53 protein-coding genes and 1 pseudogene (1 of these 54 only partly in view) are annotated in these 51557 nt (G+C 29.9%); 41 read left to right on the plus strand and 13 right to left on the minus strand.

Going from position 1 to position 51557, the window contains the following annotated elements; genetic code table 11:
* From MR875_05945 to MR875_05955, 3 genes are all read left to right on the plus strand, one after another.
* A protein-coding gene (locus MR875_05945) for a DUF3320 domain-containing protein (GenBank protein MCI6994374.1) crosses the window boundary here: on the plus strand, positions 1–5243 show its 3' portion. 2038 nt of this gene lie to the left of the window's left edge; only the last 5243 of its 7281 coding nucleotides appear in the window; the start codon falls outside the window, past its left edge; the stop codon is at positions 5241–5243.
* A gap of 8 nt (positions 5244–5251) precedes the next feature.
* Positions 5252–7003 (plus strand): excinuclease ABC subunit UvrC, encoded by a 1752-nt coding sequence (gene uvrC / locus MR875_05950; GenBank protein MCI6994375.1) that lies wholly within the window; start codon positions 5252–5254, stop codon positions 7001–7003.
* Positions 7004–7105: 102 nt separating this feature from the next.
* Entirely contained in the window at positions 7106–7645 is a 540-nt protein-coding gene (locus MR875_05955; protein ID MCI6994376.1) for a zinc ribbon domain-containing protein, read from the plus strand.
* Here the strand turns inward: MR875_05955 and MR875_05960 are convergent.
* Positions 7642–7938 (minus strand): hypothetical protein, encoded by a 297-nt coding sequence (locus tag MR875_05960; GenBank protein ID MCI6994377.1) that lies wholly within the window; start codon positions 7936–7938, stop codon positions 7642–7644. The two genes, MR875_05955 and MR875_05960, sit on opposite strands and share 4 nt — an antisense overlap.
* A gap of 87 nt (positions 7939–8025) precedes the next feature.
* On the opposite strand from MR875_05960, the gene MR875_05965 reads away from it, so the two are divergent.
* The 21 genes and pseudogenes from MR875_05965 to MR875_06065 all read left to right on the plus strand — a co-directional run bounded on the left by MR875_05965 (position 8026) and on the right by MR875_06065 (position 30546).
* A complete protein-coding gene (locus MR875_05965; GenBank protein MCI6994378.1) occupies positions 8026–9729 on the plus strand; it encodes an ATP-binding cassette domain-containing protein in 1704 nt (567 codons plus the stop codon).
* A 2-nt stretch (positions 9730–9731) separates the two neighbouring features.
* On the plus strand, positions 9732–10157 hold the full coding sequence (locus MR875_05970; protein MCI6994379.1) for a universal stress protein: 426 nt from the start codon (positions 9732–9734) through the stop codon (positions 10155–10157).
* Positions 10158–10323: 166 nt separating this feature from the next.
* Positions 10324–11227 (plus strand): annotated as a pseudogene (locus MR875_05975) (CapA family protein).
* Between the two features lie 320 nt (positions 11228–11547).
* A complete protein-coding gene (locus MR875_05980) occupies positions 11548–12117 on the plus strand; it encodes a DUF4013 domain-containing protein (protein ID MCI6994380.1) in 570 nt (189 codons plus the stop codon).
* Between the two features lie 8 nt (positions 12118–12125).
* Complete coding sequence (locus MR875_05985) at positions 12126–14072, plus strand: PP2C family protein-serine/threonine phosphatase (GenBank protein MCI6994381.1); 1947 nt, start codon at positions 12126–12128, stop codon at positions 14070–14072.
* On the plus strand, positions 14059–14355 hold the full coding sequence (locus MR875_05990) for an STAS domain-containing protein (GenBank protein ID MCI6994382.1): 297 nt from the start codon (positions 14059–14061) through the stop codon (positions 14353–14355). Before MR875_05985 ends, MR875_05990 begins: the two co-directional genes overlap by 14 nt.
* Positions 14356–14362: 7 nt before the next feature.
* A complete protein-coding gene (locus tag MR875_05995) occupies positions 14363–16069 on the plus strand; it encodes a GH3 auxin-responsive promoter family protein (GenBank protein MCI6994383.1) in 1707 nt (568 codons plus the stop codon).
* Positions 16070–16079: 10 nt separating this feature from the next.
* The gene (locus MR875_06000) at positions 16080–17012 is read left to right on the plus strand and encodes a hypothetical protein (GenBank protein ID MCI6994384.1); all 933 of its coding nucleotides are present in this window, start codon (positions 16080–16082) and stop codon (positions 17010–17012) included.
* A 114-nt stretch (positions 17013–17126) separates the two neighbouring features.
* Positions 17127–18749: an ABC transporter ATP-binding protein/permease gene (locus MR875_06005; protein MCI6994385.1), complete on the plus strand. Its 1623-nt coding sequence runs from the start codon at positions 17127–17129 to the stop codon at positions 18747–18749.
* A gap of 5 nt (positions 18750–18754) precedes the next feature.
* Positions 18755–20527: an ABC transporter ATP-binding protein/permease gene (locus MR875_06010; protein MCI6994386.1), complete on the plus strand. Its 1773-nt coding sequence runs from the start codon at positions 18755–18757 to the stop codon at positions 20525–20527.
* 4 nt (positions 20528–20531) lie between these two features.
* A complete protein-coding gene (locus MR875_06015) occupies positions 20532–22211 on the plus strand; it encodes a GH3 auxin-responsive promoter family protein (protein MCI6994387.1) in 1680 nt (559 codons plus the stop codon).
* A 4-nt stretch (positions 22212–22215) separates the two neighbouring features.
* Positions 22216–22626, plus strand: a complete 411-nt coding sequence (locus MR875_06020; GenBank protein ID MCI6994388.1) for an ATP-binding protein — start codon at positions 22216–22218, stop codon at positions 22624–22626.
* A gap of 165 nt (positions 22627–22791) precedes the next feature.
* Positions 22792–22959, plus strand: coding sequence for a 4Fe-4S binding protein (locus tag MR875_06025; protein MCI6994389.1), 168 nt, complete (start codon positions 22792–22794; stop codon positions 22957–22959).
* Between the two features lie 4 nt (positions 22960–22963).
* A complete protein-coding gene (locus MR875_06030; GenBank protein MCI6994390.1) occupies positions 22964–24145 on the plus strand; it encodes an NAD(P)/FAD-dependent oxidoreductase in 1182 nt (393 codons plus the stop codon).
* Positions 24146–24154: 9 nt separating this feature from the next.
* A complete protein-coding gene (gene galE, locus MR875_06035; GenBank protein ID MCI6994391.1) occupies positions 24155–25123 on the plus strand; it encodes a UDP-glucose 4-epimerase GalE in 969 nt (322 codons plus the stop codon).
* A gap of 9 nt (positions 25124–25132) precedes the next feature.
* Positions 25133–26026, plus strand: a complete 894-nt coding sequence (locus MR875_06040) for a hypothetical protein (GenBank protein ID MCI6994392.1) — start codon at positions 25133–25135, stop codon at positions 26024–26026.
* A gap of 67 nt (positions 26027–26093) precedes the next feature.
* The gene (gene purF / locus MR875_06045) at positions 26094–27515 is read left to right on the plus strand and encodes an amidophosphoribosyltransferase (protein MCI6994393.1); all 1422 of its coding nucleotides are present in this window, start codon (positions 26094–26096) and stop codon (positions 27513–27515) included.
* A gap of 5 nt (positions 27516–27520) precedes the next feature.
* Positions 27521–28768 (plus strand): U32 family peptidase, encoded by a 1248-nt coding sequence (locus tag MR875_06050; GenBank protein ID MCI6994394.1) that lies wholly within the window; start codon positions 27521–27523, stop codon positions 28766–28768.
* The gene (gene cfbC / locus MR875_06055) at positions 28761–29555 is read left to right on the plus strand and encodes a Ni-sirohydrochlorin a,c-diamide reductive cyclase ATP-dependent reductase subunit (protein ID MCI6994395.1); all 795 of its coding nucleotides are present in this window, start codon (positions 28761–28763) and stop codon (positions 29553–29555) included. The genes MR875_06050 and cfbC overlap by 8 nt, the downstream gene beginning before the upstream one ends.
* A 5-nt stretch (positions 29556–29560) precedes the next feature.
* Positions 29561–30040: a methylated-DNA--[protein]-cysteine S-methyltransferase gene (locus tag MR875_06060; GenBank protein ID MCI6994396.1), complete on the plus strand. Its 480-nt coding sequence runs from the start codon at positions 29561–29563 to the stop codon at positions 30038–30040.
* Positions 30037–30546, plus strand: a complete 510-nt coding sequence (locus MR875_06065; GenBank protein ID MCI6994397.1) for a YgjV family protein — start codon at positions 30037–30039, stop codon at positions 30544–30546. The genes MR875_06060 and MR875_06065 overlap by 4 nt, the downstream gene beginning before the upstream one ends.
* A 260-nt stretch (positions 30547–30806) precedes the next feature.
* On the opposite strand, the gene MR875_06070 is transcribed toward MR875_06065, so the two are convergent.
* Positions 30807–31559: a DUF169 domain-containing protein gene (locus MR875_06070; protein ID MCI6994398.1), complete on the minus strand. Its 753-nt coding sequence runs from the start codon at positions 31557–31559 to the stop codon at positions 30807–30809.
* A 163-nt stretch (positions 31560–31722) separates the two neighbouring features.
* Here MR875_06070 and MR875_06075 point away from each other — a divergent pair, with 163 nt between their 5' ends.
* The gene (locus tag MR875_06075; protein MCI6994399.1) at positions 31723–32580 is read left to right on the plus strand and encodes a DUF1002 domain-containing protein; all 858 of its coding nucleotides are present in this window, start codon (positions 31723–31725) and stop codon (positions 32578–32580) included.
* A 53-nt stretch (positions 32581–32633) separates the two neighbouring features.
* On the opposite strand, the gene MR875_06080 is transcribed toward MR875_06075, so the two are convergent.
* Positions 32634–34046, minus strand: a complete 1413-nt coding sequence (locus tag MR875_06080) for an alanine:cation symporter family protein (GenBank protein MCI6994400.1) — start codon at positions 34044–34046, stop codon at positions 32634–32636.
* Between the two features lie 185 nt (positions 34047–34231).
* On the opposite strand from MR875_06080, the gene MR875_06085 reads away from it, so the two are divergent.
* Positions 34232–35188 (plus strand): cysteine synthase family protein, encoded by a 957-nt coding sequence (locus MR875_06085; GenBank protein MCI6994401.1) that lies wholly within the window; start codon positions 34232–34234, stop codon positions 35186–35188.
* Positions 35189–35207: 19 nt separating this feature from the next.
* Here the strand turns inward: MR875_06085 and MR875_06090 are convergent, their stop codons facing one another.
* Both MR875_06090 and MR875_06095 read right to left on the minus strand, forming a co-directional pair.
* Positions 35208–35789 carry a hypothetical protein gene (locus tag MR875_06090; protein ID MCI6994402.1) on the minus strand — a complete coding sequence of 194 codons (582 nt, stop codon included), beginning with the start codon at positions 35787–35789 and terminating at the stop codon, positions 35208–35210.
* Between the two features lie 26 nt (positions 35790–35815).
* A complete protein-coding gene (locus MR875_06095; GenBank protein MCI6994403.1) occupies positions 35816–36097 on the minus strand; it encodes a zinc-ribbon domain-containing protein in 282 nt (93 codons plus the stop codon).
* Positions 36098–36531: 434 nt separating this feature from the next.
* Between MR875_06095 and MR875_06100 the strand changes: the two genes are divergently transcribed.
* The 4 genes from MR875_06100 to MR875_06115 all read left to right on the plus strand — a co-directional run bounded on the left by MR875_06100 (position 36532) and on the right by MR875_06115 (position 37597).
* Complete coding sequence (locus tag MR875_06100; GenBank protein ID MCI6994404.1) at positions 36532–37119, plus strand: acetyltransferase; 588 nt, start codon at positions 36532–36534, stop codon at positions 37117–37119.
* 18 nt (positions 37120–37137) lie between these two features.
* Positions 37138–37296, plus strand: coding sequence for a rubredoxin (locus tag MR875_06105; GenBank protein MCI6994405.1), 159 nt, complete (start codon positions 37138–37140; stop codon positions 37294–37296).
* Between the two features lie 61 nt (positions 37297–37357).
* Complete coding sequence (locus tag MR875_06110; GenBank protein MCI6994406.1) at positions 37358–37477, plus strand: rubredoxin; 120 nt, start codon at positions 37358–37360, stop codon at positions 37475–37477.
* A 9-nt stretch (positions 37478–37486) separates the two neighbouring features.
* A complete protein-coding gene (locus tag MR875_06115) occupies positions 37487–37597 on the plus strand; it encodes a rubredoxin (protein MCI6994407.1) in 111 nt (36 codons plus the stop codon).
* Positions 37598–37615: 18 nt separating this feature from the next.
* On the opposite strand, the gene MR875_06120 is transcribed toward MR875_06115, so the two are convergent.
* A complete protein-coding gene (locus MR875_06120; protein MCI6994408.1) occupies positions 37616–38212 on the minus strand; it encodes a YigZ family protein in 597 nt (198 codons plus the stop codon).
* A 65-nt stretch (positions 38213–38277) separates the two neighbouring features.
* Between MR875_06120 and MR875_06125 the strand changes: the two genes are divergently transcribed.
* A complete protein-coding gene (locus MR875_06125; GenBank protein MCI6994409.1) occupies positions 38278–38694 on the plus strand; it encodes a hypothetical protein in 417 nt (138 codons plus the stop codon).
* Here MR875_06125 and arfB read toward each other — a convergent pair whose 3' ends face one another.
* Genes arfB through MR875_06140 form a run of 3 tightly spaced genes read right to left on the minus strand, consistent with a single transcriptional unit; the run spans position 38695 to position 40339 of the window.
* Positions 38695–39387 carry a 2-amino-5-formylamino-6-ribosylaminopyrimidin-4(3H)-one 5'-monophosphate deformylase gene (gene arfB, locus MR875_06130; protein ID MCI6994410.1) on the minus strand — a complete coding sequence of 231 codons (693 nt, stop codon included), beginning with the start codon at positions 39385–39387 and terminating at the stop codon, positions 38695–38697.
* A 9-nt stretch (positions 39388–39396) separates the two neighbouring features.
* Positions 39397–39879, minus strand: a complete 483-nt coding sequence (locus tag MR875_06135) for an RNA-binding protein (protein ID MCI6994411.1) — start codon at positions 39877–39879, stop codon at positions 39397–39399.
* 55 nt (positions 39880–39934) lie between these two features.
* Complete coding sequence (locus tag MR875_06140; GenBank protein MCI6994412.1) at positions 39935–40339, minus strand: Panacea domain-containing protein; 405 nt, start codon at positions 40337–40339, stop codon at positions 39935–39937.
* Between the two features lie 397 nt (positions 40340–40736).
* Between MR875_06140 and MR875_06145 the strand changes: the two genes are divergently transcribed.
* The 3 genes from MR875_06145 to MR875_06155 all read left to right on the plus strand — a co-directional run bounded on the left by MR875_06145 (position 40737) and on the right by MR875_06155 (position 42874).
* Positions 40737–40967, plus strand: a complete 231-nt coding sequence (locus MR875_06145; protein MCI6994413.1) for an RNA-binding protein — start codon at positions 40737–40739, stop codon at positions 40965–40967.
* Positions 40968–41024: 57 nt separating this feature from the next.
* Entirely contained in the window at positions 41025–41213 is a 189-nt protein-coding gene (locus tag MR875_06150; GenBank protein MCI6994414.1) for a 50S ribosomal protein L37e, read from the plus strand.
* 296 nt (positions 41214–41509) lie between these two features.
* The gene (locus MR875_06155) at positions 41510–42874 is read left to right on the plus strand and encodes an MFS transporter (GenBank protein MCI6994415.1); all 1365 of its coding nucleotides are present in this window, start codon (positions 41510–41512) and stop codon (positions 42872–42874) included.
* A gap of 29 nt (positions 42875–42903) precedes the next feature.
* On the opposite strand, the gene MR875_06160 is transcribed toward MR875_06155, so the two are convergent.
* From MR875_06160 to MR875_06170, 3 genes are all read right to left on the minus strand, one after another.
* Positions 42904–43866, minus strand: a complete 963-nt coding sequence (locus tag MR875_06160; GenBank protein MCI6994416.1) for a D-2-hydroxyacid dehydrogenase — start codon at positions 43864–43866, stop codon at positions 42904–42906.
* 107 nt (positions 43867–43973) lie between these two features.
* Positions 43974–44858 (minus strand): PfkB family carbohydrate kinase, encoded by an 885-nt coding sequence (locus MR875_06165; GenBank protein MCI6994417.1) that lies wholly within the window; start codon positions 44856–44858, stop codon positions 43974–43976.
* A 211-nt stretch (positions 44859–45069) separates the two neighbouring features.
* Positions 45070–45969 carry a DMT family transporter gene (locus MR875_06170; protein ID MCI6994418.1) on the minus strand — a complete coding sequence of 300 codons (900 nt, stop codon included), beginning with the start codon at positions 45967–45969 and terminating at the stop codon, positions 45070–45072.
* Positions 45970–46091: 122 nt separating this feature from the next.
* On the opposite strand from MR875_06170, the gene MR875_06175 reads away from it, so the two are divergent.
* The 3 genes from MR875_06175 to MR875_06185 all read left to right on the plus strand — a co-directional run bounded on the left by MR875_06175 (position 46092) and on the right by MR875_06185 (position 47830).
* Entirely contained in the window at positions 46092–46931 is an 840-nt protein-coding gene (locus MR875_06175; GenBank protein ID MCI6994419.1) for a pirin family protein, read from the plus strand.
* A gap of 92 nt (positions 46932–47023) precedes the next feature.
* The gene (locus MR875_06180) at positions 47024–47431 is read left to right on the plus strand and encodes a hypothetical protein (GenBank protein ID MCI6994420.1); all 408 of its coding nucleotides are present in this window, start codon (positions 47024–47026) and stop codon (positions 47429–47431) included.
* A gap of 9 nt (positions 47432–47440) precedes the next feature.
* On the plus strand, positions 47441–47830 hold the full coding sequence (locus tag MR875_06185) for a hypothetical protein (GenBank protein ID MCI6994421.1): 390 nt from the start codon (positions 47441–47443) through the stop codon (positions 47828–47830).
* A 10-nt stretch (positions 47831–47840) separates the two neighbouring features.
* Here the strand turns inward: MR875_06185 and MR875_06190 are convergent, their stop codons facing one another.
* Entirely contained in the window at positions 47841–48176 is a 336-nt protein-coding gene (locus MR875_06190) for a hypothetical protein (protein ID MCI6994422.1), read from the minus strand.
* Positions 48177–48329: 153 nt separating this feature from the next.
* Between MR875_06190 and rnc the strand changes: the two genes are divergently transcribed.
* The 4 genes from rnc (at position 48330) to MR875_06210 (ending at position 51518) form a co-directional block, all read left to right on the plus strand.
* Positions 48330–49001, plus strand: a complete 672-nt coding sequence (rnc, locus tag MR875_06195; protein MCI6994423.1) for a ribonuclease III — start codon at positions 48330–48332, stop codon at positions 48999–49001.
* Entirely contained in the window at positions 49002–50468 is a 1467-nt protein-coding gene (locus tag MR875_06200; protein ID MCI6994424.1) for a homoserine O-acetyltransferase, read from the plus strand.
* Between the two features lie 112 nt (positions 50469–50580).
* Positions 50581–51204, plus strand: coding sequence for an AzlC family ABC transporter permease (locus MR875_06205; GenBank protein ID MCI6994425.1), 624 nt, complete (start codon positions 50581–50583; stop codon positions 51202–51204).
* Positions 51204–51518: an AzlD domain-containing protein gene (locus MR875_06210; protein ID MCI6994426.1), complete on the plus strand. Its 315-nt coding sequence runs from the start codon at positions 51204–51206 to the stop codon at positions 51516–51518. Before MR875_06205 ends, MR875_06210 begins: the two co-directional genes overlap by 1 nt.
* Positions 51519–51557 lie beyond the last annotated feature (39 nt).

Consider the following 51557-nt stretch of genomic DNA (forward strand, 5'->3'; position numbering starts at 1 on the left):
ATGCAAATATTAATGACTTAAAAACTATTGCAAATTGGATGCATGAATTTACTGCACTTGTACGTGAAGGAACATTCTCTGAAAATACAATAGAATTGATGAGTAAAGATTTATTTGATATTCAACCTGAAAGAGACCTTGCAGACTATATTGATGCTGGTGAAGAATTTGTCAGAGTATTGTCAAGACTCAAAGACAAATTAAATCCAAGAAGCAAATTAATCTTTAAAAGAGAAACTGGTGATGTTCCATTTGAAGCATGGAAAGAACAGTTGTATAATTGGAGGGGGCAGTTATCAAGCCTTCACTTATGGTCTCAATATTTAAATACCAAAAATTCTTTAAGGTCATCTGATGCTAAGATGTTTGTGGATTCAATCGAGAAAAGAAACATCAAAAAAGAAGATATTGAAGCATTAGTTGATGGAAACTTTGCAGATTCACTATTAAACATATTATTTGTAGAAAATCATGAACTTGCAACATTTGTTGGTGAACTTCATGAAAATAGAATTCGTGAATTCAAAGATTTGGATAAACAAATCTTGGTATTGAATCGTAAAAGGATTTATCAAAGATTAAACAGTAATATTCCAAAAATCTTTGGAGGAACTGAAAATCCACAAGCTAAGATTCTCGCTGGTGAATTCACAAGAAAAAGTGGACATATGCCAGTTAGAAAACTCCTGGAAAAAACTGGTGGGTTGATAAAACAAATTAAACCTTGTTTTATGATGTCTCCTTTATCTATTGCACAATACTTAGATCCAACAAATGAAGAATTGCAATTTGATGTTGTTATTTTCGATGAAGCAAGTCAAGTAAAACCTGAAGATGCATTAGGTGCATTTATGAGAGGTAAAACTGCAGTTGTAATGGGAGATACTCAACAATTACCTCCAACTTCTTTCTTTGACCAAATGTCTGATGCAGAAAGTGATGAAGAGGAAGCAACATCATTAGATATGGAAAGTATTTTACACTTATGTAAATTGTCATTCCCTGTTAAAATGCTTAAATGGCACTACCGTAGTCGCCATGAATCATTAATTACAGTTTCAAATAGGGAATTTTATGATAATGATTTGTTAGTTTATCCTTCACCTTCACATAATGACCCTGAACTTGGTTTGAAATTCCATTACAATCCAAATACGGCATATCACAGAGGATCATCTTCTGCAAACCCTCTTGAAGCTCAGGATGTTGTAGATGAAATTTTCCATCACTTTGAAAAATATGGTGATACAAAAAGTTTAGGTGTTGGAACATTTTCTGTTGCTCAAAAAAATGCAATTTTAGAAGCTTTAGAAGTAAGACGTAAAGAAAGGCCTGAATTTGAACCATTATTCTCAGACAATAAAGAAGAAAGATTCTTTGTTAAAAACCTCGAAACAATCCAAGGTGATGAAAGAGATGTTATCTTAATCAGTGTAGGTTATGGTTATGATCAAGACAGAAAAATGTCCCTCAACTTCGGTCCTTTAAACCAAAATGGTGGTGAAAGAAGGCTTAACGTATTAATTACTCGTGCAAGAGAAAAATGTGTTGTATTTTCAAACTTCAAAGCTTATGATATGAAGTTAACAGCAAATCCACCATATGGTGTAAAATCATTAAAAGAATTTTTAGAATATGCTGAAAACTTAACATTGGGAACAGACAATCAGAATGCATATACAAAAGAACCATTTGAAGATGCAATTGCTAGTTTCTTGGAAGAAAATGGTTATACAGTTGATAGACAAATTGGCTGTGCAGGATTCAGAGTAGACCTTGCAATAGTTGATGATGAAAATCCTGGAAAATATATTTTAGGAATCACAACGGATGGTAAAATGTATTCCTCAAGTAAAGTAGCTCGTGATAGAGATAGATTACGTGAACAATTATTGAATGGACTTGGTTGGAAGCTTTACCACTTATGGTCAACTGATTGGTATAGAAATAGGGATTTAGGGCGTAAAAAATTATTGGATTTCGTTCAAAAATCAATTCGTCAATCACGTGAAGAAGAAAAACGTAGATCTGAAGAGGAGAAAAAATTAGCTGAAAAAAGAAGATTGGAAGCTGAAAAAAAAGCTGAAGAATTGCGTATTGCACGTGAAAAAGAGGAAGCAGAAAGAAAAGCTCAAGAAGAACAGGAATCTCATGATGAAATCAATATTGAAAGTATAGGGCCTGCAGACTTCGTTGAAGTTGAAAAGGTTGATGATGGTGATTTTGATCCTAGTGGATTTAATGAAAGTGATAATGTTGATGATGCTGAATTCTTAGAAAAACCAATTGATGTAAGTTCAATTGATCCGGCTGAATTCTTTGAAGATGAACCTTCAAAAACTACTATTAATGAAGATAATATTATAAAAAATACTCCTTCTGAGTTTGTTAGTGTTGAGTATTCTGATAGTGATGTTGATTTTGAGGATGTTTCTTCTGAGTTTGTTAGTGTTGAGTATTCTGATAGTGATGTTGATTTTGAGGATGTTCCTTCTGAGTTTGTTAATGATGAAATGAGTGAAAACTCTCAAGATATTAAATCTGAGAATGAAACCCAATCAAAAGATGTTGTTGAAGATGATATCAAATTTGAAGCGCAACATGATTCTGAAGATAACTCTGTTGCATTTGATGAGGTTAAATCTGAATTCAATGATAATGCTGAATCTGTCAACAATGATATTGGATTTGAGAAGGATACTTCTCAAGATGAGTCTGCTCAAATGTTTGAAGATGAAGATTATTCTGATGAACCGGAAGGTATTTCTAAAATAATATCTGATAAATTTAAATCATTCTTGAAATCTAATGAAGAAGAAGTAGATGAAAATAATCATTCATTTTTCTCATCTCCTAAATTTACAAAGGATTTGAGTAAAAATTCAGATAGTTCCAGTGAAAAACATGATGAAATAAATAATGAATTTGCATCAAAAGTTAATGATTATATTGATGATGAAATCATAGAAGATACTCCAATTGATTTAGATTCAGGAGAAGATGCATCTTCAAGTTTCAAAACACCTAAATTTAGCAGTAAGGTCGATATTGATTCTGATGATTATATCGTTGTTGATCATAGTAATGATGAAGTTTCTAAATCTACATCTACTAAACATAAAAATGTTAATGTAAAATCTGATGATCATAGTACTGTTCAGGATGAAGAAATCATGTCTTCTTATAGTGATGTTGAAGATGATGAGGTTATAATTGTGGATCATAGCAATGATGAAACTCCTGAAGAAGACTATTTTAAATATAATTTAGATGAAGAAATTGATAAGGATTATGAAAATAAACATTCTGAGGATAAAAAAACTGAAAATATGTCAAATGAAAATATGGATGATGATAAGGTTGATTTAGGTTCTGATGAGGATTATATCTATGTTGACCACAGTCATGATGATGAACGTGTATTGGATGAAGATGATGAGGTTAAATTTGATTTCAGGTCAGATGATGTTCAATATGAAACTGAATTTGATGTGAATGAAAAACCTCAAAGTCAAAAACATCATCACAGAAGAGGAATTAATTTAAGATCACGTATCTCTGATGTTGTCAATGGTGAATCTCATTTTGAACAAGAGGAAGTTGAAACAGTTAGGGGTGAAATAATTGATGAGGATGATTATCAATATAAACCAGCTCCAAGTGATGATTCAGTTGTTGAGGCTGAGATTGTTTATGATGATGAAGAATTGAATATATTTAATGATAATTTATCTAGTGATAATCTTGAAAAACCAACTCCTAAACATGTTTATGATGATGACGAATGGAATATTTTCAATGATGATTTGTCTGATGAAACTCTTGAAAGGCCAACTCCTAAAGATGATTATGTAGATGAACCGGAAGTAATCCTTGAAAAACCTAATCATAGAATGGATTACACTGAAGGAGAGGAATTGAATATTTTCACTGATGAATTGTCTGATTTGAATAAAGATGAAATTAACAAAAAAGCTACAGATATTGTGGGTAGGGCAATGGAAGAATTCCTTGAAGATGTATTTGATAATGATGATGTTGAAAATAATGAAAAAACAGAACCAGAAAATATAATCAAAGAAGAAATCCCTCAAAATGATGAAGTGATTATTGAAGATAAAGAAAGTGAAGAACCTAATGTGAAAGAGCCTTCCAAAAATATTGGGGATGGTGTTACTTATTACCAAGGGTCAAATGATGTAAAAAGTAAACTTAGAAAAAATAATTTCTACTATGAAGAGGAAAGGCCAAAATCTGTCAGAGAATCAATTAAAGGAATCAAAAAGGATATTACATATATTAATAAATCTTTAAAAGAAATTGAAAATCCTACTAAAATTGATTATGTTTCTGTTGTTGATAGGACTGAAGAATATGATCCTATGGATTATTTAAGTAGGCCGAGTGATGATGATTCAGATAAAATCATTGAAAAAGAGGAAGAATTAACATTTGCCGAACAAGAAGAGATTAGAATTGAAAAAGAAATGATGATGGATGCTCTTAAAAAAGAGATTTCAGAAGAAAAAGAAGTCATTGTTCCAGTTCATGAGCAAAAAAGAAGAGAAGATCTTAAAGATCAAGCATTAGAAGATATTATATTGAGTGCTAATGAAGATTATAAAGAAATTGAACGTCAAAGACGCAGAAAAGACAATCAATTCAAATCCTTTGATGATAATAGACTTCCAGGTAAAAGAAAAATGGAAGATGAAATTGTTGATTATGTCCATATTGAAGATATTGGATTGCATTCATCAGATGAATTATACAGACAATCCATAGATAAGGTTGCTAAGTCTATTAATGATATTGTAGATATTGAAGGTCCAATTCATGTTAAAGAAGTCATTAACATTGTTAGGGATTCATGTAATATTAAAAGAGCAGGAGCTACCTTGAAAAAACGTGTTAATGAAGGAATAAGTGAAGCTGAAAACTCTGGATATATTATCAGGATTGGGGACTTTTTATATGATGCTTCAAATAATAATATTGTAATTAGAAAAAGGAATAAACCAAATATTGATTTGATTTCAGATGAGGAAATTGCTAAAAATATTGAAACCGTATTGCTTCATAAACAGGATGTTACAACAAAACAAGTTGCAAAAGAAACATCACGTAACTTTGGTTTTAGATCAACTTCTAAAAAGACTGCAGCAAGAATCAACAGTGTTTTGGATTTAATGATTGCTAATAATAAAGTTAAACTCGATAATGATATTGTTGAACTTAAATAGGTTAATTCATGTCAACTAAAGTTAAATCTCCTGACAATTTACCAAATAAGCCTGGTGTCTATATTATGAGAGATAATACTGACACCATTATTTATATTGGTAAAGCAAAAAATCTCATAAAAAGGGTAAAATCTTATTTTCGAGAAAAACTTGATAGACCCAAAACTCAAATTTTAATGAGTCATTTTGATAGTTTAGAGTATATTATAACTAATTCAGAAAAAGAAGCTTTGATATTGGAAGCTACTTTAATTAAAAAGCATCGTCCAAGATATAATATTCAATTAAAGGATGATAAAAGATATCCTTATGTTAAGATTACTGATGAAGAATTTCCTAGATTAGTTATTACAAGAAATGTAACAAAAAATGGGATTTATTTCGGCCCATTTACTGATGTGGGTTCAGTCAAACAAACTGTTAAATTTTTAAAATCATTATTTAAAATAAGGACCTGTCGAAATATGAATGGGCCTTGTTTGAACTCACAAATTGATTTATGTTATGCTCCTTGTGATGGGAGAATTTCCAGAAAGGATTATGCTGAAATCATAAGCAAAATTGATCTGTTTTTCCAAGGAAAATATTCAACCATTGTTAAAAACCTTAAAAAAGAGATGATGGAAGCAGCATCCAATGAGGAGTTTGAAAAAGCAGCTATAATAAGGGATCAAATTTCTTCTATTGAAGAGATAATGGAAAAACAGTTTGTTGATTTGGTTGATGATGATTTGGACCAAGATGTAATAGCCATGGCTCCAAATAAAAATGAGGTTATAGTTATTATAATGCCTATTAGGAATGGTAAGATTGTTGGCCGTGATGACTTTTTAATGAGTAGTTCAGAGTATGATTCATCATCTGAAATCATGTTTTCATTTATCCAGCAGTATTATGGATATAATAGGCACATTCCTAAACAAATTCTTTTGGATGAAGATATTGATGAGAAAAAATTGCTTGAAGATTGGTTAAGTGATTTAAGAGGAAATAAAGTTAAAATTAAAGTTCCTCAAAAAGGTGTTAAATTAAGGCTTGTTAAAATGGCTAAAAAGAATGCTGAAATTATCAAACATCAAAAGAAGAAGATGGAAAATTCATTAATAGAGCTTAAAAAATACCTTAAACTTGAAAAAGTGCCTCATGTTATTGAGGGATATGATATTAGTAACATTTCAGGTAAGTTTGCTGTTGGTTCAAAAGTATCATTTAAAGATGCAAAACCTAACAAAAAAATGTATAAACATTTTAGGATGGAAACTCCCGGTCCGAACGATTTTGCAATGATGGAGGAATTATTGACTCGTAGATTAAAAATGATTGATTCAGATCCAGAACCTGACTTAATTGTGATTGATGGAGGTAAAGGACAGTTAGGTATGGCTTGTGGTGTTTTGGAAAAATTAAATCTTACTCATATTCCTATTATTGGTCTTGCAAAGGAATTTGAAGAAGTATATATTCCAAATTCAAGTCGTCCTATTATTATTCCTAAAAATAATACTGCATTGCATTTGCTTCAGCAAGTTCGTGACGAATCGCATCGTTTTGCAATAACCTATCATAGAAAACTCCGTAGTAAGAATATTCAAGCTTCTTCTCTTGATGATATCGTGGGGATTGGTAAAAAAAGAAAAATTAGCCTTTTAAAAGAATTTGGTAGTGTGGATAATATTAAAAAGGCATCAATTGAGGAATTGGCTAAAATAAACGGCATGAATTTAAAAACGGCTGAAAATGTCTATAATTATTATCACTAATCTAATATTAATTTTTATGAAAATTGGCTAAATTTCAATTAAGTTTAAATATAAGTTGTTTAATAAACTTTTCATAAGAAATGATAAAAGGGTTTTTTAATTATGGTTAAATGTCCACGATGTGGTTATGAAAATTCTTCCACTGCTGTATATTGTGATAACTGTGCTTATCGTTTAACTGATTCTAAGGGAAATAAATTCAATAATTCTCGTAGAACTAGCAGTTGGAATATTGGCATAGCAAAAAAAATTGTCATTGTATTGGGAATAGTTATCATTGCGCTATTGTTATTCTCATTTGTTTATAACAACACACAACCTTCTCATGAAGATTCATTTAATCTTATCACTGATAACGGTACTGTTCATAAAACTGCTCCTTATCCATATAAAGCTGTCATTGAATATGAAGGCAGTTGGGGCGCTCAAATGGGTGATCCTAATTATCTTGTAAGTGAAGATGGTTATGGAGATAAAACATTTACACTTGATTGCGCCGCATGGGATAAAATATCAATCAGTGCACAAAAATATGATTACGGTGAAGGGGAATTACACGTAAAATTATTAAGAAATGGTGAAGTTGTAGCTGAAAACTCAACTACAAATGTAACTGGTAGTGTGGTTGTTAATTATAATTAATCTATTTGATTAAGTTTTGATTCTAATAGATTAACTAATTCTTCAGTTTTATATAGTCTGATTTCTTGGTCTTTGCCTTTGAATATTTTAATAAATTCAATAAGGTCATTGCATAATTGGTCATATTGGATACTGAAGGTGTTGTAGTTATTCATTAATGCAAATAGTTTTTCTTTTTCGAGTTTTTCAGGTTCCCTTAATATCCTTTCGATATTAGCAAAATGAGTTTCAATCATGAGTTTTTCTTCTTCTAAGATATTTTGATATTCTTGAACTTTGTTTTCACTTGCCATTTTAATCACTTTTTTAATTAATTAATATAAAATATAAATACTTTCATTAATATAAATTTGTATTGATATATAATGGGGTAATAAATAATGATAAAAGTTGAAAATGTAAGCAAAGATTATGAATTAGCTGATGGAACTATAATCACTGCACTTAAGGATGTCAGTTTTAATGTTAAAGAAGGTGAAATTTTAGGTATTATGGGTAAAAGTGGTTCAGGTAAGACTACTTTATTAAGAGCACTCAGAGGTGTTGAACATATTGATAGTGGAAGTATTCAAGTGGGAAAAGCAAAAGTTACCTCTGAATCATCCCAATTCTTTTATAATAATCTTAAAAAAGAAACTGCAATACATCTTCAAAGATCTTTTGGTATCTGGCCGGATACTGTACGTGAAAATATTCTAAGGAAATTATATGCTAGAAGATATTTTGACGAAGGAGATACTAATTTTGAAGTTGCAGAAAGTGAATTCGGTGAGGAAGCTGATGAACTTTTAGAACTTGTTTCATTAACCCATAAACAAAACCATTATGCATCTGTGTTAAGTGGTGGTGAAAAACAAAGACTCATTATGGCAAGGCAACTTGCTAAACAGCCTAAAGCTTTACTTCTTGACGAACCTGCAACTATGGCATGCCCTAAAACAAAACAAGAGATATTGGATGCAGTTAAAAAAATCAACAAGGAATTGAATATCACTGTCATTGTAGTATCTCACTTGCCTGATGTTCAAAAATACTTAGCAGATAGAGTAATTTTACTTGAAGATGGTGAAATTGCTGATGAAGGGTCTGCAAATGATATTTGTGAGAAGTTCATGGCAGATATGGATGATATTGTTGATATAGATAATATTGCAACAGATGATGATGTTATTCAAGTAAATGATGTATTCAAAAGATTTTTCTTACTTACTGGTGGGGAAGTTTTACAGATTGAAGATGTAAACTTCACAGTTCAAAAAGAAAACATTTTAAGCATTATTGGTCCTAGTGGAGCAGGTAAAACTGTCCTTTTAAGGATGATTGGTGGTCTTGAAGACCCTGATGAAGGAGAAGTATTGTATAATGTTGATGGTGAATGGAATGATGTTGACATTCCAGGTATGGGACGTATGAAAATCAGATCTAAATTAGGTTTCATGCACCAAGAATTTGCTTTAAGCCATTATGCAACTGTTTTAGATCAATTAGCCACTAGATTAGGTTATAAAAATCAAAATATTGTTAAAGAAGCTCAGGAAAGAGCTAGAAAAATTGGACTTAGTGAAGAATTATTGGATTCATTTTACTTACTCACTGATTTACCTGAAATAGAAGCAAGAGACAGATTGAAAAAAATTGGTCTTGATTCTGATATTTTAGATGATTTATTCCCTAAATTCCCTGAAACTGCAACAAAAGAAGCAGTTAAAGATATATTTGAAAGTCTTGATTTAGACATGGATATTTTGCATAGGAAATCATATGAATTATCTGGAGGTCAAAAAGTTCGTGTAATGCTTGCATTGATATTAGTTTCAAGACCAAAATTCTTACTTTTGGATGAACCTTTTGGAGATTTGGACCCAGTTACATTAAGAGATGTAACAAATGCTCTTAAAACAATTTCAAAAGATTATGGAATTACAATTGTAATGATTTCCCACAATACTGACTTTATTAAAGAATTAAGTAACAGAGCAGTATTCATGGATGATGGAAAAATTATTGATGATAGTGAAGATATTGATAAGATTGTTGATAATTTCATTGATTTTTGTCATGCAGATTATTTAAAAGGAGAATAAATATGTTCGATATTATTGCAGTTCCTGTAGATGGTTCTGATTATGGATATCAAGCAGCAGATGTTGCTATTGAAATAGCTCAAAAGTTTAACTCTAAAATTGCAGCAGTTAATGTTCTTGAAGAGTTTTCTTTTAGTAGCTATGATTCTGAAGAAGATGAAGGCAATTCAATTTTATCAAAAATTACTAAAAAGGCTAATAGTGTTGGAATTGAAGTAACTGAACATTTAATCACTGCTGATCCTTTAAGAGATATGAAATTCATTGTTGATCAAACACGTGCTGATTTAGTTGTTATTCATGCACATGGTTCAAATAATAACAGATTTGTATCTTTTGATGAGAGTTGTGTTTCAGATACTCAAATAGGTTCAGTTTCAGAAAGACTCTTGAGAACCTCAGATGTACCTGTATTATTAATTAAGTAATTACTGAATGTTAATATTTTATATTATTGGTATTATTTTGTAAAATCTTGAATAATGGGATCTTTTAGCAGGATTAATGGCTTTTGATAGTGGTAAAAGCGTTGTTAATGAACACAAAGGTAATGCATCAATAGCTGTTACAGGAGATGTTATGTTTGCACGTAATATGGAAGGAATACTTTCAAGTGGGGAAAATCCTTTTGTAAATGTAGCTAATGTAACTTCTAAAACAGATTTACTTTTAATTAATTTTGAGAATGCAGCTACAACTTCAGAAAATGCAGTTAAAGGGGATGTTCCTCTTAAAACAAGTCCTAGTTTTGTTTATTTAGCTCGAAATAATCCAAATACTATAGCTTCACTTGCAAATAATCATGCATTCGACTATGGAATTGATGGTATGCATGATACAATCAAATCTTGAGAAAAATAACATAACACCAATCGGTGCGGGTGATAATGTAGATGAGGCACATAAAGGTGTTACAAAAGAGATTAATGGTCGTAATATTACAATATTCAATTTCATGGATTCTGAAAACTTTGCAGAATACAGTAATGAAGTAATGCCAGTTGCTACCAGTGACTCACCAGATTACTTAGCATATAATTCTAGTGTTTGTAAGGACATTAAAGAAGCTCATGAAAACTCAGACTGTATAATCGTATTTTTCCACTATGGAAATGAATATAGTACATCTCCAAATGAAAATCAGGTAAAAATGTCTCATGAAGTAATTGATGCAGGAGCAGACATTGTTCTAGGTTCACATCCTCATGTTCCTCAGGGAATGGAATTTTACAACGGGTCAATGATTTTTTACAGTTTAGGAAACTTTATTTTTGATCAAAAAAATCCAGATACACATGTTGCTTATTTTGTAGAAATAAATTTAGTTAATGAAACTGTTGAATGCACAGTTCATCCAATTAGTATTGTAAATTATTTACCTCAGTTTATGTCTCCAGATAATGGAAAATCATTACTTGAGAGTTTGAGTCCTTCATGTGATAAATTAATAATTGAGGATGATGGAACTGGAAGAGTATCATATAATCTAACAGATTAATGAACTAAAACTAAACTCTTCTTTTATTAAATCGTAATTATTCAGTTTAATACGATATATTTATATTATTAGGATGATAAAAACACATATAGTGTCTTAATGTATATTTTAATAAAATACTGATAAAATGTGATTAAATGGATTTGAAAAGTAATTTTAAAGAATCATTGATGTATCCAATTAGGAATTATAAAAAGTTTATACTACTTGGAACATTATTTATTATTTTAGACATTAATACTCGCGTCTTTTTAAATTCAGATAATCCTATTCTAACTATTTTTTGTGTTATAGATTCTATTATTTTATTGATTATAATAATGGGAGATTTGATTTCTATAATCCAGGAAACCAGACTAATTACTAATGAATTTGAGTTTGGATGGTGGGAAAAATTTGGAATAGGTGTGAAAGGATTTTTAATTTCTTCCTTTGGCATTGCAATACCTTTAATATTATTCTTATTAATTACTTATATTACTGGAACTGGGGAATATTATTTTGATATACTTGAAGTAGGTGTTAATGGATTAACTATTAATTTATCAGTGATGTTTAATGATTATTCATTTATAGTCCTTTTAATTAACCTTTTTATAGTATTACTTTTTATTTATTTTACAGTAATTGCATTAGCTAGATTATCTCACACTAATAATCTATTGGAAAGTGTTAATATAAAAAAGATAATTGAAGACTTAAAAAATATAGGAATAATCCATTTTACTTTATGGGTGCTAATAATGTTCATTTTGATGATTATTGTGGGCATTGTATGTGATAAAGTCTATTATATTAGTTATGTAGGATTAATAATTTCAAGTTATATATTAGTGCCTTATATAGCTATGTTTTTATTCAAAAGCATTGGAAATGAATACTCAATTTAGGTAAAAATATGAATTTAAATAATTTTTATAAAAATATTAAAAATAATTATAAAAAAATTATAATCTCTTTTTTAATATTCACTCAATTATATATCCTAAAGTATTATATTGGATATTATAGTCCATTACATATTGAAGCTCATATTGGATTATACCCTATCTTAGGATTATTATTTGGTGGATGGGGAGCATTAGGTGTATCGTTTGCAAATTTATTAACTGACTTAGCAGGAGGACATCCTCCTTTAGAAACTTTCATATGTTTTTTTGTAGATTTTTTATATGCATATTTACCTTATAAATTATGGTATAATTTTTCTAAAAATGGAAAATTAACTGCTCCTCAGTTAGGGACTATCTTTCATTTAGCAAAATTCTGTGGCGTAATATTAGTATCCACTATACTATATACAGTATTAATTATAATGTTATTACATGATTCACAGAATGTTAGTTTATTTTCATTAACTACATTGAATTATTTCCTAAATGCATTTGTATTTGGATTTTTCACAGGAGTAATTGGTATTATAATATCTAATTTGAAAAATATCGATTTAACAATACCTTCAGTAAATAAAAATCCTAAAATTAAAGATAAATGGTATAACTTAGCTTTATTAATTGGAATAATATTGATTGTAGTATTCTTTATCATGATTGCTGTGGGTGAAAGTAATAAGTATATTAATTTACTATTTATTATTTCAATATGTATCTTAATATTATTCTATACAACAAAACCTGTTAAATATCCAGTTATTAAAGAAAAATCAATTTATAAACCAATTATTGAGAAATTAATATTGATATTCTTAGGTTTTATCATTGGAATCTCTTTATTATTTACATCATTAGCTATTTTGATTGCACTTAAAACTGGAGAAAGCAGCATTATGATTGAAAATAGTTTAGGATTCACTATTTCAATATTGTTATATCTGTTTATAGGATGGTTAGCATTCTTTGTTCCAGGATTAATTGCTCTTAAATATGTTGAAGAAAACATAACTAATCCTTTATCATTATTTTCAAAATTTACTAGAGAATATATTAATTCAAAAGATAGTAAAGAAGTAAATAAAGAAAGTTTAATGGAAAGATATCAAGATTATTTTGAGAAGTATGATGAAATTGGGATATTGGGAAATTCAATTGTAAAAATGATGTCTGATTTGGAGAATGTTACCTCTGAAAAAGAAAGGATATCTACAGAATTAACACTTGCAAAGGATATTCAGGAGTCCAAATTACCTACTAATTTCCCGAAAGATAAAAAGTACTCAATTAATGCCTCAATGAAACCTGCTCGTGAAGTAGGTGGAGATTTTTATGACTTTTTTGAGATTGATTCTGAAAACATATGTATTGTAATTGGAGATGCATCTGGAAAAGGAATCCCTGCAGCACTTTTTGCTGTAATTGCAAAAGAACTAATTAAAACTCAATTACTAAGTGGTGCTTCTTTAGCAGAAACAATGAAATCTGTTAATAATAGGCTCTGTGAAAATAATGTTCAATCAATGTTTGTAACAGCATGGGCAGGTGTTATAAATTTAAGAAAAAATGAACTTAAATTTGTTAATGCAGGTCATAATGCTCCTTTAATCAAAAATGGAGAAACATTTGAATGGTTGGATTCTAAACATGGGCTTGTTTTAGGAGCTATGGAAAATATACAATATAAAGAACATTGTGTTTCTTTAAAATGTAATGATTTCCAAATATATTTGTATACTGATGGAGTTACTGAAGCACATAATGATAAAGAAGAACTATTTAATGAAGACAGATTAATAGAACTTATAAATAACAATAACTTAAATTCAATTGAGTTTATTGATTATCTGAATGGTGAATTAGATAAATTCAAAGGATCACAAGAGCAATTTGATGATATAACCATGATGATATTTGAATATAAAATTGGAGAAGATGAAAATGGAAATAATTGATAATAAAAATGGAAATGAATTAAGTATTAAATTAGTTGGGAAATTAGATACAAACACATCCCATCAATTAGAAGAATTCATTCAGAATAATATTGAAGGTGTTGAGAAATTAGTTTATGATTTTGAAGAATTACTTTATATAAGTAGTTCTGGATTAAGAGTTTTATTATCTAGTCAAAAAATCATGAATACTCAAGGGGAAATGGAAATAAATAATGTAAATGAGTTTGTGATGGAAGTTTTTGAAGCTACAGGATTTATAGACATCATGAACATAAATTAGGTGTAATATGACAATATATGAAGAATTGGATAAATTAAAACTAACTGAAATAGAAAAAGCTTGGTTAGGATATTGTCATAATTGTAGTGAAACTCAAAATACCGTTTTAGAAGATATACTTAAAAGCAATGAAAATACAGAGTTTGGAATGAAACATGATTTTAAAAATATCAAATCAGTAGAGGATTTCCAAAAAAACATTCCCCTATCTCAATATTCTGATTATGAAGAATATATTGAAAAACTTAAATTAGGAGAGAATAATCAATTATTTGCTCAAGATATAGAATATTTCATAATGACTTCAGGGACAAGTTCTGGGAAATCAAAATTAATACCTGAAAATGAAGATTCAAAAAATATCAAAAATACTGTTTACAAATTAAGAAATTATTATCTTTTAAAAACTTTGTTAATGAGTAAAGCAGATCCAAATTCTCAATTGAATAAGTATTTGATAAGTAAAGGATTAAATCCAAAAGATGTTAATGTTCCTGAATTATCAAATATTGTTCAGAATATGCATTATTTAACATTTTCAAGTAAAACTGATAATTATGAAACATCTGCTGGAATTCCAATCGGTTTTGCATCCGGAATGTCTTTTGAAAAATCAGCATTTACTAAAGGAATATCATATCCTCCACGATTAATGACTAAAAATGATGATGAAGCGAATAATTATCTTGTAATGCTTTTTTCACTAAGATTTGAGGATATTCTCTATATAACAACTAATAATGCATCTAACTTTAATATTAAAGTGGAATATGCAATGGATCATGCAGAAGAATTAATTAATGATTTAAGAAATGGTACTATAACTAAAAGATTAAATCTTTCAGATGAAGATAGGAAGTATTATGAAAGCCAAATGGAAGCATTCCCTAAAAGAGCTAATTTTTTAGAAGAATTATTGAAAAAAGGAAAAGATCAATTTATTCCAAAAAATTATTGGCCATATGTTATGTTAACTAAATTTTGGTTAGGTGGATCAGTAGGTCCTAATTCAGAAACTTCAAGAAAATATCTTGATGAAAAAACTATTTTCTTTGATGTGGGTTATGGAGCTAGTGAAGGTAAATTTACAATTCCTACAAAACCAGATACTCCTGAAGGCATATTATCTATATTTGGAGGATTTTATGAATTTAAAGACCTTGAGAATGGTCAAATATTGACTGCAGATAAAGTTGAGTTAAATAAAGAGTATGAATTGATAATTACTACATATGGTGGTTTATATCGATATGAGCTTCATGATATTATAGAAATTATAGGTTTTACTGGAACAACACCTAATTTAATCTTTAAAACAAAATCTGGAGAAATATTGAATATATCTCAAGAAAAAATTCCAGCTATTGAAGTTGTAAATAAAATAAAAGATGGATTAAATTTAAGTTTTAAACAAGTTCAAATTTTTGAAAATCATGATGAAAAAAATTATGAGATTTATATTGAACTTGAAAAAGAAACTCAAATTAATGCTAATGAATTAGCTAGTAAGTTAAATGAAATATTAATTGAAAGCTTTGAATTATATGAATTATATAATAGAATGGGGTTAATGACTCCGTTAAAGGTAATTTTAATGAAAAATGGATGGATAGAATCATTATATGCAATGAAATCAAAAGGAAACGTTCCAAAATCACAAATAAAATTACCTCTTATAATTACTGAAAAACCAGATAAAGAATATATTTTGTAAAGGTGAAAAAATGAAAGGAGTAATACTTGCAGATAAACTATATAAAAGATTAATTGAATCAGAAAATCCTCCTGAAGATATTCAACTTGCTTTAAACTTGATAAATAGTTTAAATTTGGATTTAGATATATTAGATTATGAAAAAATTACTGTAACTTTGGATAATGAAGAGGAGGGTAAATTTTATTATGATGGAGAATTAAGGGATTTACCAGACTTTGCAATTAGTATTGCTTTATCCCATCGTGATGATTATAATTTACAAGCAGCCAAAAGAATGTTTGAAACTAAAGGATGTAAATACATAAATAGTGTTCAAACAACTCAAATTGCTAAAGATAAATTATACAGTTTACAATTAATAAAAGAAGCTATTCCAGAAATTAAAATTCCAAAAACAATGCTTATAAATCAATTTACCACTCCTGAAATGATTGTGGATTATATTGGTCTTCCTTGTGTTGTTAAAATAATGGATGGTCTTCAAGGAAAAGGAGTTACTTTAGCAAAGGATAAAAAAGAGCTTGAAACAATTTTAACAATGCTCTTTGCAGCAGAAAATAATAATCAATACATAGCTCAAGAAGCTATAATGACAAGTAAAGGTAGAGATTTAAGAATAGCTATTGCAAATAATGAATTAATTTATTCTTTTGTTAGAAGCAGTGGAGGAGATGATTTTAGATCAAATACTCATGTTAACGGAAGAATTGAAGATTATGAACCTTCTGAGGAATTATTAGATTTATCATTTAGAGTTGCTGAAGCTATTAATTTACCATATGGAAGTATTGATTACTTATTTGGTGAAAATGATGAAGAATTTTATCTTTGTGAAGTAAATACTTTCCCAGGATTTAGTAAATTACTTAAAGCAATAGCAGAAAATGATGAAGAAACAATAAGAATATTTAAAGAATTACCACAAAAATTATTAAAATAAGGTGATTTTCTGAAAAAATTAGTAATAAGAGCACTGAAAAAATACTGGAAGCATGTTCTCCTAACATTAATATTCGTATTGCTTCAAGTTTATTTCCAAATTGAAATAATCAACATGTCTAAGGTAATTCTTGATAATGGTGTAAAAGTCAACAACTTTGAAGTAATTTATAATAGTGGAATATTAATGTTGATTTATACTCTTGGATCAATGATAATGGTTACTTTGGTATCATATATAACTTCATATATCACTGGAAAAGTTTCATTTGATTTAAGAAGTAAAATGTTTAGGAAAGTAACAGATTTATCATTATATGATTTTAATAAATTTGAAAGTGCATCTTTGATGAATAGGGCTACTGGAGATATAAATGTAATCCAGTTATTCATATTAAATCTTCTTAGAAGCTGTTTATTAATTCCATTTGTTATTGTGGGAGTCATTATAGAAACTGTTTTAATTAATAGAACATTAGCTGCAATTTTAATTGTATTCTTTATAATAACAATTTTATTTATGTTTATTAAAGGTAATAAGAGTATTATCTTTTTTAACAAACTTCAAGTAAGTGTTGATAGATTAAATTTATTGCTACGTGAGAAAGTTTACGGTGTAAGAAGTATTAGAGCATTTGGAAAAGAAGATTATGAAAGGAATAAATTTGAAAAGGCAAATGATGATTCTTATGAATTAAATATTGAATCTTCATTAAAACTATATTATGTTGCTCCAATGGCTGTATTGTTAATGAATGTAGCTGTTGTTATAATTTATTATGTTGGAGGAATTCAATTACAGTATAATATGGTTAATGTTGCAGATTTATTATTATTCTTCCAATATATCACATATTTCTTAAGTAGCTTAGCATTAATTCCATTTATTGTAAAAATAATGCCTAAAGCTATTGTTGCATCAAATAGGATAGAAGAAGTTTTTGAATATGAACCAACATTACTTAATAATCCAATTAAACAGGAATATAAAGAAGATTCATTTAAAGGTGTTGAATTTAATAATGTTATTTTCGGTTATTCAGGAGCAAAGGACGTAATAGCTGATATCAATTTTAAAGCACCTAAAGGAACAACAACAGCTCTAATTGGAGCTACTGGATCTGGAAAAAGTACTGTAATGTATTTATTAAATAGAATGTATGATCCTACCTTTGGTGAAATATTAATTGATGGTGTCAATATAAAAGACATTGATTTAAAAGAATTACATTCAAAAATAAGTTTTGGAAGTCAAAAATCAATGGTATTCAATGACACTGTAATTGAAAATATTAGAATGAGTGATGATTCTATTACAAGAGAAGATATTGAAAGAGCATGTGAAATAACACTTTTCACAGATGCATTTAAAAGTCTTCCTTCTGGAATTGATAGTATTATAGAAGAAAATGGTACTAACATTTCAGGTGGTCAAAGACAAAGATTAAGTCTTGCAAGAACAATTGCCAAAGATTCAGACATTTATATTTTCGATGATACATTCAGTGCTTTGGATATGAAAACTGAAAAAATTGTAAGGGAGAATATAAAGGAATTACTCAAAGATAAGACTGTGTTTATGGTTGCTCAAAAAATAAGTACTATTATTGATGCAGATAACATTTTAGTATTTGATGCTGGACGTATTGTATGTCAAGGAACCCATGAAGAATTGTTAGAAAAATGTGAAATTTATAAAGAGATTTATGAATCTCAAGCATATATGAATAAGGAGTAATTGAAATGGTTAAAAATGATAAAAATTCTTATAAAGGATTACTTAAAACTATTTACCAATTAATTGGGAAAGATAAAAATAAATTTATTTTAGCCATTGCATTAATGGTTATTGGAACTTTTTGTTTAGCATATGCTCCAAATGTTGCTGGGAAAATAACTGATGAATTTTCAAAATTTGCAACTACAAATGTATTTAATGAAAATATAATAATAACTCTCCTTATATCATTATTAGTCCTTTATGTTGTTGGAAATTTATTAAAGATGGTTTCTGACCGTATGATGATTTTTATAAGCAGTAGGGTATCTTTAAAATTAAGATATGAGTTACATGAAAAAATGCATAATGTTCCTATAAATTACATTGACTCAACTCCAAGTGGGGATATCATAGCTAGATTAACAAATGATATGAGTAGTGTTGAATCAATGATAAGTAGTACATTAGTTACTATCTTTGTTCAATTTATTATCATAGTTCTTGTTATTGTAATGATGTTAATTTTAAATGTTGAATTAAGTATTATTTATCTTATATTAATTCCATTATCCTTTGGTATTCTCAATTTCATAAGTAATAAAACAAAAGTACAATTTAAAAAACAACAGATGCTTGTTGGTAAATTGAATGGAGTAATTGGAGATAATTTCAATAATCATCTGATTGTAAAATCCTATAATATGGAAGAAAAATCATTAGATAAATTTGATAAAATTAATCATCAAATATTTGAATCTTTCTTTAAATCTAGGTTTTATTCAGGATTTATTATACCTATTAACACTATTTTAACAAATATAGGATATATTGGTATTTGTGTTTTCGGAGGATACTTTATAATCTCTGGAAGTCTTACAATCGGAACATTTTTAGCATTTATTTTATATGGGCAAATGTTGACTGAGCCATTAACAACTATTGGAAATAATCTTAACATACTACAATCTGGACTTAGTAGTTTAGAGAATATTTTAGATGTTTTAAATGCAGAAGAAGAAAAAGACTTTGAAAATAGTGAACATCTCCTTGAAAAGGATGTTAAAGGTGAGATTGAATTTAAAAATGTTAAATTTGGATATACTGAAGATAAAATATTAATGAATGATGTTAATTTTATTGCAAAATCAGGTACAACAAATGCTATTGTAGGACCATCAGGAGCTGGAAAAACCACAATCGTTAATTTATTAATGAGATTCTATGATATAAATGATGGAGTTATATATTTAGATGGTAAAAATATTTATAAAATTAAGAGAGATGATTTTAGGAAAAGTTTTGGAATGGTTCTCCAAGACAGTTGGGTTTTCGAAGGAACAATAGCTGAAAATATTGGATATGGAATGGAAAATCCAACAATTGAAGATATTCATAAAGCTGCTGAGTTAGTAGGTTGTGATAAATTTATAAATCTTTTACCTGATGGTTATGACACTATCATCAGTGAAGAAAATACTAATTTAAGTGTTGGTGAAAAACAATTGTTAGTTTTAGCTCGTACAATAATATCTGATCCTAAAATATTGATTTTGGATGAAGCTACAAGTCAAATGGATACAAGAACAGAACTATTAGTTACAAAAGCTATGGAAGAAATGATGAAAGGTAGAACAACATTTATAATAGCTCATAGATTATTTACAATTAAAAATGCAGATAAAATTATTTTCATGAAAAATGGGGATATAAAAGAAGTTGGAAATCATAAAGAATTATTAGAATTAAATGGATTATATGCAGAGATGTATAAAAGTGGATCAATTAAAAGTGAGTGATAATATGGAACGTGAAATAAGAAAGAAGATATATGGGGAGTTATTAGATGCTCCTTCAAAGGCTCATAAACAATTAGAGCTATTTAGTCTTGATGCAAAGAAAACCAATGAAGAATTATTAATGAAAATATTAAATGACAATAAAGACACTGCATATGGGATAAAATATGACTTTAAAAATATTAAATCTATTAAAGAATATCAGGAAAAGGTCCCAATATCTGAATATGATGATTATATTGATTTTTTAATTCCAATGGTATTTCAAGGTGTAGAAAATCTTTTAACAGTTTATCCTGTAAAACATTATAATAAATCTTCAGGAACACTTGGAAACCCTAAAAAAATACCAATTAGTGAAGTAGCACAACAATTGAATTTCTTATATTCTCTACCTTTTGTATTACACTTAATCACAGAAGAATTAGGAGATAAATGGAAAGAGGGAAAAATATTCATAATTGGACAATATAATATTTCATCTGTACCTTCTGGAGCTACATATGGTGCTTTAACTGCAAAATTAGCAGATAATATGAAAGATTATTTTGATATTTTATCAACAAGCCCTGCAGAAGTTCTTGTTCCGCAAGGAGATTTAGATACACATTATCTTCAATCATTATATGCACTTCGTGAAAAAAACACAACTATTGTTATTTCTGCATATTTCAGTTATTTCTTGGAAATTTTAAGATATATGGAGGATAATCATGAGATGTTAATTGAAGATATTAGGAATGGAACAATTAATTCTTCAATTAATTTATCTCCTGAAACAAGAGAAATTTTAGAAGAAAAATTAACTCCAATGCCTGAAAGAGCTGATGAATTAGAAGAAATATTCTCCAAACCAATTGATAATACTTTTGTTAAATCAATATGGCCAGATATTCAGGCATTTGAAGGAATTGGAACATCAACATTTGAAACATATGTTGAAAAAATAAGAGAAAAATATGCTAATGAAGAAACTCCAATATTATATTTAGGATTGCAAGCTTCAGAGGGAATTTTCTCAACACCATTGGAATTAAATAATAAAAACAGTGTATTAATTCCAAATGCAATATTCTTTGAGTTTAGACCTGTTGAACAGGAGGGTTATGATAATCTATTAACAATTGATCAGCTAGAAGTTGGAAAAGATTATGAAATAATTTTAACAAATTTATCTGGATTTTATAGATATAAAATAAAGGATGTTGTAAGAGTAACTGGAATGCATAATACTCTACCTGAAATTACATTCAAATATCGTTTAAATCAGACTGTAAATTTAACTGGAGAAAAAACTACTGAAGAAGCTTTAAGAGAATCAGTAAAACAATGTGAAGAGAAATATGGCTTCGACTGTGTTGACTTTACAGTATTTGCAGATACTGAAGCTGTTCCAATGAATTATAATTTCTTAATAGAACCAGATAACATAGATGATATCGATGTTGAGGCTCTCAGAGCCGATTTAGAAAAAAATCTTGGTAAAGCAAATCCTTCATTTGGTTCTAAAATTGAAAATAATACTTTTGGTGAAACAAAACTTGAAATATTACAAAAAGAAACATTTATGCTTTACAGAGATCTTATGGCTATGAAAGGAGTAAGTGTAGTTCAGCTTAAACCTCCTAGAATAATAGTAAATGAAGTTCAAAGAAAATTCTTCTATGCTCTTAGGGAACTTTGATAATATGAAAAAACTTGTATTTGATGCGGATGTTAGTGAATTAGAGAATATCTTCAATGAATTAAATAGATTATTGGAAGATTATGATACTGATGAATTAGCTGTTATGAAACTTAAATTAGTATTAGAAGAAATTTTTACTAATATCAGCAATTATGCATATAATGATAAAGGAATAGTTGAATTTTTAGTTGACATAATTTCAAACCATCAATTAGAAATTATAATAAAATTAATTGATGAAGGTGAATATTTCAATCCTCTAGAACAAGCTACACCTGATACTACATTAAGTTCTGATGAACGTGAAATTGGTGGGTTAGGTATTCTTCTCATTAAAAAGAATGTTGATGTAATAGAGTATGAAAGAGTTGACAATAAAAACATTTTAACTATTCATAAAATTTTAAATTAGTGATTCCTTTTAAAGAATATTAACTTTTCCCTTAAGGGGAAAATTACTTTTTTTTATTTTAGATAAACTTTAATTATATCTGAATAATTATTTTTTCACTAAACATTTTATATAATAAAAAATATATTATACATAATATAAATTTTAGACTTAAGGAGAATTTTTATGATAGTTAAAGATTGGTGCTCATTTTGTGGTGAGTGTGCTGGGGTTTGCCCAAGAAATTTAATCCAAGTAAGAGAATATTCATTAGTATTTAATGATGATGACTGTAAAGATTGTGATACATGTATTAAAGCATGTCCAATAGATGCATTAGAAAAAGAGGACTGATTATATGATTGAAACTGATGTAATTGTAGTAGGTTCTGGACCTGCGGGATCAAGTGCAGCAAAACATGCTGCATTAGGTGGAGCAAAAGTTATTTTAATGGATAAAAAATCTGAAATTGGTGCACCAAAAAGATGTGCTGAAGGTGTTTCAATTCAAGGACTTGAAAAATTAGGTATTGAACCTTCTCCTCGTTGGGTTACTCAAGAAATCCAAGGTGTAAGAATTCAAACTCCTGATGGAACTGATACCTGGTTAACAAAAGACGAAGTAAAATTACCTGAAGCAGGTTACATTTTAGAAAGAAAAGTATTCGATAAACACATGGCAATGGATGCTGCAAGAGCAGGTGCTGAAATTAGAATCAAAACTTTAGTAACTGGAATTGAAAAAATTGAAAATGGTTACTTAGTATTCACTGAATCCATGGGTAAAGAAGAAGTTTTTAAATGTAAAATATTAATCGCAGCTGATGGTCCTGAAGGTCATGTTGCAAGATGGGCAGGTTTAAGACCAGCTGCAAAAGCTAAAGAAATGGAATCTGGTGTACAATATGAAATGTGTAATGTAGAATTTGAAAAACCTGGAGTAATTGAGTTTTACTTAGGTTCATGTGCACCTGGGGGATATGTATGGATTTTCCCTAAAGGAGATGACATTGCAAATGTTGGTTTAGCAATCTTACCTCATATGGCTGAAAAAACTGCTATTGAATATTTAGATGATTTTGTTGCAAAATCTCCTTACTTAAAAAATGCTCAAGCTGTTGAAATAAATGTTGGTGGAGATCCTGTTGCTGGAATGACCAAAAAACTCTATGATGATAATATTTTAGTCTGTGGAGATGCTGCTGGACAAGTAAATCCATTAACTGGTGGAGGAATTATCAGCGGTATGACTGGTGGAATGTGTGCTGGTAAAGTAGCTGCTCAAGCTATTAATGAAGAAAACTGTTCTAGAAAATTCTTGAAAAAATATGATGAAATGGCACATGCTGAATTAGACCATGAAATTAAAAGATATAAAAAAGTACAAGAATACTTACTCACCTTATCTGATGAAGAATTAAACGAAATTGCTCATGCATTTGAAGGAGAAACCTTTGATAAAATTTCAACCACTGAAATTGTTAAAAAATTAATCAAATTATCTCCTAAAGCGTTACTCAAATTAGGTAAATTTGTATAGGTGCATAGAATGATTTTGATTACTGGTGGAGCAGGTTATATTGGTTCCCATACAAATAAAGCATTACACAATGCAGGTTATGAAACTGTTGTAGTTGATAACTTATGCAAGGGTTATGAAAACTTTGTTAAATGGGGTAATTTTGAGAATTATGACTTTGGAAGTAAAAACTTAAGGGAAGTTTTTGAAAAATACGATATAGATGGTGTTATTCACTTTGCTGCATTTTCATCAGTAGCAGAATCTGTTGAAATGCCTCAAAAATATTTTAAAAACAATTATAAAAATACTTTAAATCTTTTACAAATAATGAGGGAATTTGGAGTGGATAAATTTATTTTATCTTCCACTGCTGCAGTATATGGAAATCCTGAAAAGGTTCCAATTACTGAAGATCAGGATTTAAAACCAATTAATCCTTATGGACACTCCAAATTTATCACAGAAAAGGCTCTTGAAAGAGAAGCTGAAAAAGGTGATTTTAATTTTGTATCTTTAAGATACTTTAATGCAGCAGGGGATGATTTCGATTGTGAGATTGGGGAATTCCATGACCCTGAAACTCACTTAATTCCATTAGTATTGGATGCGGCTATTGGAAATCGTGAAAGTATCTCTATTTTTGGTGATGATTATAATACTCCTGATGGAACATGTATTCGTGATTATATTCATGTAAATGACTTGGCTGATGCCCATATCAAAGCATATGAATATTTATGTAATGAAAAGGAATCAAACATTTTCAATCTTGGAAATGGTCAAGGATATTCAGTTCGTGAAGTAATTGATATGTGTAAAAAGGTCACTGGTGTTGACTTTGAAGTTAAAATCGATGAGCGCCGTGAAGGTGATCCTGATATATTAATTGCTGATTCAACAAAAATTAAAGAAAAACTAGGATGGACTCCACAATACAATTTAGAGCAAATTGTTGAGTCTGCTTGGGCATGGCATAAAAAAATTAATGTGATTTAGGTAATGTTCATGGAAAATGGAAGTCATGAATCAAAAATAGATGTTCGTATTATCGTATCAGGTTTGGATATTGCACAGTTAGTTTCTAAAGCTGTTAACAATATCAATCTTGAGCGAGATTATAATATTATTGTTTCATCAATTATTCCTACCGTAGAAGTAAATATTGTAAAGAAAGTCGCTAGTGGTGCGGATATTCTTTTAATCGGCGGATATGGTAATGATGAAACTTACAATATTCTTTTTAATGAATTAAAAACTGATTTTAATCATATTGGATTATTTGATTATAATAACATTATTGTTGAAGATGAATCAATTGACTTTAAATTAGCTGAAAAGGAGATTTTAAATTCAATAATAAAATCAACATTGTCTTATTCTTTAAATTTAATTAATATCCATACATTAGAAAATAAACTAATGAAAGTAACTCATAATTATAATAATTTGCTAGATGATTATAACCAAGTTCTTAAAGAAAATGAAGTTTTATCTCAAGAGAATAATGAATTAATGGAAGACATTAAAGAGGTAAAATCTGATTTTAATGCATTCAAATCACGTTATGAAGATATTTATTCTAAAGAAATTCTTGAAATATTTAGTTTAGAGAATTTATGGCAGGAAACATTTAGACAAGAATTATCTGATAGTGAGAGAATTGTCATTGCTACTGATAAATTCAAACCGGATAATGTTCTTGTAGGTCAAGGTTTTATTGCTGCTGAATCAAAAGAAAAAGCGATTGAATGGTTAAAAATTATTAGGACTGCATTGATTTTTGTGGATGATAATGCAGATGATTTGAAAAAAGAATCCAGCGTTACAGAAGATGTGGATATATCAGAAGACAAAGAAGATTATGATATTTCCAACACTTTTGAAAATTTCTGGGATTAAACAATTATTTTTTATACTAGTTAAACTATAATTATAAATATACTATTATTTTATAGGGAGTTCATAAATGCAAGGAGAGATAGAAGATAAGTGTGGTATTGTTGGTATTCATTGTAATGATGAAACTAGGAATGTTGCATCTTTTGTTTATTATTGTTTGTATGCTTTACAGCACAGAGGTCAGGAATCAGCAGGAATTGCTACTTATAATCCAGAAAAAGGATTGAATTACTATTGTGGTATGGGTTTAATAACTGATGTTTTCAAAGATTATGAAATTCAAAATCTTAAAGGAAACATGGCTATTGGGCATGTAAGATACTCAACTACAGGTGAATCAAAACTTGAAAATTCACAACCTTTTGTAACTGATTTTGATGATGGATTTATTGCTATGGCTCATAATGGGGATATTGTAAACTCTTCTGAGTTAAGAAATGAATTAATCGAAGAAGGATATGAATTCAAATCAGGCACTGATTCTGAAGTTATCTGTTACATGCTTAAAAAAGAACATCATGATAACAATAAAAGTATTATTGATTCAATCGAAGCTGTTTCTCAAAAACTCGTAGGTTCTTATGCATTAACCATTTTGGTAAATGGTGAATTATATGGTGTACGTGATCCTATGGGAATCAAACCACTTGCAGTTGCAAAAAGAGGAGATGACTTTATCCTTGCTTCTGAAACTGTTGCATTTGATGTAATTAATGCAAAATATGTTAGGGATATCAAGCCTGGTGAAGTTGTATTCTTTAAAAACGATGAAATCAACTCTCATATGTTGAAAATTGCAGAAGATTGCAAGTTTTCTCACTGTATGTTTGAATATGTATACTTTGCAAGACCTGACAGTACCATTGATGGTATTAATGTTTATGAAACCAGAATGAATATTGGTCGTAAATTATATGAATTGTACCCTATTGATGCTGATGTTGTAATTCCAGTACCTGATTCATCTATTCCTGCAGCTATTGGTTATTCTAGAGCTTCTGGAATTCAATATGGTGAAGGATTAATTAAAAACAGGTATGTTGGAAGAACATTTATTATGCCGACTCAAGAAGAGCGTGAGTTAGCAGTTAGACTTAAATTAAATCCTATTAAAGAAGCTATTAAGGGCAAAAAAATTGTCTTAATTGATGATAGTATTGTAAGAGGAACAACCTCTAAAAAATTATTAGATTTGGTAAAAGAATCAGAACCGGCTGAAATTCACTTTTTAGTAGGTTGCCCACCAGTTATTTCTCCTTGTTTCTATGGTGTAGCTATGGCAACTAAAAAAGAATTAATTGCAGCTAATAATACTATTGAAGAAATCCAAGACCAACTTGAAATTGATACATTAGGTTATATTACTCTTGAAGCATTGGTTGAAGCTATTGGAATGCCTAAAGAAAACTTATGTTTAGGTTGTTTGAATGAAGAGTATCCTACTGAAATTCCAGAAGGTCTTGAAGCTGAAACTTACTATAAACCTTAGATATTATGGTTGAATTATTAGCTCCAGCAGGAAATTTCATTTCACTTCGTGCTGTTTTAGAAAATGGTGCTGATGCAGTTTACTTTGGCCTTGATGATTATAATATGAGGGCCAATGCAAAAAATTTCTCATTGGATGACCTTAAAGAAGTATCTATAATAGCTAAAGAGTATGGGGCTAAAACTTATTTATGTACAAACACTATTTTAAATGAAAGATTGGCTTGTAGGTTAGATAATAATCTTGAAGCTATTTCTTCATCTGAAATAGATGGACTTATTTTATCCGATATTGGATTAATTGAAAATACTGTATCTGCAGGTCTTGAAGCTCATATTAGTGTCCAGCAGAATATTACTAATTCTTATATGCTTAAAACACTTAAAAAATTAGGTGCGAAAAGAGCAATTCTTTCTCGTGAGCTTTCACTTCGAGAAATTATTGGATTAACTAAAAAATCTCCAATCGAAACAGAAATATTTGTCCATGGTGCTATTTGCATGGCAATTTCTGGACGCTGTTTTTTAAGTTATGGTCTTTATGGTAGGAGTGCTAACTGCGGAGACTGTTTGCAGCCATGCCGTAAAAACTGGACATTAACCTATGAAGATGGTGATGATAAAGTTGTAAATTTCTCAGATGTTGATGATGAGTCATTTATTATTGCTCCTAGTGATGATGGAAGTTATAGGACAAACTTTTTTTCACCAAAGGACATGTGTATGATTGAATACATTCCTGAACTTATGAAAAGTGGTGTTGCGTCATTCAAGCTTGAAGGAAGAGCACGTGCTCCGGATTATGGTGCGATGGTTACAGGAATATATAGGCAGGCTATTGACAGTTATGTTGATGATCCATTGAATTATACGGTTAAAGATGAATGGATGGAAGAACTTGGAAGTGTTTTTAATCGTGGTTTTGACACTAATTTCTATTTCAATACACCATTTGAGACTAGTGAAGATAATCAATCAAAATATATTAAAAAGGACATTGGTCAAGTTGTAAATTATTATAATAAAGTTAAAGCAGCAGAACTTAGAATTTGGGATGATTTGAAAGTTGGAGATAAGATTATCATTCAAGGCCAAACTACTGGTTCAATCACCCATACTATTGATTCTATGCAAATTGGTGGAAAATCTGTTGCGAATGTTAAAAAAGGTTCTAATGTAGCAATTGCTATTCCGACAAAAGTTAGAGAAAATGACTTTGTTTATAAATTAGTTGAGAGGAATGTTGATGATTAAAAAAATAGCTATTTATGGAAAAGGTGGAATTGGAAAAAGCACTACTGTAGCTAATTTATCTGCTGTATGGGGTAATGATGACTTAAATTGTCTTGTTATTGGTTGTGATCCAAAAGCAGACACAACACGTACATTACATGGTTCAAGAATTCCAACAGTTGTTCAAACTTTAAAGAATAATAGAAAACCTGAAAGGGATGACTTGGTTTTTCAAGGTTTCAAAGATATTTTGTGTGTTGAAAGTGGAGGTCCGGAACCTGGTGTAGGTTGTGCTGGACGTGGAGTTATTGTTGCTATGAAACGCCTTGAAAACTTGGGAATTTTTGATGAAGACCTTGATGTTGTTGTATATGATGTGCTTGGGGATGTTGTTTGCGGTGGTTTTTCAGTCCCTCTTCGTGAAAAATACGCAGATGAAGTTTTAATTGTAACTTCTGGTGAATATATGGCATTATATGCTGCAAATAATATTGTAAAAGGTGTTAAAAAACTTAAAGGTAATCTTAGTGGTATTGTCTGTAACTGTAGGAATGTCGAAAATGAAGAACAAATTGTCAACGACTTTGCTAAAAAGATAGGCACACATGTTATTGGTACTATCCATAGAAGTAATTTAATTCAAGATGCTGAATTAGATGCAAAAACCGTTATAGAAAAATATCCTGAAAGTCAGGAAGCACAAGAATACAGAGACCTTGCTTCAAGTATTATGTCTAATGAAAATACATCAATTCCAGAGCCTATGAATGATGAAGAATTTGAAGCATTCTTCAAGTCATACTTGTAGATAAAATGTATTATTCCACTAATTATTCTTCACCTCTCGGTGAAATGCTCTTTGTAAGTGATGGTGAATCCATTTGTGGAATCTGGTTCTGCGGTCAAAAGTATTTTAAAAATAATATTGATGAGACTACAAAAAGAGATGACTTGGCAATTTTTAAAAAACTCACTAAATGGTTCGATGATTATTTCAGCGGATTAAACCCAGCAATTGATTTTAAGCTAAATCCTCAAGGTAGTGAATTTAGGCAAAAAGTTTGGAAAATTTTAAGGGAGATTCCATATGGTGAAACATTGACATATGGTGAAATTGCTTCAAAAATATCTCCAACAATGTCTGCCCAGGCGGTTGGGGGTGCTGTTGGTCATAATCCTATTTCTATTTTAATTCCATGTCACCGTGTACTTGGTGCAAATGGCAAATTGACCGGTTATGCTGGTGGTTTGGACAGAAAAGTTGAATTATTAAAATTAGAACAGATAATATGAATTTACCGATGAACATCATCATAGGAAACGCAATATCCTTAATTGCGGGTATTTTTATTTTGCTCAGCATGTGGGTTAATGATGAAAAGGAAGCGTATAAACACCAATTTTTGAATGCATTTATATTAATGATATCTTCAGTATTCTTTTTATCCTGGACTGGTGTAGTGACTATGGCAATTGCAGCATCAAGAAATGCCTTTGTATATAAGGATAAATTCACTTTTAATTGGGCGATATTTTTTGTTATTGTTTCTGTAGTTGTTGGTTTTGCAGTAAATACTATGGGTATTGTTGGGATATTACCGATTATTGCATTGGTGCAACTTACATTATGTAACTATTATTTGAAAACAATCAAACCAATTAAAATAAGTTTTATTGTAAATAGTGCAATTTATGTGGTTTATTTCCTTGCGATATGGGATTTTTCATCAGCTGCTATTGAAGGAATTACAGTGACAGTTGGATTGATTTCACTATTTAAATTAATGTATTCTGAGTAAACTGATTTTTAGGACCATAGGATTAATCAAACTAGTGCATATTCTGTTTTTCAAAGTTTGTATCATCCGAAGAGTATTATTTCTGATGATTGTAGTAATTATGTTTCCGCTATTGTTATTGTTATTTGGTGTACATTCACTTTGTAAATATATTATTGATTTCTGCTGTAAAGTGAATAAGTCCAATAATTGCAAATGGTGATGGATAATATGGATATTGGATGATAATGGATAGTTTTAGTTATAATTGTAATGTGGAATTAGTCATTAAACGTTTTCCACATTCCGGTTTGAAGAACACTTTTTTTACTTACTGCCTCTAATTTTAAAAACAATTTCCAGGGCATTGAAACCATTAGATAATCATTTGGAATGAAATGTTTCATGTTGCTACGTCCTGCAAAGTCAATTGGACTTAAAACAGGTTTTGGATCATCACTTTCATCTTCTTTAAATGTAAAACATCCAATAGCTTGGCATCCTGATGATTGTGGAGTTAGAAGATATGTATCTTTAACTCTAAAAGATGTGTTAATCTGGATTAGTGCAGTTAATTCAATTGGATTTACAGTAAAAATCACTGATTTTGGTGTTTCATTATCTTCTAAATTTTCTAACCCCTTAAAGATAACATAATCTTCACTATCATAAACTGGTCTTGATTTAATGTTTTCTTTTGCAGTTTCAAAATCAGAATATATTCTCTCTCCCTTTTCAAACATTTCACGAGTTGGTTTCGGCATATAATTTAATTTTTTTAAATATTCTTCTTTATCCTGTGCTGATTCAACACCACAGGATAAGAATGATGCTTGAAAATTCATTGCATTTTCATCTTTAAATCCACTTCCCCAGCCAAAACCTACAGGAACACCGCCGCAGGTTATGTGTTCACGGCCAAAACAAGTAGTCACACGTTTAGCTATTGTCTGTGCAACAAAACTCATCACACATTCACCTTTTCCTGATTTAGGTTCTCTTGCATTTTCTGGTTTGTTGTTGCTTTTAATCAAAACGATTGGTGGAACTTCATTTCTAGTTCTTTTGATATGTTACTTTCCATGATAACTACCTCTGGATTAATGTTTCATTCTTTTTCATTATATGATTTTTGAAAAACTATAACTTTAAATACTTCTTATGATAATCTTTAATAAGAATTTATGAGGTGATAAAATGCGTAAGATTACAATACTCGTATTAGCGCTAATCCTCGTTGGTATGTTAATCCCAACAGGTTTTGCGACAGATTCTAATGTAGTAATAACTTATGGTGAAACTACCTATTCAAATTCAAATTACAAATCTTTTGTTGACAACTTTTTTGTTAACCAAGCAAATGTAGATATTAATAATGTAGGTATAAAAACCATTTCTGCTGATCAAGTAAATCAAGTATCTAGCGGCATTACTGGTAAATATTATAACTCAAATCAAATATTGTCATCAGCACTCGTTGATTTAAATGACAATAGTGATTTAAAGGTAAGTGTTGACAAATCAAAAATCACTACAATTACTGGTGATATGTACATTTCAGCTTTAAAATCTGCAGGAATCACAAGTGGACACGTATATGTGACAAGTCCTGTTCAGGCAACTGGTGAATCTGCTCTTGCAGGAATTATGAATTCCTATGAGGAAGTAACTGATGTTGAAATTCCAGATTCTGTAAAAGAAGCTGCAAATGATGAAATTTATACAGAAGCTGAAATTGTTGACAATTCTGGTGTGGATGCTGAAGACTTATCTAACTTAGTAACTCAAGTTAAGGATGAAGTATCAAATGCCAATGTCACAGATCATAGTGAAATTGTAAACATAATCAACAATCATGTTGAAAACAATAATATCAACATTACAAACAATGATATTGAAAACTTAGCAGATTCCATTGAACAAGTGCAAAATGTTCAAGGTGATGTAAACTATTACAAAACCCAAGTAAATGAGTTCTTAGGTGATAATTCCACTGGTGGTTTTTCATTAGATAGTTTATTTGGTTGGATTAATTCCTTTTTTAACGGGATTTAATCCTTAATTTTTTCTTTTTTTAGCATTTTCAAAAAATCATAAGAAAAAATAATCTATTTCCAGAAATCTAATTCTTCTTTTCTAAATCCTATAGTTGATGATTTAAAAATAGGATTGTTTCCAGCTTTTTTTTGTGATTCATAATCTTTTAGACAACCAATTGCTTTTTTACTTAATATCATACATGTAGGTAAGTTTATTAATGTCATACCACCCATTGTAATATCTGCCATGGCCCAAGCAGCATCCATTGGTATAATTGCACCTATAAAAATAATTACTGCACAGCCAATGTAAAATATATTCATAAACCTCTTTGAAGGTGTTTTTTTCCTATTTAAAAAGATTAAGGCATTATCAACATAATAAAGATTTCCAATTAATGTTGTAAATGCAAATAAGACCATTGCAACTGTAATGAACACAGGTCCAGCTGTACCAAATACAGTTTGAATTGCATTTTGTACATATGGTGCACCTGAAACACTTGAATCTCTTATTACTCCTGTAGATAAACACATTAATGCAGTTGTTGTACATAAAATCAGTGTATCTATATAAACGGATAATGTTTGTACTAATCCCTGTTTTACAGGATGTGACACGCTTGCAGAAGCAGAAGCATTTGGTGCAGAACCTACACCTGCTTCATTTGAGAACAACCCTCTTTTAATTCCATATATTAAACATGACCCTGCAACTCCTCCTAGAATTGATTGGAAATCAAATGCATTTTTAAAAATTAATATAAACATTGATGGAACATTTTGATAATTGAATAAAATTACAATTAGCGAAATCAAAACATAGGTTACTCCCATTAATGGAACAATAATGGAGGTAATTTTGAGAATTCTTTTACCTCCTCCAAATAAGCAATATGCAGTTAAAACAGATATTATTGCACCTATAATGAATGGTGTTGTTGAATTGTAAAATGAATAATTAATAAATGTTGATTGGAGGTTATATGAACATAATAAGTTAAATCCTACTGCATATGTTGCAATTAAAAATATGCAGAATAATATAGCTAATTTTGGTTTATTCAATCCCTGTTCAATATAGTAAGCAGGACCACCATAGGAATAGCCTTCATTGTGTTTTCTTTTATATATTTGAGCTAATGTACTTTCAATAAATGCAGATGATGCACCTATAATACACATTATCCACATCCAAAAACAAGCTCCTGGTCCTCCAAGACATATTGCTGTTGAAACACCTATGATGTTACCTGTTCCAACTCTTGAAGCAGTAGACACTAACATTGCTTGCAAGGAAGATACTGTACTTCCATCTGTAGGAGGTTCCTTTAAAAGTCTTACAGATTCACCAAATAATCTAATCTGTACGCCTTTTGTTTTGAAAGTAAAATACAATCCAGCCATTGCCATGACAATAATTAATATTGGATAATACATTATATCGTCGATTTGAGTTAAAATGGTAACAATATCTAACATGAAGTTCATCCTTAATTTAATATTCAATATTATTAATTAAATTATTCATGTTTAAAAATTTAACTTAATGTAATATTTTTTTATTTTTTTTATATTGTATTTTTCAAGAAATTATTCAAAAAACTATTTTAAATTTAATATACATAACTAATAATATTATATTATTTTAGATTGGATGAATTATTATGACTATTGGGAGATTAGTTGGAAATACGCCAATGATAAAGATTAATTATGAATATGAAGGAAAAAAGGGAAGCATATACTCTAAACTTGAATTTTACAATTATTCTGGAAGTATAAAGGATAGAATTGCGTTACATATTATTGAAACAGAAAAGAAAAATGGTAACTTAAAAGATGGGCAAGCTATTGTAGAGGTTACAAGTGGAAATACTGGTATTTCATTTAGTGCTATTGGTGCTCTATGTGGTCATGAAGTTCATATTTTCATGCCGGATTGGGTATCTCTCGAGAGAAGAAAACTTATTGAGATGTATGGTGCTCAGGTCCATTTGGTATCAAAAGAGGAAGGCGGATTTAAAAGGGCTCTTGAGCTTGCAGATGAGTTTGCTATTGAACATAATGCATATAAACCACTTCAGTTTGAAAATAAATTGAATGTTGAAGCTCAGTATAAAACAGGTCAGGAAATACTTGATGCTGTTCCTGATGTGGATGCTTTTGTTTCAGGTATTGGAACTGGCGGAACACTCATGGGTATTGGTAAAAGATTAAAAGAGAATAATCCTAATTTTAAACTATATGCCCTTGAACCAAGTACATTATCAATTCTTAAACTTGGAATGGAAGAAGGAGATCACATGATTGAGGGAATTGGTGATGATTTTATTCCAGAAATTGTTGAAGAAAATTTAATAGATTATATTATATTGATTGATGATTTGGATGCAATTAATATGTCTAAAAGGATAGCTAAAGAATTTGGTTTAGGCATTGGTATTTCAAGTGGTGCTAATTTCCTTGCAGGTGTTTTGCTTAATACTGATGATATTAAAATAGCTACTGTCTTTGCTGATGACAATAAAAAGTATATTACAACTAGATTATCTGAAGAAATTGATGATGATCCAAATTTAATTTCTAATAAAATTAGGCTTATTAATTTTGAAGTAATTTAAAAAAAGTAAAGTGAAGTATTTAAACTCCACTTGAAGTTGTAATAGTTATATTTTCTGTGTATAATGGGGTATCATCATCATATGAATCAACAACTTTTATTTCTGCTTTTGCAGGTGGGGTTTGTTTAAAGTACATACTAGAAATTTTGTAGGTCATTCCATTTTCTGGATTTGCGTGATTCCATCCAATTGTGGAATCAATAACTTTTCCTTCATTGTCAAAATAATCTACATATACACATAAATAATCAAAACTTGAATCTACTTTAATATCTCCAGTTATATAACCATCATAGTATCCATATCCATCATTAGTTATGTTTTGACTTAAATTTCCTATTGTTACGGAATTTTCAGCATTTATTTGGTATAATGCTCCTCCTGCAACCAATAATACAATTAATAAAACAATGGTCAAAATTGGGATTGCCCATAGTTTTTTGTTATTACTGTAATGTCCTTTAAAGTATAATGATAAAATTGCTGCAATAATAAATAAAACAGCAGATATTTCACCAAAACGGCCAATGAATGTAAATATTAATGCTCCAGTTGCAATAAACTCAACGGCAGCAATTAATGGTTCGTTGAATTTTTCCATCAATATTATTCCAAGTAAACCACCAATTATGCCAATTCAATTGCAGTCAGGATATTGTCCATACCCATAAGCATTGGTGTTCCTAATCCTTCAGCAATGGATACAATAATACCAATTATTGCTAAAATTAAAGGTAATTTTGTTACAAGTTCTTTTTTATCATTTTTAGATTGTATTGTTTTAATTTCTTTTTTTGATTCTTCTTGCTTACTTTCTGTGGGATGATTATTAAGATTAAAACCACATCCATCACAGAATTCAGCATCATCATCTAATTCTTTTCCACATTTCCTACAATACTGAACCATGAAATTTTCTTTCTGTAAGATATTATATGTTATTATTGTGATAATAAAGGTATCATTTTATTTAATTATTTAATGAATTTATTGATTTGTTGTATACTGACCATCTACTATATATACTAATTAAAAACATATCTTAACTCATTAATAGATTAATTTTAATTAAATGAAGGTTTGATAATATGGTTAGATTTTCACAAACTCTTGATGATAAACAATCAAAGAATAGAGAAAAACCTTATATGCAAGTTAGGGAGAATCCTTATTATGTACAGGAGAATAGGCAACCTTATCATGTTCAAAATGAGGACAGATTTTATAGTCAGCCTCCTAGACAACAACCTATCAGACAACCTGTTTATCCGGAAGATAATTATTACTCAAAACCTCAAAGAGATGAAGTTATCTATGAAAGACCTGTAATTGAAAGAGAATCTATCAAACATGATTATTCAAAACCAGAATTAGATTTCCCAAAAGATCAAAATATTCAATTTGGTGTTGAATATGCTCCAAATTCAAAACCTCCAGTCATTGGTAGGAATTACACAATTAGGTCAAATTCAATTATTTACAATGATGTAGTTATTGGGGATAATTTCAGAACCGGACATAATGTGGTCATTCGTGAAAACACCAATATTGGAGATGATGTTTTAATCGGAACCAATACTGTAATTGAAGGGGATGTAATTATTGGAAATGATGTTAGTATTCAATCTAATGTATATATTCCAACTAATTCTGTAATTGAAGACAATGTATTTATCGGACCATGTGCTTGTTTTACTAACGATAAATATCCTGTAAGAATTAACTATGAACTTCAAGGACCTAAAGTAAGGCGTGGGGCTTCTATTGGTGGTAATACAACATTTTTATCCAATGTTGAAGTGGGTGAAGGTTCTATTGTTGCTGCTGGAGCTATTGTGATTCATTCTGTTCCACCATTCTATTTGGCAATTGGAACACCTGCACGTATCAAACCTCTTCCAGATCACTTGAAAGTTCCAAATAGATTTTAGATAAAGGAGAGTATTTTTATGGCTCAATATGTGTGCAAAATTTGCGGTTATATTTTTGATGAAGATAATATAGAAGAAGGATTGGATATTCCTGCTGGAACTAAATTTGAAGACTTGCCAGATTCATTTAAATGTCCAAAATGTAGGATGTCAAAAGGTATGTTTAAGGAATTATAATTAGTTTTATATATTACTAATGAAAAAGATACTATTAATTAAATTTAAGGAGATTATTAATATGGCAAAATTTAAATGTAAACTTTGTGGATATGTAACTGAAGAATTCGAAGAACTCCCAGAAGGATACAAATGTCCTATGTGCGGCGCAACTGCTGACATGTTCGAAAAAGTAGAATAGGTGTTACATATGGCTTATGTTTGTAAAGTATGTGGATTCGTTTTAGAAGAAGACGAATTACCAGAAGATTACGTATGTCCTGTTTGTGGTGTACCTGCAGCAAACTTTGAAGAACAATAAGTTCTTCTCTTTTTTTATTTATTTTTCTAAAAATTGTTTATTTTTAAAACTAACGTTTATTTTTCCAGAGTATTTCTCAAATATTTTTAGAATATCTCTGTTGTCTTTTGATACAATATCATAGCTAACTTTATCAGTGTAGTCTTTGTTTATGACTTCTAAATTATTGTTTCTGACTTCACTGTCTGCTGTTTTTATGTCGGAATATTCAAAAATAAGATTGTAAATGTCATATTCTTTAATTTCAAGTATTTCTGCTTCACCAATAGCTTCCATAACTGATTTGGAATATGCTCTTACAAGACCTCCGGCACCAAGTTTGATACCTCCGAAGTATCTTGTAACAACAGCAGTAACATTATGAATTTCATTTTTCCTTAAAACATTAATCATGGGTTTTCCTGCGGTTCCACCAGGTTCGCCGTCATCATCAAATCCTTCCCCATCACTAACGATATATGCAGTACAATTATGGGTTGCATCGCTGTATTGTTCATTGAATTTTTGAATTACAGCTTTTGATTCTGCTTTTGTTTTGGTTGGAACTAATGAACAAATGAATTGGGATTTTTTGACATTAATTTCAATTTGTATTGCTTTTTTAATAGTTTTCATTGTATCAATATTTATTTATATTATTGTAAACATATTATTGTTAATTAATTTTATGGGGTGATATTATGGCCGGTAATAAAACTGCAACATTTTTAGTGATTTTTGTAGTGGCTATTGTAGCTTTCTGTCTTGCTTGTGTTTGTGCATCTATGACAGGACAAATATCAATTATACCAAATGATGATGAATCTGGAAGTGTATTGGATAACCTTTCAGCTATTAATGATGATTCAGGAAATAGTGGACAAAGTTATGGTTATCAAGATTATAAGGATTACAGTTCATCCAGTTCAAGTAGCTCTTCTTATTATGATGATTCACAAGTAGAAACTACAACTGATTCAGGTTCTTCCACTCATGATTCTGGTTCTGGAAGTTCTAGTTCTGAATCTAGTTCTGGTCAAAGCTCAGATTCTGGAAGTTCTGGTTCAAGTTCTGGAAATGAAGGTCAATCTTCTACACCGGGTTCTGATTCTGAGTAATCAGTAATCCAATAACTTTTCAACATCAAAGAGTACGGAGTTAATAGCTAAAGTGAAGAGTCTTTCTCCGTATTCTTCATCAATATAAACACCATTTTCTTCAACGTCACGTGCACCTTCTTCAATGTTCGGGTCATCTTGACGTGCTTGTTTAAAACCATGTAGACCAACTTCTTCATATTCATCAACATTTGCCTGATTTTTAAGTTCATCTTCGTTGACAATACCTAAGACTTTAGCCATTGATAACTCACCGCTTCCACCATGTGGGCCTTCAGATGAGATTACTTTGTTATTGAACACGACAGCCATTTCTGTTTCATCTTCGATTTCCCATAATTCCGCCATTAATGGAATGTTTCCACCATGGGAATTTACAATAACTACTTTTTCAATGTCCAAGAATTTTTTAGCATTGTTGAGTGTTTCTATTACATTTTTTTTCAATGTTTCAAGGGAAACATGGACTCCATGGTCGATTGTATCTAATTCATACGCTGGGAATATTATTCCTAAAAATTTAGCTCCAGTTTGAAGAGCAGATTGGAATGCAATATATGCTCCAATTTTTGCATCAGTGTCAATTGGAAGTGCTGGACCATGGTTTTCTAAGTGTGATCCGAGTGCTATGATTCCAATTTTGTGAACTTCAGGGTTTCTTACTTTCCCTGCTCCGTATCTTAATTCAGCCATATTATCACGTTATAATTCAAAGTTCCAGATGTCGTCTCCAACATAATGTTTTGTTTCAACTGCTTTTCCAGTGTCATTTTCAACCATTTCTTCACCTGAGAGTAAACTTACTCCAATAGCCAATGGTTTTCCATGAGTTTCATCAATAATTAAAACTACGTCTCCTGCTTCAACGCCTTCTGATGCATCAACGATTCCAGGACTCATGATGTCTGCACCATTTGTTACAAATCTAATTGCACCCATATCTACAGTTACGGTTTTAGCATCAATTTCATTAGCAAGTGCTGCTTTAAGTGTTGGAAATGGTTTTTCATCAATTATTATGATATATGGTTCACCATCTACTAAGATAAATGAATTAGGTTCTGCTTCAAGTATCTCTACATTCTTCTTTCCTTGAAGTAAATTTCCGTATTCGCCTAATTCTGCTTTTATTTCTTTAATTTTCTTTTTTTTCAAGAAATTTCTTTTTTTAACTTTTATAACCATATTAATCCCAATTAATATTTTATTAAATAATATATATTATTTAAATTAAATAAATCTATTTGTTATTTTTGATTTTTATTGTAGAATACTTATTATTTCTACAAAAGACATATTTGTAGTCTATGTCTTCACCTAAATCTGCCATGTGTAGGGGTGGATCTTTAATAGCATATTTAATTATGGTGCTTGCATTATTATCACTTAGTTTTTTAATGGAAAAATCTATTAACTCAAGTTCGCTGTCGCTGAATGTGAATTGGGGAATTATTGTAGGATAATATCTGTGTATTATTCTGTGATAATAAGGTTCTTTTCTCAAAAATAGTTTCTTGGTAGCTATTAATTCTTCAGTAATCTCTTTAAAATGTTTTGGTTCTATGCCTTTTTTTGACTTGATATAGGTTTCTTGTGTGATGAATTTTCCGTAGAGTTCATAATAACCAAAATCAATGAAATACATGATGCTACATAGAACGGTTTTTCCTAAATTTGGTTTTGAGTAGCATTTTGTTAATATGTAATTTATTAGGTCAATATACTTTTCACGATTAAACTTCATGGTGTGGCCTTGGTGGTTGGTTAAAGTTATTTATATATTATATTATTTTTAAGCAATGTCTAAGAGCATTTGAAAAATAATTTAAATAGTAGTTTAGTAATAAATTAGTATAACTATTATTTTTTAATCTTTTTACTTGAAATAAAGTAACATTTATATACTAGATTAACTATATTTAATAGTATTAGTTTTAATTAGGTTTTGTCTTATCTTAACTTGATTATATTATGTCTAATAATGAGTGAATACTCAATTTCATATTAAAAAACTAAAATTTGTAATAATATAAGGTGATATAATGAGCGGACAAAATGTTCAAAGACCACTTGACGCATTAGGAAAATCTGTGGATGCTCCTGTTTTAATAAAACTCAAAGGAGATCGTGAATTTAGAGGTATACTTAAGAGCTTTGATTTACACATGAATTTAGTTCTTAATGATGCAGAAGAGTTACAAGACGGAGAAGTTACTAGAAGACTCGGTGTTGTGCTCATTAGGGGAGACAATATTGTTTATATTTCACCATAAATATTATTCAATACTTTCTAGATTATAGTTTTACGATAAATAGGAGGAGGTGTATCAATGTCAAAGGGAACTCCATCAATGGGTAAAAAGAATAAAAAGACCCATATCAGATGCAGAAGATGTGGTAGAAACACTTATCACATACGTAAAAAAGTTTGTGCTTCTTGCGGATTTGGTAAATCCAAAAAACTCAGAAGATACAGCTGGCAAAACAAAAAACCTACTACTAGACAAAGATTAGTATAGGTTTTTATCCAGGTACTACTTTTGTAGTACTCTTTTAAATTATTTGGGATAATAAACGCATATTATCTCATAAACCCAACTATTTTTAGCATTTTTATTTAATATATTAATACAAATTTTACATTGTACATTTTTTAACATTTATTATTAATCATTGAACAAATAATGACAATAATTTTAATAATTAAATTTATTTTGAAAAAATATTTTTATATTGTTATGGATATATTTATATTACAAGTATAAGTGTATTGGAGAATTTTTCAATGATAAAATATGATAAAAGTTTATAGGTATTGTTTATAATACAAATATGCGAAGGATTCAGTTTCTATGGGCTTGGAGCCATATTGACATTGTTCATGACACAATTCCTGAATTTAAGTCTTTCATTTGCATTTTTGGTATATGGTACCTATTTTGGATTAGTATATATTGCAACATTATTTGGAGGATATCTGTCGGATAAGCACATAAAAAGCAGATCTCTTATTAATGTTGGAATAAGTCTTATGACTTTGGGTTTTCTTATCTTGAGTTACTGTGCGTCATTAGCCCATCCACTTAATCAGGTGCATTCTTATTTTCTGTTTAATACTCCTGAAATTCTGTTGCTTGTAAGTTTAATATCTATAATCTTGGGAGAAGGATTGTTGAGAGTTAATATTTCCGCTACTGTGAAACAGGTATATGAAGATAATGAGAAAAAAGTAGAATCAACATTTACATTGTTGATTATGGCATTGAATATTGGTGCGGTTACTTCTGCATTGCTTCTTGGAGTAACAATTGGTGAAGGAAATTTAAGTTTGTATAAATATGGATTTTTAATCCTTGCAGTTAGCTTATTTATTGGAATACTTGTTTACAATCTATTTAGAAATAAATATCTGGTAAACTCACAAGGTGAAATAGTTGGTCTTAAACATTCATTTAAACTTGACTCTGTCATAGATAATGTAAATGAAAAGTTAACAAATCAGGAAAGAAATCATGTGAAAGCTATTTTAATTATACTTTCAATCTCTTTAGTGTTCTTTATAGGATTTGAAGTAGTTGATTCATCTTTGATGTTTTTCGTAAAGGATTATGTTGTGGATACAATACCATTTGTACCATTCAGAATTACTCCTGAAATAATCAAGTTCATAGAACCGTTTGGAGTAATTATATTCTCACCGATTATCTTGGCATACTTCAATTCAAAGGATGCAGATGAAAATGAGTCTTTAATATTTAGAATCATCCTTGGTGTTATTGTATTGCTTGTAACCTATTCAGTATTTTTTATACCTTGTATGATGGCCGACAATAACATAACAAACATTTCCATAATTTTTATTATCGTAATGGAATTAATCAGATCAACTTCTGAGGTATTGGTATTGCCTATTGGTTTGAGTATTGTTTCAAAATTGTCCCCAACCAAGTATCTCTCTCGTTTAATTGGGTTATTTTATTGTTCTCTTGCAGGGGCATATGTGGTGTCTGGTTATATGGCTGGTTTCTATCCGAATACGGAAAGCATTGCAAATAAATTATTTGGTTTAATACCAATCAATGATTTTAAAATGTTTGCTTTGGTATTTATAGTGATGTATTTGGTATTGTTCATAGCTACTTATGTATCTAGAAATAAGCTTAAACATTTAATGGAATAATGGGAAAACTTTTAGTTTCCCATTTTTTTTTAATTAACTACATTTCTTTTTTCATTATTGAGAAATGCTTTATAATTTTTTACTATTTCATCTACAAGTCTTTTTCTTGCATCAATACTTGCCCACCCAATATGTGGTGTTATTACTATATTTTCAGCGGTTAGTAAAGGGTTGTCTGCTTTCATTGGTTCAGTTACGACAACATCCACACCTGCTGACAGTACCTTCCCATTATTCAATGCATTAACTAGATCATTTTCATTTACAAGCCCACCTCTTGAAACATTAACGAGTCTAACGCCATCTTTCATTTTGTCTATGTTTTCTTTTCTAATGATTTCTTTGGTATCTTCAGTTAATGGACAGTGAAGTGAAATAATGTCTGAATTTCTAAAAATACTGTCTTTATCTACAAAATTGATGTTTTCATTAGCATATTTTTCAGGATGTTCTGTATTTACAAGAACATTCATTCCAAATCCTTTAGCTATTGCCGCAACTTTTTTGCCAATGTTTCCATAACCTATAATTCCCAATGTTTTATCTGCAAGTTCTGTAATAGGTTTAAGCCAGTAGCAGAATATTTCAGAGTTTATCCAGTCTCCATTCTTCACACTTTCGTTATGAAGTGATAGATTGCATGTCTGTTCTAAAATAAGTGCCCATGTTAACTGGACTACACTATCTGTACTGTATGCAGGCACATTTGTAACTGTAATATCTCTTTTGCTTGCAGCATCAGTGTCAATAACATTATATCCTGTAGCGCATACTCCGACATATTTTATGTTTGGACATTTGCTGAAAACTTCTTCATCTATTAGAACTTTATTATCAAATATGACTTCTGCATCTCCAATATGGTCATATTTATTTTCTTCGGTTGTATTTTCATAAATTGTCAAATCTACAAGTTCTGAAAGTTCTTCCCAGGACATGTCTCCTTTGTTGATTGCAGCTGCTTCAAGCAGCACTCCTTTCATTTTTCCCATAAAATCATCTGTTTTATTTTAAATATGTATAATAATTATGTTGTGTTAATAAAAGTAGTTAATTAAAAAAAGTAAGTTGATGGTAGTAAGAACCATCTTTTAAAAAATTAGATAAACAAGTCTGTTACTTGACCAAGAAGTGATTCGAAGTTCACACCACGATCTTGGAAGTTTGGTTGTTTTGATGAAACAATCATTGCATCATGAGTAATGTTTCCTGCAAATTTAACTGCATCTTCAAGGTTTTTACCTACCATAACTGCTGCTAAAAGTGCACTTGCATATAAGTCTCCTGTACCATGTAACATGTAAGGCAAGAATTCGTTGGATGCTTCAACAATATCCATGTCTTTACCACCAACAAAGTTACGGATGATGCCATCATCACGTTGGATACCTTTTAATACAACATATTTAGCTCCAAGGTCTAATAATGCATTTAAAATACGATGTGCTTCATCATCATCGATATTGGTTCCGCCCCATTCTTCACCGATAGGTTCACCTAGGATAATTGCAGCTTCGGTAAGGTTTGGAGTAAGAATATCTGTTTCACATGCAAGACTTGCCATAGCTTGGCATAAATCATCATTATAAGTAGGATATACTTGTCCATGGTCAGCCATTACAGGATCTACAACTTTTAAAGCATTTGGGTAGGTTTCATAAACACTTTTAATTACTTCAACCTGTTCATCAGATCCTAAAAATCCGGAGTATATTGCATCTACGTCGATGTCAATCTTTTTCCAGGTATCTAAATAATCATTAAGTATCTCTGTGGTATCATGCATGTACCAATCTGGATATCCGGTATGGTTTGAAAATAATCCTGTAGGAACTGGACATACGTCACATCCTGCTGCTGAAAGTACAGGAATAGCTACACCGAGGGAACATTTTCCATATCCGCATAAATCATGTATTGCAGCTACACGAGGAATGTAATGTTCTGGTCTTTCATAGAGAATAATTTCTTCTTTATTAGTCATTTTTTACCTCAATTATATTATTATAACTATTGTTATATATTTAATATTATTTATAAATTTATTATCTGACTAATCTTATGTAATTTATATTAGTCAAAAATTGCTGATATTAAATATTTCTAGAATAATATATGATATAAAGAGTATATAACTATTTTTTGTACAGATTGGTACTACTATGTATTGATTTAAAATTTAATAATATTTTTAATTATGGTTCATTTGAACTAACAAGTATTGATAATGCTATAATTGTAAGAATTATTCCAATTAGATTTAAAATGCTTGGATATTCTGAAAATAATAATGCACCAAATATTGTGGCAGATATAGGTTCGGCACCACCATACAGTATTGTTGCTTTTCCGTTATCCATATGTTTTAAACCAAAATTGAATAGGAAATATGGTAATATTGCAGTTAGAACTGCATAAATCAATATGAAAATTGTATTTGGAATTATACTATTTGTAATGAATGTTCCAGTTAATCCCCATTCGGTAAACGGTGCCAGGCCTATTGAACATATTAAAAAACTGTAAAATGTTATGGTTAATGCTGAATAGTTTTTCTCAAATGCAATTTTTGAAAATAATCCGTATATTCCCCAAAATAATGCGGATAAAATTCCGGATAATATTCCCCAACTTGTCCATCTGAAGCTTGATGTTGCTTCAAGTATTCCACTGACAAGTAAGCATCCAATCAATGCAAGAATTAAGCAGCTTACTTTTTTGGAAGTTATTTTTTCATTAAAAAATGATGCTGAAATAATCAATGCAAAAATTGGTGACAATCCAAGTAATATTGATGCTAATGAAAGAGATGCATTAAGTGTTGCTTCATTAAAACAAATGGTTGACAATAACAGACCACTTATTCCGGCACCAATAAATATCCAAAGATCTTTCAAATCTATTTTTAAGGATTTCCTATCAAATAAAAATAGTAAAATTAATAATATTATTGTGGAGGGAATTAATTTTAATGTGAAAATGGAAATGGAATTAAATCCAAATTCGTTTAATGTTCTTACAAAAACTCCACTAGAACCCCACATTATTCCAGATAAGATTGGAAAGGATACTATTAATTTTTTATTTAATTCCATGACATTATTTTATAAATCGTTTATACTTATTATTTGGCATATCTTTTTTTACAAATATTTATATATGATAAAAATTAGATATGAAATAACATTCGTATGTTATAAAACAAAATGGTGATATGATGATTAGAAAAGTAACATATCAAACCAAAGGACAAAAAGCAATTGATGGAGCTGGTGTACATTTAGTGCGTGTTTTAGGTAACACCACAACTGATGTTTATGATCCATTTTTAATGATGGATGCATTTGACAGCTCAAATCCTGATGATTATACTGCTGGTTTTCCAATGCATCCTCACAGAGGTATTGAAACCATAACTTTCGTAAGTAAAGGACAAATGCTTCATCAAGACCATTTAGGAACTGAAGCACTTGTTACAGATGGGGAAGCACAATGGTTGACTGCAGGTTCTGGTGCAGAACATGCTGAATTCCCTGGTGGAGAAAGAATGCTCGGAACTCAGTTATGGTTAAATCTTCCAGCAAAGGATAAGATGACTGCACCCCCAGCATATCATAGTATCAGTACTGATGAAATTAAAGAATTCCAATTGGATGGTGGAGTATTAAGGTTAATGACTGGTGAATATGATGGGGAAGAAGGCTGGCAAGGTAAATATTTGCCTGTTGACTTTTATGATATTCATTTGGAACCAAATGCAAAAGTTGAAATTCCTGTTAAAGAAGGATGGTCTGCATTTTTGTTTACATTAATTGGTGATGTTGCAGTAGATGGTACTGTTATCCTTGAAAAAACTGCTGCAAAATTAAGTGATGGAGATCATATTGTATTGGAAACAAAAGATAAAAGTGCTGAAATATTATTATATAGTTCTAAAAGATTGGATGAACCAGTAGCATGGGCAGGACCAATTGTTATGAATACTAATGATGAGTTAAATCAGGCATTTGAAGATTTGGCAAATGGTACTTTTATTAAAAAACAAGCGGAATATTAAAAAGGAATACTATTGTTCCTTTTTTTAGTTAACTTTATATAACAATTGATATTAAGTAGTCATATATGATTAAATTTTAGGAGGGCTTTTTCATGGTAGAATTAAAAGATATTGCTCAGGAAAATGAAGTGGATTTAGAAAACTGTGTCGTTTTTGTAAGAGGTAAAGAGGATATTTTAGCTGTTGATATTTCTAATGCAGGAATTAGGCAAAGAAGTGATGACACAATGGGTTTTACTTTTTCACTCACTCCAAAACAAACTTTAAAATTAGAAGAATACTTTAATAAATTTGCAACCGGTGAAAAATTCTATTTTGATATTTCACAAACAGGATATAGGCCAGTTTATTATAGGGGATTATCTCCAATCACTAAAGAGGTTAGTGAAGAATATGAACCTAAATTTAATGTAACTTTATTTGCACAAAAAGCTATTGTAGAACCTGATGATTCTTATTTCGCACCAACTTGTGCTTGCTGTGAATTTTGTCATTTATAAGGTGATGTTATGTTTGATTCCCAATTTTCCAATTATATTACATTAACTCGTAAAAGAACAAATGAATCTATAAAATTAGATCAAAGAAGGGTTAAAATCAGAGAAAATAAAAATGGACTAATGGCTATAAGTTATGTAGGTCCAGTATTTGAAATTATAGATATTGAAAACTTTTTTGATGATATAATTTCTTCTGAAAAATTAGATATGAACATTGGTGAAACTGGGGATTCTCGTGTAAGTTTTAGAGGAATAATTGATGGCAAGGGAAAGAATTTCCCTCAAAATTTGGACCATAAAATTATTCTTCTACAAGAACCTACTTGTTTGGATGAGAGGGTTAATGTTCAGGAAACAGGTTTTTCAAAGTTTAAATTGAAAAATGAAGATTCTGAATAATTTTATTTTTTTAAAGTTCATCTTCAACAGCATCCCATAGGTCAACTGCCCAACCATTTCCACCATCAATTACCATATCAAGTAATCTTACCTTACCATCTCTAAAACGGAATAATCTGTAATCTTGCTGTGTTTTTCTTCCATTTTTCTCTTTATTGCAGTCAAGGTATATTCCTTCATCATATTCTTCTTCAAAGTCACCAGCTTTAACGAAGTCACCTACTAGTGAATATCCATTTTTAACACTTTTATCTAGTTTTTCAACGGTTTTTAACCATCCACCTTCTGATCTAAATTTCATATCTGGGTCAATTCTTGTAATTTCTTCTTGCCAATTAATAATCATATTTACCAAATCTTTTGTTTTTATTTTTAATTTGGTTTTTATAAACATATAAACAAAGTGAGGGAGAGCATTTGAAAAGAAATATTAATGGTTACTTATATATAAGTAAAAAATCATAATTATTCATGTTATTAACTTATTTGGGCTTTATCTATGAATTTATTTGAAAAATTTGGTATTAAAACGAATAATAAAGTTTTATATGATACTGCATTTACACATGGTTCATATTCCACTAAACATGGTTTAGATTATAATTATGAACGTCTGGAGTTTTTGGGAGACTCTGTTTTAAGTGTAATTGTGTCTGAGTATTTGTATGAAAAATATCCTCAATATGAAGAAGGTAAATTAACAAAACTAAGGGCAAATTATGTTTGTCAGTTTGCTTTAATTTATTATTCTAAAGAATTAGGGCTTGATAAATATCTAAAAGTAGCTGCTCAAGAGTCAAATCTAACTAAAAATGAAATATTATCAATAACTGCAGATATTTTCGAATCATTTTTGGGGGCAATGTTTTTAGACCAAGGTTGGGAATTTGCAAAAAATTTTGTTGCAAATTCAATATTCAAATTTATCGATGCAAATGTGATATTCTTTGCAGATTATAAGTCTGCTATGAAGGAATATGGGGATGCTAAAAACTTAAGGGTTTCATATGAAATTTTAAAAGAATATGGTGTGCCTCATGATAAAACATTCATCACTGCAATCATGATTGATGGTGAAGAGATGGGTGTTGGAAAAGGTAAGAATAAAAAAGAAGCAGAGCAAGCGGCTGCAAAAGTAGCTATTGAAAAATTAAATATTAAAGTGTTTTAAATGAATAAAGAATCTGTTGGAATTGTTGAAACTAAATATCTGGATATATCCAATCCAATTATATTAGATAGTGGGGAAACTCTTGATAATGTTACTGTTGCCTATGAAACTTATGGTGAACTTAATAAAGAAAAATCCAATGCTATTTTAATTTGCCATGCATTAACTGGTGATGCTCATGCTGCAGGATGGCATGAAGGCGATAAAAAACCTGGTTGGTGGGAAATTGTAATTGGCCCTGGTAAAGCATTGGACAGTGAAAAATACTTCATAATATGTTCTAATGTGCTAGGTGGATGTAAGGGAACCACTGGTCCAAGTTCAATTAATCCTAAAACTGGTAAGGAATATGGACTTGACTTTCCAGTAATTACAATCAATGATATGGTTAAAGTTCAAAAAGAGCTAATAGATTCTTTTGGAATTAGTCAATTGGCTGCTGTTATTGGTGGATCAATGGGGGGAATGCAAGTTCTTGAATGGATGGTAACATATCCTAAAATGATGAAAAAAGCAATACCAATAGCAACTGCAGGAATGTCTTCACCTCAACAAATAGCTTTCAATGCTGTAGGTCGTCAAGCTATATTTTCTGACCCTAATTGGAACAGTGGAAATTACTATGAATCTTGTGAAATTCCCAGCAATGGTTTATCTATAGCACGTATGATTGCTCACATTACTTACTTGAGTGATGAATCGATGGATATTAAGTTTGGACGTGGTCTTCAGGATAAAGATGAAATTAGCTATGATTTTACTGTTGATTTCCAAGTTGAAAGTTATCTAAAACATCAAGGTGAAACCTTTGTCAAACGTTTTGATGCTAATAGTTACTTATTTATTACAAAAGCGGTTGATTTATTTGACAGTACTTTAAACGATTCTTTAATTGATGGATTTAAAAATGTTGAGACAAAAGTAAAAGTTATTTCAGTTGACACAGACTGGTTATATCCAACAGAGCAAAGTATGGAAATTGTAACTGCTCTTAATGCAAATAATGTGGATGTATCATTCTCTGAAATTAAATCAAATTACGGTCATGATGCATTTTTACTTGAAAGTGGTCAATTAAATTATATTTTTGCTAATTTCCTATCAGAAAATGTTGTTGAAGATTTAATGATGGAAGAAATTGCAACAATCAAAGAAGATGCTGATGTTGTTGAAGCAGCTAAATTGATGTTGGATAAACATGTAACTCATATTCCAGTTGTTAATGATGATTGTAAACTTATTGGAATTGTTACAAGTTGGGATTTATCTAAATCTATAGCTACAAACTCTAATCATCTAAAAGATATCATGACAAAAAGTGTCAAATATTGTAATGCTGATGATCAAATAGAAGAAATCGCACGTCAAATGCGTAAATTTGATATTTCATGTCTTCCAGTAGTTGATGAAGATATGAGAGTTATGGGTCTTATTACAACTGATCAAATTAGTAATTTAATTAGTTAAATTACTTCTTTTTTATTTATTTTTAATTTTTGGAGTCGTTATTATTTCAAGAAAATCTAAGTTTATTGATGGTGCTAAAAAAGGTATTCCAATTACTTTTGGTTATGTTCCAATGGGAATTGGGTATGCTGCAATTGCAATTAAAGCAGGTATGACACCTTTACAGACTGTTTCAATGTCTGTTTTAGTTTATGCAGGAGCAGGTCAGTTCATTGCTGCTTCAATGGTTTTAAGTGGTGCAAGCGTAATTGCTATTGTGTTGACTAATTTTGTTGTTAACTTAAGGTATTTTGTAATGTCAACCTGTGTATTAAATCAAGTTGAAGATTCTAATTTACCTTTAAGTATTTTAGCAGCCCATACAACTGTGGATGAATCATTTGCAATGTTTTCATTAAGTGAAGATTCAAGTATCTGGATTTATTTGGGTATTGCAGTAATTGCATGGATAAGTTGGATTGTTGGTGCAGCAATTGGTGTTGTAGCATTGGATCTTCTTCCGGTTATTGTTACAAACAGTTTTAACATCTCACTTTACGCATTGTTTGTTGCAATTTTAGTTCCTGCTGTTAAAGAAAATAAACAGATGGCTATTTTAGTATTAATAACTGCTGTTTTAAATATTATCTTAAGCCAATTTTTAGGAAATTGGTCTTTAATTGTATCAACACTTGTTGGTGCCGCAATAGGAATGTACATTGTTGATGATGATTATTTACTCACAGGTGATGCTTAATGGATTATATGATGTTAGTTATTTTAGGTTGTACTCTTGCAACATTTATTCCAAGATTAATTCCTGCATTGTTTATTGATAAGCTTAATTTCTCACCTAAATTCGAGAAATTTTTGGATTTAATTCCATATACGGCTCTTGCAGCATTAATATGTCCTGGAGTATTGACTGTTGATGCCGACTTATGGTATATTGGTTTAATCGGTGCACTTGTAGCAGCAGCTCTTGCATGGAAAAAGGCTCCAATGGGTGCAATTGTTATTATAACCGTGGTTGTATTAATAACAGTTTATTCTGTTGTTCCTCTTTTTTAAAAATAGAAAATAAGGATGATTATAAACTAACATCCTTAA

It is taken from the genome of Methanobrevibacter sp. (assembly GCA_022775905.1).
GTDB lineage: Archaea > Methanobacteriota > Methanobacteria > Methanobacteriales > Methanobacteriaceae > Methanocatella.

Bases quoted from the DNA above. Each gene is read 5' to 3' on its own strand.
- uvrC (MCI6994375.1), top strand. From the start codon at position 5,252: ATGTCAACTAAAGTTAAATCTCCTGACAATTTACCAAATAAGCCTGGT.
- MR875_05955 (MCI6994376.1), top strand. From the start codon at position 7,106: ATGGTTAAATGTCCACGATGTGGTTATGAAAATTCTTCCACTGCTGTA.
- MR875_05960 (MCI6994377.1), bottom strand. From the start codon at position 7,938: ATGGCAAGTGAAAACAAAGTTCAAGAATATCAAAATATCTTAGAAGAA.
- MR875_05965 (MCI6994378.1), top strand. From the start codon at position 8,026: ATGATAAAAGTTGAAAATGTAAGCAAAGATTATGAATTAGCTGATGGA.
- MR875_05970 (MCI6994379.1), top strand. From the start codon at position 9,732: ATGTTCGATATTATTGCAGTTCCTGTAGATGGTTCTGATTATGGATAT.
- MR875_05980 (MCI6994380.1), top strand. From the start codon at position 11,548: ATGGGAGATTTGATTTCTATAATCCAGGAAACCAGACTAATTACTAAT.
- MR875_05985 (MCI6994381.1), top strand. From the start codon at position 12,126: ATGAATTTAAATAATTTTTATAAAAATATTAAAAATAATTATAAAAAA.
- MR875_05990 (MCI6994382.1), top strand. From the start codon at position 14,059: ATGGAAATAATTGATAATAAAAATGGAAATGAATTAAGTATTAAATTA.
- MR875_05995 (MCI6994383.1), top strand. From the start codon at position 14,363: ATGACAATATATGAAGAATTGGATAAATTAAAACTAACTGAAATAGAA.
- MR875_06000 (MCI6994384.1), top strand. From the start codon at position 16,080: ATGAAAGGAGTAATACTTGCAGATAAACTATATAAAAGATTAATTGAA.
- MR875_06005 (MCI6994385.1), top strand. From the start codon at position 17,127: ATGTCTAAGGTAATTCTTGATAATGGTGTAAAAGTCAACAACTTTGAA.
- MR875_06010 (MCI6994386.1), top strand. From the start codon at position 18,755: ATGGTTAAAAATGATAAAAATTCTTATAAAGGATTACTTAAAACTATT.
- MR875_06015 (MCI6994387.1), top strand. From the start codon at position 20,532: ATGGAACGTGAAATAAGAAAGAAGATATATGGGGAGTTATTAGATGCT.
- MR875_06020 (MCI6994388.1), top strand. From the start codon at position 22,216: ATGAAAAAACTTGTATTTGATGCGGATGTTAGTGAATTAGAGAATATC.
- MR875_06025 (MCI6994389.1), top strand. From the start codon at position 22,792: ATGATAGTTAAAGATTGGTGCTCATTTTGTGGTGAGTGTGCTGGGGTT.
- MR875_06030 (MCI6994390.1), top strand. From the start codon at position 22,964: ATGATTGAAACTGATGTAATTGTAGTAGGTTCTGGACCTGCGGGATCA.
- galE (MCI6994391.1), top strand. From the start codon at position 24,155: ATGATTTTGATTACTGGTGGAGCAGGTTATATTGGTTCCCATACAAAT.
- MR875_06040 (MCI6994392.1), top strand. From the start codon at position 25,133: ATGGAAAATGGAAGTCATGAATCAAAAATAGATGTTCGTATTATCGTA.
- purF (MCI6994393.1), top strand. From the start codon at position 26,094: ATGCAAGGAGAGATAGAAGATAAGTGTGGTATTGTTGGTATTCATTGT.
- MR875_06050 (MCI6994394.1), top strand. From the start codon at position 27,521: ATGGTTGAATTATTAGCTCCAGCAGGAAATTTCATTTCACTTCGTGCT.
- cfbC (MCI6994395.1), top strand. From the start codon at position 28,761: ATGATTAAAAAAATAGCTATTTATGGAAAAGGTGGAATTGGAAAAAGC.
- MR875_06060 (MCI6994396.1), top strand. From the start codon at position 29,561: ATGTATTATTCCACTAATTATTCTTCACCTCTCGGTGAAATGCTCTTT.
- MR875_06065 (MCI6994397.1), top strand. From the start codon at position 30,037: ATGAATTTACCGATGAACATCATCATAGGAAACGCAATATCCTTAATT.
- MR875_06075 (MCI6994399.1), top strand. From the start codon at position 31,723: ATGCGTAAGATTACAATACTCGTATTAGCGCTAATCCTCGTTGGTATG.
- MR875_06080 (MCI6994400.1), bottom strand. From the start codon at position 34,046: ATGTTAGATATTGTTACCATTTTAACTCAAATCGACGATATAATGTAT.
- MR875_06085 (MCI6994401.1), top strand. From the start codon at position 34,232: ATGACTATTGGGAGATTAGTTGGAAATACGCCAATGATAAAGATTAAT.
- MR875_06090 (MCI6994402.1), bottom strand. From the start codon at position 35,789: ATGGAAAAATTCAACGAACCATTAATTGCTGCCGTTGAGTTTATTGCA.
- MR875_06095 (MCI6994403.1), bottom strand. From the start codon at position 36,097: ATGGTTCAGTATTGTAGGAAATGTGGAAAAGAATTAGATGATGATGCT.
- MR875_06105 (MCI6994405.1), top strand. From the start codon at position 37,138: ATGGCTCAATATGTGTGCAAAATTTGCGGTTATATTTTTGATGAAGAT.
- MR875_06110 (MCI6994406.1), top strand. From the start codon at position 37,358: ATGGCAAAATTTAAATGTAAACTTTGTGGATATGTAACTGAAGAATTC.
- MR875_06115 (MCI6994407.1), top strand. From the start codon at position 37,487: ATGGCTTATGTTTGTAAAGTATGTGGATTCGTTTTAGAAGAAGACGAA.
- MR875_06120 (MCI6994408.1), bottom strand. From the start codon at position 38,212: ATGAAAACTATTAAAAAAGCAATACAAATTGAAATTAATGTCAAAAAA.
- MR875_06125 (MCI6994409.1), top strand. From the start codon at position 38,278: ATGGCCGGTAATAAAACTGCAACATTTTTAGTGATTTTTGTAGTGGCT.
- arfB (MCI6994410.1), bottom strand. From the start codon at position 39,387: ATGGCTGAATTAAGATACGGAGCAGGGAAAGTAAGAAACCCTGAAGTT.
- MR875_06135 (MCI6994411.1), bottom strand. From the start codon at position 39,879: ATGGTTATAAAAGTTAAAAAAAGAAATTTCTTGAAAAAAAAGAAAATT.
- MR875_06140 (MCI6994412.1), bottom strand. From the start codon at position 40,339: ATGTATTTCATTGATTTTGGTTATTATGAACTCTACGGAAAATTCATC.
- MR875_06145 (MCI6994413.1), top strand. From the start codon at position 40,737: ATGAGCGGACAAAATGTTCAAAGACCACTTGACGCATTAGGAAAATCT.
- MR875_06150 (MCI6994414.1), top strand. From the start codon at position 41,025: ATGTCAAAGGGAACTCCATCAATGGGTAAAAAGAATAAAAAGACCCAT.
- MR875_06160 (MCI6994416.1), bottom strand. From the start codon at position 43,866: ATGGGAAAAATGAAAGGAGTGCTGCTTGAAGCAGCTGCAATCAACAAA.
- MR875_06165 (MCI6994417.1), bottom strand. From the start codon at position 44,858: ATGACTAATAAAGAAGAAATTATTCTCTATGAAAGACCAGAACATTAC.
- MR875_06170 (MCI6994418.1), bottom strand. From the start codon at position 45,969: ATGGAATTAAATAAAAAATTAATAGTATCCTTTCCAATCTTATCTGGA.
- MR875_06175 (MCI6994419.1), top strand. From the start codon at position 46,092: ATGATTAGAAAAGTAACATATCAAACCAAAGGACAAAAAGCAATTGAT.
- MR875_06180 (MCI6994420.1), top strand. From the start codon at position 47,024: ATGGTAGAATTAAAAGATATTGCTCAGGAAAATGAAGTGGATTTAGAA.
- MR875_06185 (MCI6994421.1), top strand. From the start codon at position 47,441: ATGTTTGATTCCCAATTTTCCAATTATATTACATTAACTCGTAAAAGA.
- MR875_06190 (MCI6994422.1), bottom strand. From the start codon at position 48,176: ATGATTATTAATTGGCAAGAAGAAATTACAAGAATTGACCCAGATATG.
- rnc (MCI6994423.1), top strand. From the start codon at position 48,330: ATGAATTTATTTGAAAAATTTGGTATTAAAACGAATAATAAAGTTTTA.
- MR875_06200 (MCI6994424.1), top strand. From the start codon at position 49,002: ATGAATAAAGAATCTGTTGGAATTGTTGAAACTAAATATCTGGATATA.
- MR875_06205 (MCI6994425.1), top strand. From the start codon at position 50,581: ATGGGAATTGGGTATGCTGCAATTGCAATTAAAGCAGGTATGACACCT.
- MR875_06210 (MCI6994426.1), top strand. From the start codon at position 51,204: ATGGATTATATGATGTTAGTTATTTTAGGTTGTACTCTTGCAACATTT.